This window comes from Rhodospirillum centenum SW, from assembly GCF_000016185.1.
Lineage (GTDB): Bacteria > Pseudomonadota > Alphaproteobacteria > Azospirillales > Azospirillaceae > Rhodocista > Rhodocista centena.
On record NC_011420.2, the window covers coordinates 3837501 to 3895171 of the forward strand.

The 57671-nt window shown below is 69.7% G+C and carries 44 protein-coding genes and 1 riboswitch (2 of these 45 cut by a window edge); of the genes, 33 read left to right on the top strand and 11 right to left on the bottom strand.

What is annotated here, in order from left to right; all coding sequences use genetic code 11:
* From RC1_RS17740 to bluB, 10 genes are all read left to right on the top strand, one after another.
* A protein-coding gene (locus RC1_RS17740; protein ID WP_012568824.1) for a winged helix-turn-helix domain-containing protein crosses the window boundary here: on the top strand, positions 1–857 show its final stretch. 1867 nt of this gene lie to the left of the window's left edge; 857 of the gene's 2724 nt are visible here — the last part of the coding sequence; the start codon falls outside the window, past its left edge; its stop codon occupies positions 855–857.
* A 282-nt stretch (positions 858–1139) separates the two neighbouring features.
* The gene (locus RC1_RS17745) at positions 1140–2711 is read left to right on the top strand and encodes a hydantoinase/oxoprolinase N-terminal domain-containing protein (RefSeq protein ID WP_012568825.1); all 1572 of its coding nucleotides are present in this window, start codon (positions 1140–1142) and stop codon (positions 2709–2711) included.
* Between the two features lie 15 nt (positions 2712–2726).
* Complete coding sequence (locus tag RC1_RS17750; protein ID WP_012568826.1) at positions 2727–3821, top strand: DUF917 domain-containing protein; 1095 nt, start codon at positions 2727–2729, stop codon at positions 3819–3821.
* An 18-nt stretch (positions 3822–3839) separates the two neighbouring features.
* Entirely contained in the window at positions 3840–5927 is a 2088-nt protein-coding gene (locus RC1_RS17755; protein WP_012568827.1) for a TonB-dependent receptor, read from the top strand.
* Positions 5928–6010: 83 nt separating this feature from the next.
* Complete coding sequence (locus tag RC1_RS17760) at positions 6011–8092, top strand: hydantoinase/oxoprolinase family protein (RefSeq protein WP_012568828.1); 2082 nt, start codon at positions 6011–6013, stop codon at positions 8090–8092.
* A 4-nt stretch (positions 8093–8096) separates the two neighbouring features.
* Positions 8097–9779: a hydantoinase B/oxoprolinase family protein gene (locus tag RC1_RS17765; protein WP_012568829.1), complete on the top strand. Its 1683-nt coding sequence runs from the start codon at positions 8097–8099 to the stop codon at positions 9777–9779.
* 12 nt (positions 9780–9791) lie between these two features.
* Positions 9792–10115, top strand: a complete 324-nt coding sequence (locus tag RC1_RS17770) for a cupin domain-containing protein (RefSeq protein ID WP_012568830.1) — start codon at positions 9792–9794, stop codon at positions 10113–10115.
* Between the two features lie 6 nt (positions 10116–10121).
* Entirely contained in the window at positions 10122–11246 is a 1125-nt protein-coding gene (locus RC1_RS17775; protein ID WP_012568831.1) for an NAD(P)/FAD-dependent oxidoreductase, read from the top strand.
* 35 nt (positions 11247–11281) lie between these two features.
* On the top strand, positions 11282–12247 hold the full coding sequence (locus RC1_RS17780) for a dipeptidase (RefSeq protein WP_041785526.1): 966 nt from the start codon (positions 11282–11284) through the stop codon (positions 12245–12247).
* A 104-nt stretch (positions 12248–12351) separates the two neighbouring features.
* Positions 12352–12535, top strand: a riboswitch (cobalamin riboswitch).
* 47 nt (positions 12536–12582) lie between these two features.
* A complete protein-coding gene (bluB, locus tag RC1_RS17785; RefSeq protein ID WP_012568833.1) occupies positions 12583–13290 on the top strand; it encodes a 5,6-dimethylbenzimidazole synthase in 708 nt (235 codons plus the stop codon).
* Between the two features lie 79 nt (positions 13291–13369).
* Here bluB and RC1_RS17790 read toward each other — a convergent pair whose 3' ends face one another.
* The 3 genes from RC1_RS17790 to RC1_RS17800 all read right to left on the bottom strand — a co-directional run bounded on the left by RC1_RS17790 (position 13370) and on the right by RC1_RS17800 (position 15474).
* The gene (locus tag RC1_RS17790) at positions 13370–13801 is read right to left on the bottom strand and encodes a type II toxin-antitoxin system VapC family toxin (RefSeq protein WP_012568834.1); all 432 of its coding nucleotides are present in this window, start codon (positions 13799–13801) and stop codon (positions 13370–13372) included.
* Positions 13802–13809: 8 nt separating this feature from the next.
* On the bottom strand, positions 13810–14052 hold the full coding sequence (locus RC1_RS17795; RefSeq protein ID WP_012568835.1) for a FitA-like ribbon-helix-helix domain-containing protein: 243 nt from the start codon (positions 14050–14052) through the stop codon (positions 13810–13812).
* A 111-nt stretch (positions 14053–14163) separates the two neighbouring features.
* Positions 14164–15474 carry a short-chain fatty acid transporter gene (locus RC1_RS17800; RefSeq protein WP_012568836.1) on the bottom strand — a complete coding sequence of 437 codons (1311 nt, stop codon included), beginning with the start codon at positions 15472–15474 and terminating at the stop codon, positions 14164–14166.
* Positions 15475–15692: 218 nt separating this feature from the next.
* Here RC1_RS17800 and RC1_RS17805 point away from each other — a divergent pair, with 218 nt between their 5' ends.
* The 3 genes from RC1_RS17805 (at position 15693) to RC1_RS17815 (ending at position 21177) form a co-directional block, all read left to right on the top strand.
* Entirely contained in the window at positions 15693–17237 is a 1545-nt protein-coding gene (locus RC1_RS17805; protein WP_012568837.1) for an amidohydrolase family protein, read from the top strand.
* Positions 17238–17654: 417 nt separating this feature from the next.
* The gene (locus tag RC1_RS17810; protein ID WP_012568839.1) at positions 17655–20624 is read left to right on the top strand and encodes a TonB-dependent receptor plug domain-containing protein; all 2970 of its coding nucleotides are present in this window, start codon (positions 17655–17657) and stop codon (positions 20622–20624) included.
* Positions 20625–20733: 109 nt separating this feature from the next.
* Positions 20734–21177, top strand: coding sequence for a hypothetical protein (locus RC1_RS17815; RefSeq protein ID WP_012568840.1), 444 nt, complete (start codon positions 20734–20736; stop codon positions 21175–21177).
* Here RC1_RS17815 and RC1_RS20450 read toward each other — a convergent pair.
* Positions 21155–22264 carry a PAS domain-containing sensor histidine kinase gene (locus RC1_RS20450; protein WP_148213498.1) on the bottom strand — a complete coding sequence of 370 codons (1110 nt, stop codon included), beginning with the start codon at positions 22262–22264 and terminating at the stop codon, positions 21155–21157. The genes RC1_RS17815 and RC1_RS20450 overlap by 23 nt on opposite strands.
* A 410-nt stretch (positions 22265–22674) precedes the next feature.
* Between RC1_RS20450 and RC1_RS17825 the strand changes: the two genes are divergently transcribed.
* From RC1_RS17825 to RC1_RS17835, 3 genes are read left to right on the top strand one after another with little or no spacing between them, the layout of a single operon-like run.
* Positions 22675–23664 (top strand): HlyD family secretion protein, encoded by a 990-nt coding sequence (locus RC1_RS17825; RefSeq protein ID WP_012568842.1) that lies wholly within the window; start codon positions 22675–22677, stop codon positions 23662–23664.
* Positions 23651–26419, top strand: a complete 2769-nt coding sequence (rbbA, locus tag RC1_RS17830; RefSeq protein ID WP_012568843.1) for a ribosome-associated ATPase/putative transporter RbbA — start codon at positions 23651–23653, stop codon at positions 26417–26419. The genes RC1_RS17825 and rbbA overlap by 14 nt, the downstream gene beginning before the upstream one ends.
* A 3-nt stretch (positions 26420–26422) precedes the next feature.
* Positions 26423–27547 carry an ABC transporter permease gene (locus RC1_RS17835; RefSeq protein WP_012568844.1) on the top strand — a complete coding sequence of 375 codons (1125 nt, stop codon included), beginning with the start codon at positions 26423–26425 and terminating at the stop codon, positions 27545–27547.
* Positions 27548–27575: 28 nt separating this feature from the next.
* Here RC1_RS17835 and RC1_RS20455 read toward each other — a convergent pair whose 3' ends face one another.
* Positions 27576–28151, bottom strand: a complete 576-nt coding sequence (locus tag RC1_RS20455) for a helix-turn-helix domain-containing protein (RefSeq protein ID WP_012568845.1) — start codon at positions 28149–28151, stop codon at positions 27576–27578.
* Between the two features lie 375 nt (positions 28152–28526).
* Here RC1_RS20455 and RC1_RS17845 point away from each other — a divergent pair, with 375 nt between their 5' ends.
* The 6 genes from RC1_RS17845 (at position 28527) to RC1_RS20460 (ending at position 34860) form a co-directional block, all read left to right on the top strand.
* The gene (locus tag RC1_RS17845) at positions 28527–29483 is read left to right on the top strand and encodes a carbohydrate ABC transporter permease (protein WP_012568846.1); all 957 of its coding nucleotides are present in this window, start codon (positions 28527–28529) and stop codon (positions 29481–29483) included.
* An 11-nt stretch (positions 29484–29494) separates the two neighbouring features.
* Positions 29495–30328, top strand: coding sequence for a carbohydrate ABC transporter permease (locus RC1_RS17850; RefSeq protein WP_012568847.1), 834 nt, complete (start codon positions 29495–29497; stop codon positions 30326–30328).
* Positions 30329–30385: 57 nt separating this feature from the next.
* On the top strand, positions 30386–31549 hold the full coding sequence (locus RC1_RS17855) for an ABC transporter ATP-binding protein (protein ID WP_012568848.1): 1164 nt from the start codon (positions 30386–30388) through the stop codon (positions 31547–31549).
* 66 nt (positions 31550–31615) lie between these two features.
* Entirely contained in the window at positions 31616–32821 is a 1206-nt protein-coding gene (locus RC1_RS17860) for an MFS transporter (RefSeq protein WP_012568849.1), read from the top strand.
* 80 nt (positions 32822–32901) lie between these two features.
* Positions 32902–34176 carry an ABC transporter substrate-binding protein gene (locus tag RC1_RS17865; RefSeq protein ID WP_012568850.1) on the top strand — a complete coding sequence of 425 codons (1275 nt, stop codon included), beginning with the start codon at positions 32902–32904 and terminating at the stop codon, positions 34174–34176.
* A gap of 141 nt (positions 34177–34317) precedes the next feature.
* Positions 34318–34860 (top strand): hypothetical protein, encoded by a 543-nt coding sequence (locus RC1_RS20460; protein ID WP_012568851.1) that lies wholly within the window; start codon positions 34318–34320, stop codon positions 34858–34860.
* Positions 34861–35071: 211 nt separating this feature from the next.
* Here the strand turns inward: RC1_RS20460 and RC1_RS17875 are convergent, their stop codons facing one another.
* Complete coding sequence (locus tag RC1_RS17875; RefSeq protein WP_012568852.1) at positions 35072–37996, bottom strand: TonB-dependent receptor domain-containing protein; 2925 nt, start codon at positions 37994–37996, stop codon at positions 35072–35074.
* Between the two features lie 587 nt (positions 37997–38583).
* Here RC1_RS17875 and tsaA point away from each other — a divergent pair.
* From tsaA to RC1_RS20465, 7 genes are all read left to right on the top strand, one after another.
* Entirely contained in the window at positions 38584–39054 is a 471-nt protein-coding gene (gene tsaA, locus RC1_RS17880; RefSeq protein ID WP_234703794.1) for a tRNA (N6-threonylcarbamoyladenosine(37)-N6)-methyltransferase TrmO, read from the top strand.
* A 58-nt stretch (positions 39055–39112) separates the two neighbouring features.
* On the top strand, positions 39113–41200 hold the full coding sequence (locus tag RC1_RS17885) for a TonB-dependent receptor plug domain-containing protein (protein WP_012568854.1): 2088 nt from the start codon (positions 39113–39115) through the stop codon (positions 41198–41200).
* A gap of 65 nt (positions 41201–41265) precedes the next feature.
* Entirely contained in the window at positions 41266–42327 is a 1062-nt protein-coding gene (locus RC1_RS17890; protein ID WP_012568855.1) for an iron ABC transporter substrate-binding protein, read from the top strand.
* Positions 42324–43355 (top strand): FecCD family ABC transporter permease, encoded by a 1032-nt coding sequence (locus tag RC1_RS17895; protein ID WP_012568856.1) that lies wholly within the window; start codon positions 42324–42326, stop codon positions 43353–43355. Before RC1_RS17890 ends, RC1_RS17895 begins: the two co-directional genes overlap by 4 nt.
* Positions 43352–44125, top strand: a complete 774-nt coding sequence (locus RC1_RS17900; RefSeq protein WP_012568857.1) for an ABC transporter ATP-binding protein — start codon at positions 43352–43354, stop codon at positions 44123–44125. The genes RC1_RS17895 and RC1_RS17900 overlap by 4 nt, the downstream gene beginning before the upstream one ends.
* A 149-nt stretch (positions 44126–44274) precedes the next feature.
* Entirely contained in the window at positions 44275–45513 is a 1239-nt protein-coding gene (gene repA / locus RC1_RS17905; protein ID WP_012568858.1) for a plasmid partitioning protein RepA, read from the top strand.
* Complete coding sequence (locus RC1_RS20465; protein ID WP_012568859.1) at positions 45510–46484, top strand: ParB/RepB/Spo0J family partition protein; 975 nt, start codon at positions 45510–45512, stop codon at positions 46482–46484. Before repA ends, RC1_RS20465 begins: the two co-directional genes overlap by 4 nt.
* 27 nt (positions 46485–46511) lie before the next feature.
* Here RC1_RS20465 and RC1_RS17915 read toward each other — a convergent pair whose 3' ends face one another.
* The 4 genes from RC1_RS17915 to RC1_RS17930 form a co-directional block, all read right to left on the bottom strand.
* Positions 46512–47219: a YczE/YyaS/YitT family protein gene (locus tag RC1_RS17915; RefSeq protein ID WP_012568860.1), complete on the bottom strand. Its 708-nt coding sequence runs from the start codon at positions 47217–47219 to the stop codon at positions 46512–46514.
* A gap of 303 nt (positions 47220–47522) precedes the next feature.
* Positions 47523–47867 (bottom strand): DMT family transporter, encoded by a 345-nt coding sequence (locus RC1_RS17920; RefSeq protein WP_041785529.1) that lies wholly within the window; start codon positions 47865–47867, stop codon positions 47523–47525.
* Positions 47868–48157: 290 nt separating this feature from the next.
* Entirely contained in the window at positions 48158–49174 is a 1017-nt protein-coding gene (locus tag RC1_RS17925; RefSeq protein WP_148213499.1) for an ATP-binding protein, read from the bottom strand.
* Between the two features lie 52 nt (positions 49175–49226).
* The gene (locus RC1_RS17930) at positions 49227–49946 is read right to left on the bottom strand and encodes a response regulator (protein ID WP_012568863.1); all 720 of its coding nucleotides are present in this window, start codon (positions 49944–49946) and stop codon (positions 49227–49229) included.
* 117 nt (positions 49947–50063) lie between these two features.
* Here RC1_RS17930 and RC1_RS17935 point away from each other — a divergent pair, with 117 nt between their 5' ends.
* From RC1_RS17935 to RC1_RS17945, 3 genes are read left to right on the top strand one after another with little or no spacing between them, the layout of a single operon-like run.
* Positions 50064–51212 (top strand): efflux RND transporter periplasmic adaptor subunit, encoded by a 1149-nt coding sequence (locus RC1_RS17935; RefSeq protein ID WP_012568864.1) that lies wholly within the window; start codon positions 50064–50066, stop codon positions 51210–51212.
* 20 nt (positions 51213–51232) lie between these two features.
* A complete protein-coding gene (locus RC1_RS17940) occupies positions 51233–54367 on the top strand; it encodes a multidrug efflux RND transporter permease subunit (RefSeq protein ID WP_012568865.1) in 3135 nt (1044 codons plus the stop codon).
* 4 nt (positions 54368–54371) lie between these two features.
* A complete protein-coding gene (locus RC1_RS17945) occupies positions 54372–55775 on the top strand; it encodes an efflux transporter outer membrane subunit (RefSeq protein ID WP_012568866.1) in 1404 nt (467 codons plus the stop codon).
* 51 nt (positions 55776–55826) lie between these two features.
* On the opposite strand, the gene RC1_RS21990 is transcribed toward RC1_RS17945, so the two are convergent.
* A complete protein-coding gene (locus tag RC1_RS21990) occupies positions 55827–56894 on the bottom strand; it encodes a DUF6447 family protein (protein WP_012568867.1) in 1068 nt (355 codons plus the stop codon).
* A gap of 260 nt (positions 56895–57154) precedes the next feature.
* Here RC1_RS21990 and RC1_RS21200 point away from each other — a divergent pair, with 260 nt between their 5' ends.
* A protein-coding gene (locus RC1_RS21200) for a hypothetical protein (protein ID WP_012568869.1) crosses the window boundary here: on the top strand, positions 57155–57671 show its 5' end (the start). It continues 671 nt past the right edge of the window; the window shows 517 of its 1188 coding nt (coding positions 1–517); its start codon is at positions 57155–57157; its stop codon lies beyond the right edge, outside the window.

Consider the following 57671-nt stretch of genomic DNA (forward strand, 5'->3'; position numbering starts at 1 on the left):
TGGACATCTATGCCTCGGGATACCGGGTGGCCGCGGCCCTCCAGCTCGCCCAGGGCGAACACGACGGGGCCCTGGCCGTTCTGGCCCGTGGCGAGCGGACGGCAGCGGAGCGGGGGCTCGCGCGGCTGGGCCGGCTGATCGCCTGCGAACGTGCCCGCATCCTGACCGCCATGGGGGAGACGGCCTGGGCACGCGACGCCCTGGCACCGCTTCAGGCGGAACTGCCGCTCATGCGCGCCTCACCGGCCGCCTGGCGGGAGCGCCACGCCTTCCTGACGGTCCAGGCCCGGCTGCTGCTGGCGGAGGGGCACCCGCACGCCGCACTGGAGGCCGCCGGCGAGGCCGCGGAGCGGGCGCGGGAGGCCGGCATGACGGTCCACCGGATACAGGCACTCGTCCTGAAGGCCGAAGCCGCCACCCGGCTGGCGGTGGAAAGCGGCGGACCGCACGACACCACCGCCGACCCGGTGGCGGAGCTGGCCCAGGCCCTCACCCTGGCGGCCCCGGAAGGGCTGCGGCAGGTCTTCCTGGAGCACGGCGAACGGCTGGCGCCGCTGCTGCGCGACTGCCTGCGCCGAAGCCGGGAGATCGGGCTGGACAGTCTGGCCCGCGCCTTCGCCGAGGAGCTGGAACGCACCCTGGCGCGGCCCCGCGACGAGGCCGACACGCTGAGCCCGCGCGAGCGCGCCGTGGTCATCGAGCTGTGCCGCGGCGCCTCCAACAAGGAGATCGCCCGGGCGCTGGCCATGACCGAGAACACGGTCAAGTTCCACCTGAAGAACATCTTCGGGAAGCTGGGCGTGGACCGGCGGGCCGCCGCCATCATCACCGCCCGACGCCTGCTCGGCCTGTCCTGACCGTTCCCCCTTTCCGGCCCCGACCGAAGGCACCTGTCGGAGAACGCCGGTGTCCCGGCGCCGCGGGCAGCGGCCGGGAGCGGCCGGCCCTGGCCGCCACCTACCCGGACGGGTAGGTGCGGGTCGGGGCCACCCTGACCCGGCCCACCCGAATACGGCCCGAATCCACCCGCCGGCCTTTTTGACAAGTCGGTGACGGTCCCGAAGACTTCGAAGCGGGGTCGCCAAGAATCGCGGCCACGGTTCCAGGTAATCCGGCCCCCGCGGCCGGCGGGAGGGCAGATGCGCATCGGCGTCGATGTCGGCGGAACCAATACGGATGCAGTCCTCATGGACGGGCGCCGGGTGGTCGCCACCTACAAGTCACCCACGACGGCCGATGTCGGCAGCGGCATCGTCGCCGCCATCCGCGCGGTGCTGGACGCTTCCGGCCTGGGACCGGAGAGCATCAAGGCGGTGATGATCGGGACGACCCATTTCACCAACGCCTTCGTCGAGCGCAAGCGGCTGCTGCCGGTGGGGATCATCCGGATCGCCCTGCCGGCGGGCAAGGGCCTGCCGCCCCTGATGGACTGGCCCGAGGACCTGAAGGCCGGCGTCGGCGGCGATGTCGCCCTGGTCGGCGGCGGCCGGGAGTTCGACGGCCGCCCGATCGCGCCCCTGGACGAGGCGGCGGTGGCCGAAGCCGCCCGCCGCTTCCGGGCGAAGGGACTGACGGCGGTCGCCATCAGTTCGATCTTCGCCCCGGTCAACCCGGACATGGAGGAGCGCGCCGCCGCCATCGTGCGCGAGCTGCATCCCGACGCGCTCATCACCCTGTCCGGCAGCATCGGCCGGATCGGCATGCTGGAGCGCGAGAACGCCACCATCATGAATGCCAGCCTGGCCGAGATGGCGCGGCATGTGGTGGCGTCCTTCCATGCCGCCCTGGCCGAGCTGAAGCTGGACTGCCCGTTCTTCGTCAGCCAGAACGATGGCACCCTGATGAATGCGGAGACGGTGGCGCGCTTCCCCGTCCTCACCTTCGCGTCGGGTCCCACCAACAGCATGCGCGGCGCCGCCTACCTGTCGGGCCTGACGGACGCGCTGGTCATCGACATCGGCGGCACGACCAGCGATGTCGGCATGCTGGTCAAGGGCTTCCCCCGCGAATCCTCGGTCGCCGTGGACATCGGCGGCGTCCGCACGAACTTCCGGATGCCGGACATCCTCTCCATCGGGCTGGGCGGCGGCAGTCGCGTCCGGCCTGTGGAGGGGCCGGCGGAGAACCCGGGGGAGGTCAGCGTCCGGGTCGGGCCGGACAGCGTCGGCTACCGTCTGCCGCAGGAGGCCCGCGTCTTCGGCGGCGAGGTCCTGACCACTTCCGACATCGCGGTCGCGGCCGGCCTTGCCAGCATGGGCGATCCGTCCCGCCTCGCCGGTCTGGACCGCGGGCTGGTCGCGTCGGCCCTGGCCGAAATCCGGCGCCTGCTGTCCGGCGCCATCGACCGCATGAAGACCAGCGCCACCGACCTGCCGGTCGTGCTGGTGGGCGGCGGCGCCATCCTGGTGGACGGGACGCTGCCCGGGGCGGCGCGGATCGTGCGGCCGGAGAACGGCGGCGTCGCCAATGCCATCGGCGCCGCCATCGCGCAGATCGGCGGCGAGGTCGATCGGGTCTACTCCTACCAGGAGCTGGGCCGCGAGGCGGCCATCGCCAAGGCCAAGGAAGAGGCAGCGGCCATCGCCGTCCGCGCCGGAGCCGACCCCGGCAGCATCGACATCCGCGACCTGGAGGAGGTGCCGCTGGCCTACCTGCCGGGCGGGGCCGTGCGCATCCGCGCCAAGGCCGTCGGCGACATGGCCGGAATCTGAAGGAAGGGCTGAGCCATGACCATCGACCTGAGCATCCCCGCCCTTCACGACATCGCCCGTGGCGCCGCCTTCCTGGGCACCGGCGGCGGCGGCGATCCCTATATCGGGCGGCTGCTGGCGCAGCATGCGCTGGCGAAATACGGGGCGCCGCCCGTGGTGGCGCTCCAGGACCTGCCGGACGACGCCAACCTCTACACCATCGCCATCATGGGCGCGCCCACGGTGATGGTGGAGAAGCTGGTCGGCGGCGACGAGGTCGGGCTGGCCGTGAAGGCGCTGGAGCAGCACACCGGCCGGCCGGCCACCGCCATCCTGCCGGTGGAGATGGGGGGCATCAATTCGCTGCTGCCGGTCAAGCTGGCGGCAGAGCGGGGCCTGCCCGTCGTGGATGCCGACGGGATGGGCCGCGCCTTCCCCGAACTCCAGATGGTCACCTTCAACGTGATGGGCATCCCGGCGACGCCCATGGCGCTGGCCAACGAACACGGCGAGTACAACGTCATCAGCGCCCGCGACGCCAAGTCGGCCGAGGACATGGCCCGGCTGATGGTGATCCACATGGGCGGCGGCGTGGCGTTGTCCTGCTATCCCATGAGCGGGGCGGAGGCGAAGCGGGCCGCCATCCCCGGCACGCTGTCGCTGGCGCTGGGCATCGGGCAGGCCATCGCCGCCGGGCGGCGCGCCGGCGACCCGTTCGAGGCGCTGCTGGGCTATCTGCGCGGCACGGACTACTACCGGCACTGCGCGGTGCTGTTCGACGGCAAGATCGTGGACCTGGTGCGGGAGACGACCCGCGGCTTCTCCATCGGCCGGTGCAGCATCGCCGCCGACGGCGCCGCCACGGCGGACATGGAGATCCTCTTCCAGAACGAGAACCTCGTGGCGCGACGCGGCGGCCGGACGGTCGCCATCGTGCCCGATCTCGTCACCATGCTCGACCGTGAGACGGCGGAGCCGATCACGACCGAGTCGCTGAAGTACGGGCAGCGGGTCCGGGTGATCGGGGCGAGCGTGCCCCCGATCATGCGCTCGCCCGCCGCCCTGGCCTGCTTCGGACCCCGCAGCTTCGGGATCGAAGAGGATTTCCAACCAATAGAAGACCTCATCTGAGGCGAAGCGGAGGCTCCATTGCGCACGTCGATCCAGCTCACGTCCCGCCTGCTCACGACGACCACCCTGACGGCACTTCTCGCCGGGCTGACAGCGGTCCCCGCCGCGGCCCAGTCCGGCCTCGCCATCGAGGAGATCGTCGTCACCGCCCAGAAGCGTGAGGAGCGGTTGCAGGACGTGCCCGTCTCGGTGACCGCCTTCTCCGCCGACGCGATCGAGGATGCGGGCGTGCGCACGCCGCAGGACTTCATCGCACTGACGCCGAACATCGGGATCGTGCAGAGCTTCACGGTCGGCAACAGCTTCGTCACGGTCCGCGGCATCTCCCAGATCAACAACAGCGATCCGTCGGTCGCTGTCGTGGTGGACGGGGTGCCGCAGGCGAACCAGAAGCAGCTCACCCAGCAGCTCTTCGACATCGAGCGGATCGAGGTGCTGAAGGGACCGCAGGGCGCCCTCTACGGCCGCAACTCCATCGGCGGCGCCATCAACATCATCACCCGGCAGCCCGGCAACGACTTCGAGGGATACACCGAGGCGGGCTATGCCGAGGGCAACACCCGCACCCTGTCGGCCGCGGCCGGCGGGGCGATCGTCGCCGACAGGCTGTTCTTCCGCGCCGCCGGCTCCTATGCCGACAGCGACGGCCAGATCACGAACGGGTTCCTGGACGAGAAGGCCGACTTCTACGAGGACAGGACGGGCCGCGCCCAGTTGCGCTGGATCGCCAGCGACAGCGTCACGGTCGATCTGCGCGGATCGATCTCCGACACCGAGGGCGGCGCCGTCCTCTACAGCCAGTTCCCGACCCTGGGCTTCTCCAACAACGAGAACGTCAAGCCGGACGAGAACCTGCTGGGCCGCAGCGAGCGCGACATGGGCGATCTCAGCCTGAAGCTCGACTGGGACTTCGGCGCGGCAACGCTGACCTCGATCAGCGCCTACAGCAAGGTCAAGGAGAACTACCGCGGCGACCTGGACTTCTCCCGGGTGCAGTCGATCGGCCAGGGTCAGGACCTGGAGGTCGAGATGTGGAGCCAGGAACTGCGCCTGACCTCGCCCGACGACCAGCCGCTGCGCTGGATCGGCGGCGCCTACATCCTGCAGACGGACCGCGACCTGCGCACCACGGTCTTCCTGGACACCAACAGCACGCTCGCCGGCCTGCAACCGCTGTTCATCTTCGGCGACGAATCCAACGACAACCTCGCCTACGCCTTCTTCGGCCAGGCCTCCTATGACGTGACCGACCGCTTCGAACTGTCCGGCGCGCTGCGCTACGACAGCGACGAGCGCGAGCAGACCGACCTGCTGCGCAACAACGCGGTGCGCTCCAAGACTTTCAGCGAGTGGCAGCCGAAGGTGACGGCGAAGTACGAATGGACGCCGTCGCTGATGACCTACGCCACCTTCTCGACCGGGTTCCGCTCCGGCGGCTACAACGCGCCCACCGTCAACCCCAGCATCTTCCAGAAGGAAGTCAGCACGAACTACGAGGTGGGCTTCAAGTCCCAGCTCATGGACAACCGCCTGATCCTGAACGGTTCCGCCTTCTACACGAAGCTGGACGACGCACAGATCTTCCGGGTCGATCTGACGGCCGGCGCCCAGATCATCGACAATGTGAAGGAAGCCGAGCTGACGGGCTTCGAGCTTGAGTTCCAGGCCCGCCTCGCCGAAGGCTGGGACGCGTTCGGCGGCGTCGGCGTGACCGACAGCGAGATCAAGGATTTCGACGGAACCCGCGCCTACCGCGGCAACCAGCTTCCGAACAACACCAAGGCGAAGATCAACGGCGGAACGCAGTACAGCTTCCCCATCACCGACGCGCTGTCCGGCCTGCTGCGCGCCGACGTCGAATACCGCGGCAAGCAGTACTTCCATGCCGACAACATCGACTACCGCGATCCGGTGACCCTGGTGAACCTGCGCGCCGGGCTGGAGACCGAGCGCTGGTCGCTGACGGCCTATGTGAAGAACCTGACCAACAAGCAGTTCTTCACGGAATACGCCGACGGCTTCTGGTCGGGCTCGGCCACCGGCCAGGATCTGGGCCAGCTCTCCCCGCCGCGGCAGTTCGGCGTGACCGGCCGCGTCCGGTTCTGAGGCTGCGCCGGACCCCGGACGAGCGCACCCGTCCCGGCGGCTGTCATGGCCGCCGGGTCCCCTTTCCGCTTCCGCAAGGACCCATGATGCGCGTCGCAACCGATGTCGGCGGGACCTTCACCGATCTGGTGCTGTGCCGGGAGGACGCCCATGGCGCCATCACCGGCGTCTCCACGGTGAAGGTCGACACCACGCCCCCGGACTTCGAGCGGGGGGTGCTGGATGCCCTGCGCACGGCCGACGTGGCGATGGACGGTCTGGGCCTGTTCGTCCACGGCACGACGGTGGTCATCAACGCCCTGACCGAGCGCAAGGGCGTCGTCACCGGGCTGATCACGACGGAGGGCTTCCGCGACGTGCTGGAGATCGGGCGGTCGAACCGGCCCGACCTGTTCAACTTCGCCTTCCGCAAGCCGGTGCCGTTCGTGCCGCGGCACCTGCGCCGGGAAGTCCCCGAGCGGCTGGACGTGAAGGGCCGGGTCGTGCGGGAGCCGGACCTGTCCGGCCTGCCCGCCATCCTGGACGACTTCCGGGCCGCGGGCGTGGAGGCCGTCGCGGTCTGCCTGCTGCACGCCTACCGCAACCCGGCGCACGAAGCCGCCGTGGCGGCGGAGATCGCGCGGCTGTGGCCGGAGGTGACCGTCACCGCCTCGCATGCCGTGACGCGGGAATGGCGCGAGTACGAGCGGACCAGCACGGCCGTGCTGTCCGCCTATGTGAAGCCCGCCGCCGGCCGCTACCTGGACAGGCTGCGGCAGCGCCTGGAGGCCGACGGCTTCCGCGGCCGCGCCTACGTGATGCAGTCGAACGGCGGCATCGCCACCCTGGCCGCGGCCCGCGCCAATCCCATCGCCATGGTGGAATCCGGCCCGGTCGGCGGCATGCTGGCCGCGGCGGCGCTGGGCCGCCTGATCGGGGAGCCCGACGTCATCGCGCTGGACATCGGCGGCACGACGGCGAAATGCACCCTGATCCAGGGCGGCGAGCCGCGCATCACCACCGATTACTGGATCGAGCAGACGCCCCGGACCCCCGGCTACGCCATCAAGACGCCGGTCATCGACATCGTGGAGATCGGCAACGGCGGCGGCAGCATCGCCTGGGTCGATGCCGGCGGTGCGCTGCATGTCGGGCCGAAGAGCGCCGGCTCCACCCCCGGCCCCGTCGCCTATGGCCGCGGCGGCACGGAGCCGACGACGACCGACGCCAACCTGCTGACCGGGCGGATCAATCCGGACCGCTTCGCCGGCGGGGCCATCGTCCCCGACCTGCCGGCCGTGGAGGCCGCCTTCGCCCGCGTGGGGTCCGCCTTCGGTGCCGATGCGGTCGCCACGGCCCGCGGCGTCATCCGCATCGCCAACGCCAACATGGTGAACGCGCTGAAGCTGGTCTCGCTGAACCGCGGCCACGACCCGCGCGACTTCGCCCTGGTCGCCTTCGGCGGCGGCGGCGCCATGCACGCGGCCCAGCTTGCGGCCGAGCTTGCCATTCCCCGCGTCGTGATCCCGGTCCATGCCGCCGTCTTCTCGGCCCTGGGCATGCTGATGTCTGACCTGCGGCGGGACTATATCCGCACCCGCATCCTGCGCCTGGACACCGCCCCGCCCGCCGAGTTGGCGAGCCTGTTCGACGAGCTGGCGGCGGAAGCCGGCGCGGATTTCGGGGAGGACGGCTTCGCCCCGGAGACGGTGCTGCTGACCCGTCATGTCGATGCCCGCTATCTGGGCCAGGAGCATACGGTCAAGGTGCCGGTGCCCGCGGGCCCGCTGGACGCGGTCGCCATCGCCGATCTGGTCGAGGCGTTCCATGCCGCGCACCGCCGGGCCTACACCTTCGCGCTGGACGCGCCGGTGGAGATCGTGAACGCGCATCTGGTCGGCGTCGGCCAGATCGCCAAGCTGGACCTGCCGCCCCGCCCCGTCACCGGCCGCACGGTGGAGACGGCCCGCACCGGCGCCCGCCGGGTCGATTACGACGTGGACGGCATCCACGACGCCGCCGTCTACGACCGCGACGCGCTGGAGCCGGGCATGACCCTGGACGGCCCGGCGCTGGTGGAGGAAGGCGCCACCGTCGCCGTCGTGCCCCCCGGCTGGACCGTGCGGGTGGACACCTTCGGCAATCTCATCCTCGACCGCCGGACCGGCGGCACCCCGGAAAGGTGACCCCATGCAGCCCGCGGACAGCTTCACCCGTGAGGTGATCAAGAACGCCCTCGTCGCCATCGGCGACGAGATGTTCACGGCGCTCAAGCGCACCAGCATGAGCCCGATCATCTACGAGACGCTCGACTATGCCATCGGCATCACCGACGCCGCCGGCCGCCTGATCGCCCAGGGCAACGGCGTGCCGCTGTTCATCGGCACCCTGGACGCCGCCGTGCGCTCCGTGCAGGAGAAGTTCGCCGGCCCCGGCCGCATCAGTCCCGGCGACGTCTTCATCACCAACGATCCCTATGGCGGCGGCGGCACGCACCTGTCCGACGTGACGCTGGTGCGTCCCATCTTCCACGAGGGCACGCTGCTGGCCTGGGCCGCCAACAAGGCACACTGGACGGAGGTGGGCGGCAAGGACGCCGGCAGCTTCAGCCCGAACACGACGGAGATCTACCAGGAGGGGCTGCAGTTCCCCGCCGTCCGCCTGTTCGACCAGGGCCGCATCAACGAGGCGCTGGTGGACATGATCCGCGCCAATGTGCGCCTGCCGGACATGACCCTGGGCGACATGTGGGCCGGGGCCGCCGCGCTTCAGCTTGGCGAGCGCCGCTTCCTGGATCTGGTGGACAAGTACGGCACGGCCGGGGTGGCCGATGCGGTGGAGCATCTGCTGGACCATGGCGAGGCGATGATCCGGCAGGAACTGGCGCGGCTGCCCAAGGGCACCTTCACGGCGGAGGACATGATCGACGACGACGGGCTGGGCAACGGCCCCTTCCCGGTCCGCGTCGCCATCACCATCACCGACAGCGAGTTCATCGCCGACTTCACGGGCAGCGCCGCCCAGGCGCCGGGTCCCATCAACAACACCCGCGCCGGCCTGCTGTCGGCCGTGCGCGCCGTGTTCAAGGCCCTGACCAACCCGGCGATCCCGGCGACCGAGGGCGTCTTCCGGCCGCTGAAGGTGATCTGCCCCGACGGCACCGTGATGACGGCCAGCCGCCCGGCCCCCGTCTCCATCTACTACGAGACGATGATCTCCGCCGCCGACGTGATGTGGAAGGCGCTCGCCCCGCACATGCCCGACCGGCTTCCGGCGGGGCATTACGGATCGGTCTGCGCGACGGTGATCGCCGGCCGGCATCCCGACAGCGGCGACTTCTTCCTGCTGGTCGAGCCGCTCGCCGGCGGCTGGGGGGCCGCCTGCGACGGCGACGGCCAGCAGGGCCAGTTCTGCGTCGGCAACGGGGAGACCTACAACATCCCGGTGGAGGTGACGGAGGCCCGCTACGGCGTGCGCGTCGAGCGCTTCGGCTTCCATACGGAGGATGGCGGCGCCGGCCGCTTCCGCGGCGGCAAGGGGTTGCAGCTCGAATACCGGGTGCTGGGCGACGGCGCCTTCATGTCCACCACCTTCGGCCGTTACCGGCATCGGCCCTGGGCCATGCAGGGCGGCCAGGAGGGCTCGCCCAACTTCGCCGAGGTGGTGCGGGCCGACGGCGAGGTCGTCCGTTTCAGCAAGACCGCGCGCCTGCCGCTGGCCCGGGGCGATCTGGTGCGGCTGGTCACCGGCACCGGCGGCGGCTGGGGCGATCCGCGGGAACGGGACCCGGCGCGCATCGCGGCAGACCTGCGCGACGGCTATCTGACGCCCGCCCAGGCGGCGCGGGACTACGGCTACGACAGCGGACACTGAGGGGGGACGGCCATGCGGACCTTCACCATCGCCGACCCGGAGGACGGGCGGCTGACGCGGGAACTGGGGGTGCTGGACCTGCCCGGCGGCGGCCGGCTGCGCATCGGCACCGCCCTGCTGCCGGCCGGTGCGCGGATTCCCGATGCGGGCGCCTCGCTGCACGCGGGGCATGAGCTGTCCGTCATCCTGTCCGGCCGGGCGGAAACGGAAAGCGGCGGGGAAGCCGCCGTCATCGGGGGTGGCATGGTCAGCGTCATCCCGGCGGGGGAACCGCATGTCGCCGTCGTGCGGGAGGAGATGCGGCTTGTCTATTTCATGCTGGAACCGGCAAGCTGAGCCGCCATGGAACACCGGGCGGACATCGTCGTCATCGGGGCCGGGATCGCCGGGCTGTCTGTCGCGGCCTTTCTGGCGCCGCGGCGGCGTGTCCTGGTGCTGGAGGCGGAGGCGCAGCCCGGCTATCACGCCTCCGGCCGCACCGCGGCCCTGTTCGCCGAAGCCTACGGCAACGCCCCCGTCCGGGCCCTGACCCGCGCCAGCCGGCCCTTCTTCGAGACACCGCCGGCGGGGTTCTGCGACCAGCCCCTGCTGCACCCGCGCGGCACCCTGTTCATCGCCACCCACGACCAGGCGGAGAGCCTGGCCGCCACCGCCGCGGAGATCGGGCCTGCCCTGCTCCCGCTCGACCCTGACCAGGCCGTGGCGCTGGTGCCCCGGCTGCGGCGGGAGCGGCTGCTGGGCGCGCTGCACGATCCGACCGCCGCCGACATCGACGCGCATGCCCTGATGCAGGGCTTCGTCCGCATGATCCGGGAGGCCGGGGGCACCGTCCTGACCGACCGTGCGGCCGATGCCATCGACCGCACGCCGGACGGCTGGCGCATCCGGGCGGGCGGGGAGACGGTCGCGGCCGACCTTCTGGTCGATGCCGCCGGCGCCTGGGGCGACCGCGTCGCCGCCCTGGCCGGCATCGCTCCCGTGGGGCTGGAGCCGAAACGACGCACCGCCTTCCTGTTCGATCCGCCGGCTGGGCCGGATACCGCCGGCTGGCCGATGGTGATGGACGTGGACGAGGGCTTCTACGTGAAACCGGAGAGCGGCCGCCTGCTCGGCTCCCCCGCGGACGAGAGCCCGTCGGAGCCCTGCGACGCCCAACCGGACGACTATGACATCGCCGTCGCCGCCGAGCGCATCCAGGAGGCGCTGGACCTGGAGTTCCGGACGCTGAAGGCGAAGTGGGCGGGGCTGCGCACCTTCGCGCCCGACCGCACGCCCGTCGCCGGCTTCGACCCGGCGGACGACCGCTTCTTCTGGCTGGTCGGGCAGGGTGGCTACGGGATGCAGACCGCCCCGGCCCTGGGACGGCTGGCGGCCGGGCTGATCCTGGACGGAAGCCTGCCGCAGGACTGCCGGGACGAGGGCGTCGCGGTCAAGGATCTCGCCCCCGGCCGCTTCGGGGGACGCTGATGGCCGGAACCGGGGAGAGGCCGATGCCACGGGACATGACGGGCAGGCCGAGGGTCGTCTGGGACAATCACGCCTGCATGCCACTACGCAGCGATGCCAGCTTCCTGCCACAGCTCCAGCGCCTGCGCGAGAGCGGCTTCACCATGGTCAGCCTGAATGTCGGGATGGATCAGACCCCGGCGACGGAGATCATGGAAACCGCGGCCTTCTTCCGCGACTGGATCGCGGCCCGCCCGGACGAGTACTGCCTGGCCGGCAGCACCGAGGACGTGGCGGACGCCGCCGCCACCGGCCGGCTGGGCGTCGCCTTCGACATCGAAGGCGCGGAGTCGCTCGCCGTCCGGCCGGAATTCGCGGAGATCTACCGTTCCTTGGGCGTGCGCTGGATCAGTCTGGTCTACAACCGGACCACGGGCATCGGCGGCGGCTGCCATGACGACGACCCCGGCTTGACCGCGGCCGGCGAGCGGGCCGTACAGGCCATCCAGGAAGCCGGCATGGTCGTCTGCCTGAGCCATACCGGCTGGCGCACCGCGCGCGACGTGCTGGAGCGCGCCGACCGGCCGGTGATCTTCTCCCACTCCAACCCGCACGCGCTGAAGGCGCACGGTCGCAACATCGGCGACGATCTGATCCGCGCCTGCGCCGCCACGGGCGGGGTGGTCGGCATCAATGGCGTGGACCTGTTCCTGGGCGGGGAGCCGACGCCGGAGCGGATCGCCGCCCATGTCGCCTATGTCGCCGATCTGGTGGGGCCGCAGCATGTCGGCCTGGGGCTGGACTATGTGTTCGACCAGGAAGAGCTGCGCGACTGGCTGAACCGGCACCGGGACCGCTGGTCGCCCGAGCTGGGCTACCGGCCGGACATCGCCGTCGCGCCGCCCGAAAGCCTGAACGGCATCGTCGAGGCGCTGGCGCGGCAGGGCTTCGCGGCCCCCGAACTGGACATGATCCTGGGCGGCAACTGGCTGCGCGTGGCCCGGCGCTGCTGGAACGCCTGAGCCGGTCCGGCGCTCGGTATCGGCCCCGTGACCTTTTCCGCGACCTGCTGTCCCTGACCCGGCGGGGGGCGTTGCCGTGCTGGATCGCCCGGCGGCATCCGTGTATCGATGGCGCCGTTCCAGGTGCCCGGTTGCCTCCGGGAGAATCGGGAAGGCAGTGGAAGTCTGCCACGCGCCCAGCGCTGTGAAGGGGACCTTCCGGACGGATGCCACTGGCCCCGCGGGCCGGGAAGGTGTCCGGAAGGGGTGAGCCTGAGTCAGAAGACCGGCCTGGAACGTCCTGGGAAGCCGCCATGGACGGGCGGCGACCCGTGCTTGCCCATGCAGGGGAAACCATGGAAGCCAATCCGTATCAGGCCGACGCAGAGTTCACCGCCGCCGAGCGCGACAGCGTCTACAAGTGCATCTTCAAGCGGCGCGACGTGCGGGGCCAGTTCCTGCCCGATCCGATCCCGGACGAGGTGCTGGGGCGCATCCTGAAGGCGGCCCACCACGCGCCGTCCGTCGGCTTCATGCAGCCCTGGGACTTCATCGTCGTGCGCGACCCGATGGTGAAGCGCAAGGTGCGCGACGCCTTCCAGACCGCGAATACCGAAGCGGCCGACATGTTCGAGGGCGACCGGCAGGAGACCTACCGACGGCTGAAGCTGGAGGGCATCGTCGAGGCGCCGGTGGGCATCTGCGTCACCTGCGACCGCGAGCGCACCGGCCCGGTGGTTGTCGGCCGCACGCACCAGCGCGAGATGGACCTCTACAGCGCCGTCTGCGCCGTGCAGAACCTCTGGCTGGCCGCGCGGGCGGAAAATGTCGGCGTGGGCTGGGTCAGCATTCTGCGCCATGCCGACCTGCGCGAGGCGTTGGGCATCCCGGCCTCGATCCAGACCATCGCCTATCTCTGCGTCGGCTATGTCTCGCACTTCTTCCAGAACCCGGAACTGGAAGCGGCCGGCTGGCTGCCGCGCACGCCCCTGCGCGACGTGGTCTGGTTCGACCGCTGGCACGGCCGCACGGGCGAGGAAACGCTCCTGCAGCAGCTCGGGTAACGCCGGGCCTTCCGGAACGGACAGGGGTGGCGGAAAGGCCATCCCTGTTCCTGCGGCGGCGCCACGGACGTCGCATCGGTCAGGGCGACAGCGGATCGATCCACGGGTTGATGAGCACGACCCCGCATCCGGTGAAATCCGCCGTATTGCGCGTGACCACGATCCCGCTGCGCGCCCGGGCAATCGCGGCGATCTGGGCATCGAAGTGGCTGATCGGCCGGCCGGCCGACTGGCGTTCCGCCGCGATCACCGCATAGGCGGAAGCGGCGGCGCTGTCAAAGGGCAGAATGCGGCCCTGGAAGTCCTCGGTGAGGATAGCGTCGATGGCATGAGCTATCCCATCCTTCCGGCGCCCCGCCGGCATGATCGCAGCCCCCCTCCGCAGTTCTGCTTCGGTGATGGCCGTAAGATAAACGTCTGTCCCGTCCTGGGCAGCGAGCCACCGTTCGACGGCTGGCTCCGGAACACGGCGCAGCACTTCAGAAAGAACATTCGTATCGAGGATGAGCATCCCGCCGCTCAGATGAACGCGGGGGGCTCGCGCATCGCCCCGCGTGGCGCAATCTCCAGGTCGATACCGCCGAGAGCCCTGACGCGGGCACGGATGGACGCGGCAAGGTCGCGCGGCGCTGCCTGCGAGGCCACCGCCTGCCGGAGGATCTGCTGTGCTTCCTCCTCCATGGAACGGCCGTTCTCAGCCGCCCTGGTCCGCAGACGCTGTTCGAGCGTGGCGTCGAGATTGCGGATGGTGATGCTTGCCATGGGCGTGCTCCCCAGGACGATGTCCGCTCATCATAGGCACCGGATGCGACCGCGGACAATGGAAAGGCCTGGTCGAGCAGGCCTCACCGCAACGGTCCACGCGAACGCAGCCTACAGAAACAGGAAGCCCAGGGAGATGACGACGCCCGAGAGCAGCAGGATGACAAGGCAGTAGCCCATCACGTCCTTGGCCCGCAGCCCGGCGATGGCGAGCGCCGGCAGGGCCCAGAAGGGCTGGATCATGTTCGTCCAGGCATCGCCCCAGGCGACCGCCATGGCCGTGCGCGGCACGTCCGCCTGAAGCTCCAGGGCGGCGGGCAGCATCACCTGGGACTGCACCGCCCACTGGCCGCCGCCCGACGGGATCAGGATGTTCAGCAGTCCCGCACTCCAGAAGGTGAAGAGCGGCAGGGTCTGGGCCGTCGAGATGGAGACGAACCAGGCCGAGAGGTCGCGCGCCAGCCCCGACCCCACCATCATGCCCATGATCCCGGCATAGAAGGGGAACTGGATGATGATGCCGGCAGCACCCTTCACCGCTTCCTCCAGGCTGCGCAGGAAGCGGTGGGGCGTGCCGTGCAGAAGAATCCCCAGCATCAGGAATCCGAAATTGACGATGTTGAGGTTCAGGCCGCCCTGGCGCCAGACATGAACGGCGAGATAGGCGAGACCGAGTCCCCCGATCGCCAGCGCCAGCAGCCGGCTGTGCTCCAGATGTTCGGCCGGCCGCTCCACCACCTCCCCGGTTGAAGGCGTCGGATCGGCAAGCCTGTCAGGATCCACGAAGACCGGCCGTGCGCCATGCCCCAGCATCAGCCGGTTGGCGAGGGGGATCAGCACGAACAGGGCCAGGACGATGGTCAGGTTGAACCCGGCGAAGATCGTCTCGCTGGTCGGCACGACGCCGATCAGCTTTTCCGTGAAATGGCCGGGCGTGGCGATGACCAGGGGCACCGACCCCGAAAGGCCGCCATGCCAGACGATGAAGCCGCTGTAGGCCGACGCGATCAGCAGAGGGTAATCGACCTGCACCCGGCGCGCGAGCTGCCGGGCGAACAGGGCGCCGATCACCAGCCCGAACCCCCAGTTCACCCAGCTTGCGACCAGAGAGACGACCGTGACCAGCAGGATCGCCTGTCCCGGGGTCCGCGCCAGCCTGGCAAGCGCCCCGAGCAGGCGGGCGAAGACCGGCGTGCTGGCCAGCACGAAGCCGGTGACCAGAACCAGGACCATCTGCATGCTGAATTCCAGCAACTGCCAGAAGCCCTTGCCCCAATGCTCCACCATCGCCTGCGGGGACTGGCCCTCGAAGAGCATGCCCGAGACGAACACCAGGAGCGTCAGCAGCAGCACCAGCACATAGGGATCGGGAAGGAAGCGTTCTGTCAGGCGGGTCGAGGCCAGCGTCAACGATCGGAACATGCTTTCTCCTCAGTGATGGCCAGCGGCGACGGGAAACTCCCTTCGTATCCATCCTTCTACCAGCACTGACGCCAGGTTCTACCCGTAATGACGCCCGGTCGGACGCTTCGTTCCCGCCTTTGCGGCGATGGGAAACCGGATGTCCACCGATACCCCGTTTGCACCACGTCCCCGATCTGGTCATATCGGTGCTTCCGTTCCGCTGCCCGGACAGACCGATGCGCCGTCCCCTGCCCCTGCTGCTTCTTCTCTGCCTGCTGACAGCGGGGTGCGCGGCGCTGCCGGAGCGGGGGCCGGCGCAGCCGTCCGCCATGGACATGGAGTCGGTGTTCAGCGCGGCCCGGACGGATTCGGCGCATCTCACCCGGTTCCTCACGGCCATGCCGAAAGGGGCCGACCTGCACACCCACCTGAGCGGTGCCGTCTATGCCGAGAGCTTCGTCGCCTGGGCGCAGCAGGACGGGCTGTGCTTCGACCGCACGGCCCGCGCCATCCTGCCGCCGCCCTGCCGCCCGGACGACGGGGTGCCGGCGGTGGCGGATCACGCGAAGGCGCCCGGCGGCCAGGGCGAGATGCTGAACGCGCTGTCGATCCGCGGCACCGGCACCGGCATGGTGGACGGGCGCGACCAGTTCTTCGCCACCTTCGGCCGGTTCGGTGCCGTCTCCGCCGTCCGCACGGGCGACATGCTGGCGGAGGTGGCCCGCATCGCGGCGGATGAGCGCATCCTGCATCTGGAGGAGATGCTGTCGCTGCGCTCGGCCGACCTGCGTGCCCTGGCCGCCACCCTGCGCTGGTCCGACGATCTGGACGCCCAGCTCGCCGCCGTGCGCGGCGCGGCCCTGGACGCGGCGGTCGCGGCGGCCCGGGCCGATCTGGACCGGCACGAGGCACGCAAGCGGACGGTGCTGGGCTGCGGCCCGGACGGAACTGGGCCGGCCGCCTGTGCCGTCGGCATCCGCTACATCCTCCAGGCCAACCGGAGCGGCACCCCGGCCGAGGTCTTCGTCCAGGCGGTGTTCGCCGCGACCCTGACGGGGGCCGATGCCCGCGTGGTCGGGCTCAACCTCGTGGCGCCGGAGGACGGGCCGTCCGCCCTGCGCGATTTCGACGCGCAGATGCGGGTGCTGGGCTTCGTCACGGACCGTTTCCCGCACCTGAACCTCGCCCTGCACGCGGGCGAGCTGACCCCGGTGCTGGCGCCGCCGGGCGACTTGCGGGACCACATCACGAAATCCGTCGCCGTGGCCGGGGCGACCCGGATCGGCCATGGTGCCGCCATCGCCTATGAGACGGACGCCGCCGCGACCATGGACCGGATGGCGCGGGAGCGCATCCCGGTCGAAGTGCTGCTGACCAGCAACGAGCAGATCCTGCACCTGGACCGCGATAGCCACCCGTTCCGGCTCTACCGCGCCCACGGCGTTCCGCTCGTGCTCGCCACCGACGACCAGGGCGTTTCCCGCTCGACGCTCGCGCTGGAGTACGTGAAGGCCGTGCGCTGGTTCGGGCTGGACTACGCGGCGGTGAAGCGGCTGTCGCGGGACAGCCTGCGCTACAGCTTCCTGCCCGGTGACGATCTCTGGGCCGATGCGGAGACGACCCGGATCGTTCCCGCCTGCGCTGCCGACGGCCCTGGCGCGCCCTCCCCCGCCCCGGCCTGCGCCGGCTTCCTGGCCGGCAGCGAGAAGGCCCGGGTCCAGTGGCGGCTGGAGGCGGCGCTCGCCGCGTTCGAGGCGGCGGAGCTGGCCCGTCACCGGTAGAGCATCTCTCCGACGCGGAGTGCTGCAGGGGCCGGCGGGTCTGTCTTCCCTGACCGGGATCGACAGACCCGGCGGACAGCCTATGCCGGAAGCATCAACATCGGATCCGTCTTTTCTGGGACCTGACGCCGGATTGGCTATACCTGAAGAGAAAATACACTCACAGAATTTACATCAATTCTGGCAAATAACACTTTATATCGAGTTTCGTGTTGCTGTATTTCAACACGCCTCTGTTTTTATGTGATTTCTTCTTTCGAGACATTTCGCATCCTGAGTTCCCGATGCTAGCTCGCAGGAATGGCCTGCCCGGCATCGCCTGCGCTGACGGGGGGCGGCAACCGCCACCCGGCGCGGCCGGGCGGCCCGCGACAACGAACGGCAGGCCGCAACGGCCGCCGGAACAGGGAACAGGGAATGAGCAGACTGACAGGAAACCATCGGACGCGCCGGGCGCCCGGAACGCTCCGCGCCGTCATGCTGGCCGGGGCTGCGCTGGGCACGCTGGCAGCCGCGCTTCCGGCCACGGCGCAGACCCCGCAGGGTCAGGTCGAGGAGATCATCGTCACCGGCTCGCGCATCCGCCAGGGCAACCTGACCAGCACGAGCCCGGTGACGGTCATCGGCAGCGAGGAGTTCGCCTTCCAGGGCACGACGCGGGTCGAGGATCTGGTCAACAATCTGCCCCAGGCCTTCGCCGACCAGGGCGGCAACGTCTCCAACGGGTCCACCGGCACGGCGACGGTGGACCTGCGCAACCTGGGTCCCACCCGCACCCTGGTGCTGGTGGACGGCAAGCGGCTGCCCGCCGGCACGCCGGGCGGCACGGACGCCAGTTCCGCCCCCGACCTGAACCAGATTCCGGCATCCCTGGTGGAACGGGTCGAGGTGGTGACGGGCGGCGCCTCCGCGGTCTACGGCTCCGACGCGGTCGCCGGTGTCGTCAACTTCATCATGCAGGACGATTTCGAGGGCGCCCGGGTGGACGCCCAGTACAGCTTCTTCCAGCACAAGAACGACAACCGTCTGGCCGATGTCGTCCGTGCCGCCAACTACGAGCTGCCCAAGGACGATGTCACGGACGGCTTCACCCGGGACATCACCGGCGTGCTGGGCATGAACTCGGCCAACGGCAAGGGCAACATCACGATCTACGCCGGCTACCGCGAGATCGATCCCGTCGTTCAGTCCAAGCGCGACTACAGCTCCTGCGCCCTGGGCAGCAATGACGACGGGTCGGGCTATGTCTGCGCCGGGTCCGCCACCAGCTATCCCGGCTACTTCGTCGTCGGCGACGACCAGGAACTGACGCTCGATCAGGCCACCGGCGGCTTCCGCCCGTTCAACCTGTCGACCGACCTCTACAATTTCGGGCCACTGAACTATTACCAGCGTCCGGACGAGCGCTATACGGCCGGCGCCTTCGGCCGGTACGAGTTCAACGAGGCGGTCGAGGTCTATTCCACCTTCATGTTCCATGACGACAGGACGGTGGCGCAGATCGCGCCCAGCGGCCTGTTCGTCGGCAGTTTCACGACGCCGTGTTCCAACCCCTTCCTGTCGCCGCAGCAGGCGGCGACGCTCTGCACCGCGCAGGGGCTCGGCCCGGACGACACCGCCGAACTGCTGATCGGCCGCCGCAATGTCGAGGGCGGCGGCCGCCAGGACGATCTGCGCCACACCTCCTACCGCTTCGTCGGCGGCTTCCGCGGCGATTTCATGGAGGGGTGGAGCTATGATGCCTCCTACCAGTACGGCACGGTGGTGTTCGCCGAGAACTACCGGAACGACTTCTCCATCGCCCGCAGCCAGCGGGCCCTGGATGTCGTGACCGATCCGGCAACCGGGCAGCCCGCCTGCCGCTCCTTCGTGGACGGCACGGACCCGGCCTGCCGGCCCTACAACGTCTTCCAGATCGGCGGCGTCACGCAGGAGGCCCTGGACTATCTCCAGACCCCCGGCTTCCAGGAAGGCGAAACGGTGCAGGAGGTGCTGACCGCCTCGGTCTCCGGCGATCTGGGCCAGTACGGGGTCCGCAGTCCGCTGGCGACGGACGGCATCGCCATCGCCCTGGGGGCGGAGTACCGGCGCGAGGAGCTGGAGCTGCGCACCGATGCCGCCTTCACCACCGGCGATCTGGCCGGCCAGGGCGGCCCCACGATCAGCGTGGACGGCGCCTTCGACGTGCGGGAGCTGTTCGGGGAGCTGCGCCTCCCGCTGGTCCAGGACAAGCCTTTCGTGCAGCAGCTCAGCCTGGACCTGGGCTACCGCTGGTCCGACTACAGCACCTCGGGCACGACCAACACCTACAAGGTGGCGGGCGACTGGTCGCTGACCGCCGACGTCCGCCTGCGCGCCAGCTACAACCGGGCCGTCCGGGCGCCCAACGTGCGGGAGCTGTTCGCGGCACAGGGCGTCGGTCTGTTCGACCTGTCCGCGGACCCCTGCTCCGGCGCCACGCCGACCTTCTCCCTGGAGCAGTGCGCGAACACCGGGGTCACCCCGGAACAGTACGGCCGCATCCTCAACAACCCGGCCGGGCAGTTCAACCAGCTTGCCGGCGGCAACACGGATCTCGACCCGGAGAAGTCGGACACCATCGCGCTGGGGGCGGTCTTCACGCCCGGCTTCCTGGCGAACTTCAGCGTCGCCCTGGACTATTTCCGCATCAAGCTGGAAGACCAGATCGGCACGGTGCCGCCGACGCTGGCGCTGGACCAGTGCGGCCGCACGGGCGATCCCTATTTCTGCGGTTTCATCCAGCGCGGCGCGGGCGGCAGCCTGTGGACGGACCCCCAGGGCTATATCGAGGCGTTCAACCTGAACCTCGGCACGCTGGAGACCTCAGGCATCGATCTCGAAGTGGCCTACCGGATGGATCTGGCCGACCTGGGCCTGCCCGACCGGGGCGGGCTGTCCTTCAGCTTCATCGGGACCTGGCTCGACAAGTTCGAGAGCAGGCCGGTGCCGGTGCTGGACGTGGAGTACGACTGCGCCGGCTATTACGGCCCGACCTGCGAGGTGCCCCTGCCGGAATGGCGCCACAAGGCGCGCGTCACCTGGTCGGCGCCGTTCGGGCTGGACGTGTCGCTGAGCTGGCGGCACATCGCCAAGGTCAACCTGGACCTGTCCTCGGACGATCCGGACCTGAACGGCAGCTTCGCCGCCATCGACGAGACGCTGGACAGCCAGGACTACTTCGATCTGGCGGCCAACTGGGAGTTCTATGAGGGTTTCACCCTCAACGCCGGCGTCAACAACCTGTTCGACAACGACCCGCCGGTCAGCTCCGAGGTCGGCACCGGCTTCGGCAACGGCAACACCTATCCCCAGGTCTACGACGCCCTGGGGCGCTATGTCTTCGTCGGCCTGACGGCGCAGTTCTGACGCCGCAGCCCGGTATCGACTGACGCGCAGCACCGGGAGCGGGACGCCCACCGTCCCCGCTCCCGGCCCGTCGCGGGTTTTCCGACGCAGTTCTCCGACGGGAGTGACCATGCACCCTGCCCGGATCGCGGCCGCCACCCTCCTCCCCCTGCTGGCTTCCGCGGGGGCCGCGGCGGACACGCTGGAGAGTGTCATGGCCTGCCGCGGGATCACGGCCGCCACCGCGCGGCTCGCCTGCTTCGACGCCGCCACCGCATCCACAGCACCCCCCGCCCCCGGGACTCCGCCCGCCCTGGGATCGGAGCAGCTCTCCCTGACGCCGCCGGAAGGCGCGCCCGACCGGCTGCGCGCGGTCATCACCGGGCTGCGCCAGGACCGCGACGGGCGCTGGCTGTTCACGCTGGACAACGGGCAGGTCTGGCTGCAGCGGGAGGACGATCCGCTGCGCATCGGCATCGGCGAGACGGTGACCGTCAGGCCGGGGGCGTTCGGGTCCTACAGCATGGTGCCGGACAGCCGCCCGACCCGGATCAAGGTGCGACGGGTGCAGTAGCGCCCTGCCCGTCTCCGGTCCAGAAATCCAGGGTCACCGAGAAGCGGGCTCCCCCACCCGGAACGCGGCCGGCCTCCAGCCGGTGTCCGAGCGCATCGCAGAGCCGGCGGCTGATGGCGAGCCCCAGCCCCTGCCCGCTCTCCGGGCCGGTGCCGTGCCGGTAGTCGGCCACCAGATGCGGCAGGCTGGCGGGATCGATGCCGGGGCCGGTGTCCAGGACGTCGATGCGCAGGCGGCCCACCCGCCGGCGGCAGCCGAGCAGCACGCGGCCCGCCGGCGTGAACCGGACCGCGTTGGACAGCAGGTTGTCCAGGATGCGCTCCAGCAGTCTGGGGTCCGATCGCACCACGGCGCGGACGGGAACGACAGCGAGAACCAGCCCCTTGGCGGCCGCGGCAAGGCGGTGCCGCTCCGCCACCCGGAGCAGCAGGGGACCCAGAGCCACCGCCGCCACGTCCATCCGCCCCGTGCTGGCCCGGCCGAGGTCGAGAAAGGTGGCGCAGAGGTCCCGCGCCGACGCCAGCGCCGCCTGCATCCCGTCCAGCGGCTCCCGGAAGCGCGGATCGTCACCGGCCCGCAGATCAAGCACGCCGGTCAGCAGGGTCAGGGCGTTCAGCGGCTGTTGCAGATCGTGCGCGGAGGCCGCCAGCAGCCATTCCCGGAAACGGAGATCGGCGAGCGGGACCGCGGGCGCCGCCTGGACCTCCCGCTCCACGGCAATGTAGCCGCGGCTTCCGTCGGGATGCGTCAGCGGGGCGGCGATGATCTCGCAGAGATAGGGCTCGCCACCCCGGCGGTAGTTGAGCACCGTCGCCCGGGCCGGCCGACCGGCGCGCAGCGTGTCCTTGAAGCCGGCGAAGGCCCGCGGGTCGGTTCCAGGACCCTTCAGAATGACGGGTGTGCGCCCGACGGCATCGTCGGCGCCGAAACCAGTCAGGCGGGAGAAGGCGGGATTGACGTAGAGGATCGTCGGACCCGGCGGGTCCAGCATCGCATCGGTGACCACGACCGCCTCGTCCAGTGCCTCCCACAGGGGCTGGACGAGGGCCGGGGGCAGCGGTGACGGGGCAGTCAACTCGGGGGTCACGGTTCGGGCCTCCGGGAAAGATCGGCCAGCCTCGCCAACGGCAGGCCGGTCGGCAAGACCAAGGTGCGTACAATGAAATCTCCGCACCCGGGCCGATGAAACAAACACACCCTCCAACCACAGGGAAGCCGGAATGTCCGGCAATGAAAAGACGATACTCTTTGACCCGGGGGCTGTCCCACGGACAAAATCGGGACCGCATCCGTGCGGACGGGTGTATCTGACCTCTTCAGGATCTTCAACGATCCCTCGGGGCTTCTTCGGGCATCCCGCCTGCGCCCCCCGCAGGGCGTCTCGCCCGGCCGGCCGTGAATTGATCCACGACAAGGCGGTCGAATTTTGATGGCCATAGGCTATCGCCCTGATTTAACTGGACTCCCCCCTCTTCACCGCAGCGCAGGTCCCCCCCGATGCGCATCGCCCCCCTTCTCGCCATCCTGTCGGTCGCCGCCCTTGCGGGCGGCGGCTACACATACTGGAGCAGCAACCAGTCGTCCCGTGTACCGGACGGCTTCGCCAGTTCGAACGGCCGTATCGAGGTCGAGCGTATCGACATCACGGCCAAATATGCCGGTCGCGTGGCCGAAATGCTGGTCCGCGAAGGCGACGACGTGTCCAAGGGCGCCGTCGTCGCCCGGCTGGACGACAACGAGACCCGCGCCCGCCTGCTCGCCGCCCGCGCCTCCGTGCGCCGGGCCGAGGAGGCCGTCGTCAAGGCCCAGGCGGAACAGAGGATCCGCGAGGCCGAATTCGACCTGTCCAAGGTGGAACTCCGCCGGGCGGTGGAACTGGAGCGACGCTCCGCCGGTCCGGTGATGGACGTGGACCGGCGCAAGGCCGCGAACGCGGTGGCCGAGGCTACGGTGAAGGGCGCCCAGGCCGCCGTCGCCGACGCCGAGGCCGCCAAGCAGGCGGCGGAGGCCGAGGTGGCACAGATCGAGGCCGTGCTGGCGGAACTGACCCTGGCCGCCCCCGTTGCCGGTCGCGTCGAATACAAGCTGGTGCAGCTTGGCGAGGTGGTGCCGGCCGGTGGCCGGCTGGCGACGCTCCTGGACCTCACGGACGTGTTCATGACCGTCTTCCTGCCGACCCGGCAGGCCGGTCAGCTCGCCCTCGGGTCGGAGGCACGGATCGTTCTGGACGCGCTGCCCGATTACGTCTTCCCCGCCACGGTCACCTTCGTCGCCGCGGAAGCGCAGTTCACCCCGAAATCCGTCGAAACGGCGGAGGAGCGGGAGAAGCTGATGTACCGGGTCAAGCTGTCCGGCGATCCGGCCCTGCTGGCGACCTTCCGCCGTCATGTCCGGGCCGGACTGACGGGGCAGGCCTATGTCCGCCTTGATCCGACCGTCGCCTGGCCGGAGACCCTGGCGCCGAGGCTGCCCGATGCCACCAACTGAACCGGCGGTCGTCGTCACCGGGGTCGGGCACCGTTACGGTGCCACGGCTGCCCTGATCGACGTCTCCCTGACCGTTCCCGCCGGCGGCACCGTCGCGGTGATCGGTCCCGACGGGGTGGGAAAATCCACCCTTCTCGGCCTGATCGCCGGCGTGAAGAAGCTGCAGACCGGCAGCGTGCAGGTGCTGGGCGGCGACATGGCCTCGTCCGCGCACCGCAACAGCGCCGCCCCCCGTATCGCCTACATGCCGCAGGGCCTGGGCCGGAACCTCTACCCCACGCTGTCGGTGGCGGAGAACATCGACTTCTTCGGCCGGCTGTTCGGCCTGTCGGCCGAAGAGCGGCGCCAGCGCGTGGGCCGGCTGCTGCAGGCGACAGGCCTGCATCCCTTCCCCGACCGGCCGGCCGGCAAGCTGTCGGGCGGCATGAAGCAGAAGCTTTCGCTCTGCTGCTCGCTGGTCCACGATCCGGACCTGCTGATCCTGGACGAACCGACGACAGGCGTCGATCCGCTGTCGCGCCGCCAGTTCTGGTCCCTGATCGCCTCCATCCGCGCCGACCGGCCGGGCATGACGGTGATCGTCGCCACCGCCTACATGGAAGAGGCGGCGCTGTTCGACCGGCTGGTCGCCATGGATGCCGGTCGCATCCTGGCAGCCGGCACGACGGCGGAGGTCCTGGCCGGGGTCGGGGCTGCGACACCGGAAGAGGCTTACCGCGCCCTGCTGGATCCTGCGGGCGGGAGCCATGCGGCCCTGGTCATGCCGCCCCGGCGGGAGGTCGATGGCCCCCCCGCCATCGAGGCCGAGAACCTGACCTGCCGTTTCGGCAGCTTCACGGCGGTGGACCACGTCAGCTTCAGCATCGGCCGGGGCGAGATCTTCGGCTTCCTGGGCTCGAACGGCTGCGGCAAGACCACCACCATGAAGATGCTGGCCGGGCTGCTGCCGGCCAGTTCCGGATCGGCCGCGCTGCTGGGCCGCCCGGTCACGGCGGGCGGCATCGAGACACGGCTGCGCGTCGGCTACATGTCGCAGGCCTTCTCCCTCTACGAGGAGCTGTCGGTCCGCGACAACCTGTTGCTGCATGCCCGGCTGTACCGTATCCCGGAAGCCGAGGTGGCCACCCGGATCGAGCGGGCACTGGACGGGTTCGGCCTGCGCGACGCGGCCGACACGGAACCCGCATCGCTGCCGCTGGGCATCCGTCAGCGGTTGCAGCTCGCCGCCGCCTGCCTGCACGACCCCGAGGTCCTGATCCTGGACGAACCGACCTCGGGCGTGGACCCCGCCGCCCGCGACATGTTCTGGCAGCTTCTGGGCGGTCTGTCGCGCGACCGGGCGGTGACGATCTTCGTCTCCACCCACTTCATGAACGAGGCGGAGCGTTGTGACCGCATCTCGCTGATGCATGCCGGTCGGGTGCTGGCGGTCGGCACGCCGGCGGAACTCGCCCGCGGCCATGCCGGCCTTGAGGATGCCTTCATCGCCCAGCTCGAAGCGGCCGGTGGCGGCGATCCCGGCACGGCGCCGCCCGCCGCCGACGCCCCCCGCACCGCTGGCGCGGACACGGAGTCGGACTCCGGAGCAGGCCGGAGACGGGCGGAGGCCAACCCGGAGTCGTTCATCGTCTCGGCCGGACGCGTCTGGGCCTTCGCCCGGCGCGAGATGGTCGAGGTGCTGCGCGACCGCATCCGCCTGGCCTTCGCGCTGCTGGGTCCGCTGCTGCTGCTGGTCACCCTGGGCTATGGCATCAGCTTTGACGTGGAGGACCTGTCCTACGCCGTCTTCGACCGCGACCAGAGCCTGGAAAGCAGGCGACTGGTGGAAGAGTTCGCCGGCTCGCGCTACTTCTCCGAACGGTCACCGATCCTGACCGATGCGGAGATCGACCGCCGCCTGCGCTCGGGCGAGCTGAAGCTGGTCATCTCGATCCCGCCCGGGTTCGGGCGCGACCTGCTGAGCGGGCACGGTCCGGAGCTGGCGGTCTTCCTGGACGGGGCGATGCCGTTCCGGGCCGAGACGGCGCGGGGCTATGTCCAGGGCATCGCGCTGCAGTATGCCAACCGCCTGCTGACCACCGAGGCGTCCGTTCCGGTGCAGAGCGCCCCGACGCCGAAGGTCGAACCCCGCTTCCGCTACAACCAGGACTTCCGCAGCGCCGCCGCCATCCTGCCCGGCTGCATCATGGTTCTGATGATTCTGATCCCGTCCATGCTGACGGCCGTCGGCGTCGTGCGGGAGCGGGAGATCGGGTCGATCAGCAACCTCTACGCCTCGCCCGCCAGCGTGGGCGAGTTCCTGCTGGGCAAGCAGATGCCCTATATCGTGATCGGCTTCACCAGTTTCCTCTCGCTGGTCCTGCTGGCGGATCTGCTGTTCGACGTCCCGGTGCGGGGCTCGCTGCCGGCGCTGCTGCTGGGAGGGCTGCTCTATGTCGGGGCAGCGACGGGGCTGGGGCTGGTCGTCTCCACCTTCGCCCGGACCCAGGTCGCGGCCATGGCGGCCGCCGCGATCCTGACCACGGTCCCGTCCATCAACTTCTCGGGCTTCCTCTATCCCGCCGCCACCGTCGAAGGGGCAGGGCACTGGATCGGCCTGGGATTCCCGGCCCTCTGGTTCCAGAACGTCAGCCTGGGGACCTTCGCCAAGATCCGGCCGTTCGAGGCGTTCTACCTGGACTTCTTCGTGCTGTTCGGATTCTGCGCGGGCTTCCTGATCGTGGCCAGCCTGATGCTGGCGAAGCAGGAGCGCTGAACCATGCAGCAATGGCTGAAGAACGTCTTCCGCCTGGGCGCCAAGGAACTGGCCAGCTTCATGGCCGACAAGGTGCTGCTGGGCCTGATCATCTACTGCTTCACTCTCTCCATCTACGAGGTGGCGACGGGCGTGAAGACAGGGGTGGAGAACGCCACCGTCGCCATCGTGGACGGCGATCATTCCATCCTGTCGAGCCGCATCGCCCAGGGTCTGCTGCCGCCGGAGTTCGGCCGCACGGTCCTGATGGACCGCTCACAGGTGGACGCGGCGATGGATTCGGGGGAGATCACCTTCTCCCTGGATCTGCCGCCACGGCTGGAGGCCGACCTGCTGCGCCGGCATGAACCGATCGTGCAGCTCAACATCGACGCCACCGCCATGACCCAGGCGGGTCTTGGGTCCGTTTACGTGCAGTCGATCATCCAGCGGGAAACGGCGGCTCTGCTGACGCCGGCGCTGGAGACGCCGTTCCCCATCACACTGGTCACCCGGGCGCTGTTCAACCCGAACCTCGAATCGATGTGGTTCCAGTCGGTGATGGAGGTGATCCGGAGCGTGACGATCCTGTCCATCCTGCTGGTGGGGGCCGCGGTGATCCGCGAGCGCGAGCACGGCACCATCGAACACCTTCTGGTGATGCCGGTGACCGCCAGCGAGATCGCGGCGGCGAAGATCTGGGCCAACGGACTGATCATCCTGCTCGCGGTGGGACTGTCGCTCCTGCTGGTGGTCCAGACGCTGCTGGATGTGCCCATCCAAGGCTCCATCCTGCTGTTCCTGGGCGGTACGGCCATCTATCTGTTCGCCACCACCTCACTGGGCATCCTGCTGGCGACGCTCACCCGGTCGATGCCCCAGTTCGGCCTGCTGGCGATCCCCGTGTTCCTGATTCTCGATCTGCTGTCCGGCTCGACCACCCCCGTGGAAAGCATGCCGGATGGCCTTCAGACCGTTCTCCAGGCCTCGCCTGCTGTCCACTTCGTGAAGCTGGCGCAGGCGATCCTCTTCCGTGGTGCCGGAATCGAGACCGTGTGGCCGCAGATGCTGCTGCTCGCGGGGCTCGGCCTTGTCTTCCTGCTGGTCGCCCTGTCCCAGTTCCGCGCCATGCTGGCGCGCAGCCAGTAGCGTTCGCCAAGGGCGCGGCGGGCGCCCTTCAGCTGCGGCGGGCGGCCCGCTCGATGTCCGCGGGGTCCCAGATGGCCCCGCGGCGGCGGCGGGGCCTGCGACCCTGTCGCCGGGCGCCGTCCCCCGGGGCGGCGCCCGCGCCGTTGTCCGTGTCCACGGACAGGCCGGCCGGTTCGCTCTCCTGATCCAGGAAGGCAGCGTCCACACTCCGCCCCTCTGCGAGCGCCTTCGCCAACCCGACCATGGCATGGCGCACACCGGCCGGGATACGGCGGCTTGCCGAGAGAAGATTCAGGCTTTCGCGGTCCAGGGCCGCATCCCGGCTCCCCACCTGCGTCGCTCCCAGACCTTCGAGAAGATCGGCGGGGGTAGTGTCCAGCGCATTGGCGAGCTTGATAAGAGTTGGCACAGCCACCCGATTGGATCCGCGCTCATACTTCTGGACCTGCTGGAAGGTCAGACCCACCCTTCGGCCCAATTCCTGTTGCGTCATGCCCAAGAGACCACGACGCGCCCGGACCCGCTCCCCTAGGGCGGCGGAAACGGCAGCGTCTTCTTCGCTCTGCCGCGGCCCGCGCCGCCCGCGGTTTCCCTTTTCCACCATGGTCTCACCACTGGCTGGATATTGCCCGGCGAGTATATAACGCGAAAAGCGCGCGAAGAAAACACGCGTGTATTCGGACCGGAATTCGCCGGCTGCGCGAATCCGGAAGGGCTCGGCCCTGTCAGCCCCCACGGACAGCCGCCCGGCACCGACGGGCTACTCCCCCTTGAATCCGGCGCATGGATACCCGCGTCCGCGGGGACGAATCCCGTCCTGCTCCGTTGATCCTTGCAGGCAGAGCAGAAAAGGCATCCGCCGGCTCCCGGGTCGGACGGATCGGACGGGAGGATGAAGCATGCCAGTCGGAAGACGGCCGCGGCGGGAACCGTCCGCCCCCACCCCTGGGAAGAGGTCCCGCCGCACGGGAGGCCGCCGATGACGGCAACCACGCCCGGCAGCCTGACCGGGGCCGAGGACCGGAACCGGATCGGGGGCGAGACCGTCGGCCGCCTGGAACAGCGCCGCCGCCGCGCGGCCCTGCTGTTCCTGCTGCCGACCGTCGTGGCACTGCTGCTGGTCGCGGGCTGGCCGCTGCTGCGCACGGTCTATCTGGGCTTCACCGATGCCCGACTGGGCAGCACCGAAGAGGCGGCGTTCATCGGCTTCGCCAACTTCGGCTACCTGCTGACCGATCCGGGCTGGTGGCAGGCCACCTGGGTCACGCTGAAATTCGCCTCCGCCTCCGTGGTGCTGGAGACGCTGCTGGGCATGGTCATCGCCCTGGTGCTGAACGCGCACCTGCCGGGCCGCGGCCTGATGCGGGCCGCCGTCCTGGTGCCCTGGGCCATCCCGACCGTCATCAGCGCGCAGATGTGGGGCTGGATGTACCACGACCTCTACGGCGTGGTGAACACGCTGCTGGTCGGGATCGGCATCCTCGACGCCCCGGTGGCCTGGATGGCCGATCCCGACACGGCGCTCTGGGCCATGGTGGCGGTTGACGTCTGGAAGACCACGCCCTTCATGGCGCTGCTGATCCTGGCGGCCTTGCAGACCCTGCCGACCGAGATCTACGAGGCCGCGCGGGTGGACGGGGTGCATCCGGTGCGGGTCTTCTTCCGGGTGACGCTGCCGCTGATCCGGCCGGCCCTGATGGTCGCCATCATCTTCCGGGCGCTGGACGCCCTGCGCATGTTCGATCTGGCCTATGTGCTGGCCGGCGGCAATCCGGCCACGGCGACGCTGTCCGTCTATGCCCGGCAGAACCTCGTGGACTTCCAGGACGTGGGCTACGGCTCGGCGGCATCCACCCTGCTGGTGCTGCTGATCCTGCTGATCACCATCATCCTGCTGACGGTCGGCCGCGTGCGGCTGGCCGCCGACACCCGCTGAGGGGGACCGGCATGCGTGTGAAACGGCAGATCGGACAGGCTCTCTTCTACGTCCTCGTGGCGGTCCTGCTCCTCTACACCCTGTTCCCGTTCTACTGGGCGATCGTCTCCTCCCTGCGCAGCGGGCAGGCGCTGTTCAGCACGGACCTGATCCCCACCGACCCGGTCTGGGAGAACTACGCCGCCGTCTTCCGGGAGCAGCCCTTCGCCCGCAACATCCTGAATTCGGTGATCGTTGCCGTTTCGGTCGTGGCCCTGTCGCTGCTGCTGTCCTTGACGGCTGCCTATTCGCTGGGCCGGGTGCGCTTCCGGGGCCGTGGCTTCCTGCTGATGGTGGTGCTGGCCGTCAGCATGTTCCCCCAGGTCGCCGTGCTGTCGGGGCTGTTCGAACTGGTCCGGATCCTGGGCCTCTACAACTCCCTGACCAGCCTGATCCTGTCGTATCTGATCTTCACCCTGCCCTTCACGGTCTGGGTGCTGGCGACCTTCATGCGGGAGCTGCCCAAGGAACTTGAGGAGGCCGCCCTGGTGGATGGCGCCAGTCCCTGGGTCATCCTGACCCGCGTGTTCCTGCCCCTGATGTGGCCGGCCATGGTGACCACGGGGCTGCTGGCCTTCATCGCCGCCTGGAACGAGTTCCTGTTCGCCCTGACCTTCACCTTGTCGAACGAGATGCGGACCGTCCCCGTGGCGATCGCGCTGATCACCGGGGCCAGCCAGTACGAGCTGCCCTGGGGACGGGTGATGGCCGCGAGCGTCATCGTCACCGTGCCCCTGATCGTGCTGGTGCTGATCTTCCAGCGCCGGATCGTCGCCGGCCTGACCGCCGGCGCCGTGAAGGGCTGATCCCCCGGTCCGGCGGCCCGGAAAACGAGCAAGGAAACGAACAAGAGGGAGGAAACCATGGCTGCGGTCGAACTCCGCGACGTGGAGAAGCGGTTCGGCAGGGTCCAGGTGATCCGCGGCGTCGATCTGTCGATCGAGAGCGGCGAGTTCATCGTCTTCGTCGGCCCGTCGGGCTGCGGCAAGTCCACCCTGCTGCGTCTGGTGGCGGGGCTGGAGGAACCGACCGGCGGCGAGGTCATGATCGGGGGCGAGGTCGTGAACGACCGGCCACCCTCGGACCGGGGCATCGCCATGGTGTTCCAGTCCTATGCGCTCTATCCGCACATGACGGCCTACGAGAACCTGGCCTTCGGGCTGAAGCTGGCGCGGGCCGGCAAGGGGGAGACCGACGCGGCGGTGAAGGAGGCGGCGCGCCTGCTCCAGATCGAGCCGCTGCTCGACCGCAAGCCGCGGGAGCTGTCGGGCGGCCAGCGCCAGCGCGTCGCCATCGGCCGGGCGCTGGTGCGCCATCCCAAGGTGTTCCTGTTCGACGAGCCGCTGTCGAACCTGGACGCCGCGCTGCGGGTACAGACCCGGCTGGAGATCGCCCGGCTGCACAAGGAGCTGAAGGCGACGATGATCTATGTGACGCACGATCAGGTCGAGGCGATGACCCTGGCCGACCGCATCGTCGTGCTGAATGCCGGCCGGGTCGAGCAGGTCGGCTCGCCGCTGGAGCTTTATGAGCATCCGGCCAACCGTTTCGTCGCCGGCTTCATCGGCTCGCCGTCCATGAACTTCCTGAAGGTCGCTCTGGCCGGGCTACAGCCCGACGGCATCGCCGTCACCCTGCCCGGCGGGGCCACGGCGGTCATTCCCGTGATCCCGGAAGGAATGGAGACTCCCGGCGCCGACCTGACCCTGGGCGTCCGGCCCGAGCATCTGGCGCTGGGGGAACCGGAGTCCGACGTGCCGTCGGCCAGCATCCCGGGCCGCGCCATGCTGGTGGAGCAGCTCGGCGAAAGCGGCATCGTCCATGTCCGTCTTGCCGACGGAAGCACGCTTGCCGTGCGCCAGCCGGGCACGGTCATGATCGGGCTGGACAGCCCGGTGCAGGTGGTGCTGCCCTTGCACCGGCTGCACCTGTTCGATGCCGACGGAGCCGCCTTCCGCCGCCAGCGTGAGCCGGCACCGCATCAGGCGGAAGCGGCGCCGGGGTCCACCGCCAGTTCCGCCGCCTGACCACCCCTGTCCGCGGGTTCCCGGACGACGCACGACAGACCGGCCGGAGCCGAGGACACCACGCGCATGGACAGCCTGACACCGCTCGAGACCGCCGCGACGGTGCCGGGATCGGACGAAGCCGCGGAGATGGTCCGCAGGGCCGGACGCGCCCGCTGGGCCGTCTTCCTGGTCTTCTTCGTCAACGGCTTCGTCTTCGCCAACTGGGTTCCGCGCGTCGCGGAAATACGGACGGCCCTGGGCGCCTCGGAAGGGCAGATGGGGCTGGCGTTGCTGGGGATCGCCGCCGGCGCCGTGGTCGCCATGCCGGCGGCGGGCTGGGCCGCCGGGCGCTGGGGGACACGGCCGATCTGCCTGGGAGCAGCCGCGCTGCTGGGGCTGGTACTGCCGCTCGCCGGGCTGGCCTCCGACCTGCCGGCCCTGGCGGCGGCGCTGGTCCTGTTCGGCGCGGTCAGCGGCACGCTGGACGTCGCCATGAACGTACAGGGGGCGGAGGTGGAGCGCCGCCTGGGCCGGCCGGTCTTCGCCAGCTTCCACGGCGGCTTCAGCCTGGGCGGGCTGGCCGGGGCCGGGACGGCCGCACTCCTGGCCGGGTCGGGTGCGGACCCGGCGACGCAGTTCCTGCTGATCGGCCCGATTGCCAGCCTCGTGGGCGTGCTGGCCGCCGGGCAGATGCTGCGGCGCGCCGCGGCCGGCGGCCATGCCGGCTTCCACCTCGCGGCCCTGCGCGGGCTGGGCGGGCTGTCGGCCATCGCCCTGATCTGTCTGCTGGCGGAAGGGGCGGTGGCAGACTGGAGTGCCATCCTGCTGGCAGACTGGCGTGCTGCCGGGCCGGAGGCGGCGGGAGCGGCCTTCGCTCTCTTCTCCGCCACCATGGCCGCGGGCCGGCTGACGGGCGACCGGCTGATCGCCCGGGCCGGGGCGCGGGCGGTGCTGACGGGCGGCGGGATGCTGGCCGCCGGCGGCCTGGCGCTGGCGGTCGCCGTGCCGTCCGCGACGGCAACGGTGCTGGGCTTCGGCATCGTCGGCGCCGGCCTGTCCTGTATCTTCCCGCTGACGCTGCTGCTGGCCGCCCGGGCGGCCGGCGCCTCCGCCGGGCTGGCCATCGCCGCGGTCTCGACCGTGGGCTACGGCGCCTTTCTGGGCGGCCCGCCGAGCCTGGGCTTTCTGGCGGAGGCGGTCACCCTGCCCTGGGCCCTGGCGGCCGTGGCGGCGCTGCTGGCCCTCGTGCCCCTGCTGGGCACCCGCCTGCCCCCGCACGCAACAACCTGAGTCGCCGGCCGTTCCATGACGGCGGGCAGGCGGAGTCCGGCCCGGCGCAAAACACGAACCGTCACGGGAGGAAACGGACCATGGGACTGAAGAGCCTGATCCTGGCCGCCGCCGCGACCGCGGCGCTGGCCGCGGCGAAGACGGCAATGGCGGCGACCGTCACCATCTCCTGCGGGGCGCTGGGGGCGGAGCTGCAACTCTGCCAGCAGGGTGCCGAGGCCTGGGCCCAGAAGACCGGCAACCAGGTCAAGGTCGTCTCCACGCCCAGTTCCGCCACCGAGCGGCTGGCCCTTTACCAGCAGATGCTGGCGGCACGGTCGGGCGACATCGACGTCTACCAGATCGACGTGATCTGGCCCGGCCTGCTGTCGCAGCATTTCGAGGATCTGTCCGGCGCCGTGGACAAGGCGACGCTGGCGAAGCACTTCCCCAGCATCGTCGAGAACAACACCGTGGACGGCCGGCTGGTCGGCATGCCCTGGTTCACCGATGTGGGCCTGCTCTACTACCGCACGGACCTGCTGGAGAAGTACGACAGGCCGGTGCCGACCACCTGGGCGGAGATGGAGGAGTCGGCCCGGGTGATCGTCGAGGGCGAACGCAAGGAGGGCGATCAGCGGCTCCAGGGTTTCGTCTTCCAGGGCAAGGCCTATGAGGGCCTGACCTGCAACGCGCTGGAGTGGATCGACAGCCACGGTGGCGGCAGCATCGTCGCCGGCGACGGGGAGATCACGGTCGCCAACCCGCAGGCGGTCGAGGCCATCGGGAAGGCCGCCGGCTGGATCGGCACGATCACCCCGCAGGGCTCCCTGAACTACGGCGAGGAGGAGGCCCGCGGCGTGTTCCAGTCGGGCGACGCCGTGTTCATGCGCAACTGGCCCTATGCCTGGTCGCTGGCGCAGGGCCCGGACAGTCCCGTCAAGGACAAGGTCGGTGTCGCCGCCCTGCCCAAGGGCGGCGATCAGGGCAAGCATTCCGGCACGCTGGGCGGCTGGCAGCTCGCCGTCTCGACCTATTCGGCGAACAAGGAGGCGGCGATGGACCTCGTGCGCTATCTGGCGGGCGAGGAGGAGCAGAAGCGTCGCGCCATGGAGGGGTCGTTCCTGCCGACCATCCAGTCCCTCTACCAGGATGAGGAGACGCTGAAGGCGGTGCCGATCATGCGCGAACTGGTCGATTCGTTGAAGAACGCCGTGGCACGGCCGGCGACCGTGACCGGGGACCGCTACAACCAGGTCTCCACCGAGTTCTTCACGGCCGTCCATTCCGTCCTGACCGGCCAGCGTCAGGCGGACGTGGCGATGCAGGACCTGCAACGCCGGCTGGACCGTCTGAGCAGGGGCGGGCGCTGGTAGATCGCGCCGCTGCGGACCCTGTGGGCCGGGTCCGCAGCCCCGGGACCGAAGGCCGCTCCGCGAGAAAGGAGATGCCGGGTCCGCCCGGATTGGCTATCTAGACCGGCAGAGAATCACCTTCGCATCGGTTTGGAGCCAAGGATGGGTTTGCTTGCCAAGTACCCGGGCCGGGCCTGGGCGGCCGCGCCGGCCGTCCTGGTCGCGGCCTTCGCCGGGACGGCGACGGCGCAGAGCCTGGACGCCTGCCGTCAGATGCAGGACCCGCAGGCGCGTCTCGCCTGCTATGACCGGCTGGGTCCGGCGACGGCGCTGCCGCCGGCCGAAAGCCCCCGCGTCGGCGGCATCCGCCCCACGGCACCGTCGGGAACCTATGCCGTGCCGCCGGCCGTTGCGTCACCGGAACAGAAGTTCGGTGCCGAGAACGTGCGGCAGCCGGCCGGCGTCGCCGCGCCGCGGCCGCAGGAGATCGAGGCGCTGACCGCCCAGGTGGCATCCGTGCGTCAGGCCGGCATGGGCCGCATCGCCGTGACCCTCTCCAACGGCCAGGTCTGGCGGCAGACGGAGACGGTCCGCCTGGATCTTTCCGCAGGCGATACGGTCACGATCGAGCGCGGGGCGCTGGGCAGCTACAACCTGCTGACCAGCCGCACCTCCCGCCTCTACAAGGTGGAACGCACGCAGTAACGGACGCTGGCGTAGCCGGAAGCGTCCCAGGGACAGTCTCGCACGACATCATGAAAAGGGCGGTCGGCCATGGAGCCGGCCGCCCTTTTTCGTGCCCGCCCTGCGCGGACCCGAAGAGCGGCCCCACTTCCGGCACAAAAGGAAGGGGCGGCGGCATCGCTGCCGCCGCCCCCGTGATCCGCGGGGTCGCCCCCTGGATCCGCCTTCTGGATCAGAAGGTGACCTTCACACCGGCGTAGAAGAACCGGCCGATCGCGTCGTAGGTACCGGACGCCGTCTCGGTGCCGGTCTCGTTGCCCGGCAGGTTCGAGAGGATCGGAGCCGGCTTCTTGTCGAAGACGTTGTCCGCACCGGCGTACAGCTCGAAGTTCTCCGTCGCCGCGTAGCGGACCTGGACGTCGTGGTAGAACCAGTTGCCGACGCCGACATTGCCCGGCCACTCCATGGACGCCAGGAACTGGTTGTCCAGGTAGGAGTTGCCGATCCAGGTCGAGGTCCAGGCCACCGACAGGTTGTCCAGACCGTAGATGAGGTTCAGAGCAGCCTTGTCACGCGGCGTCCCGATCTCACCGTTGAAGCTGTCCTTCGCCGCACCCTCCAGCGGAATCTCGTAGCCCTTGAAGACGTGCGTGTAGGACAGGCGGGAGTTGAGCTGACCGGCGAGGCCGAGATCCTCAAGGTCGAGGCGATGGTTCAGCGTGATATCCAGACCGCTGGTGGCCAGGCTGCCGGCGTTGGCCATCGGCTGATCGACCTCGTCGATGGCACCGGCGCTGTTGACGCCGAAGGCCTGATACCGGCGGATCAGCTTGCAGTATTCCTGATCGTTCGTTCGGTAGCACTGGTCGAGGATGAACTGGCGCGGAATGGCCGAAATCGCATCCTCGATCTTCACGTTGAAGTAATCGACCGTCATCGAGAAGGCGGACAGCGCTTCGATGGTCGGGGTGATCACCGCACCGATGGTCCAGGACTTGCCCTTTTCCTCGGAGAGGTTGGGGTTGCCCAGGTCGAAGCCGCTGACGCCCTGAACGTCCGACTGGGTGAGGGTCACCTTGCCGTTCGCCGCGATGTTGGACAGGACGCCCGGGTCACGGCGGCAGTTCTCGCCGATCACGCCACCGCCGGTCGCACCGATACCCACGCAGGGATCGATCAGGCCGGTCGGGTAGTTCTGGCTCGGCGGCGAATACAGCTCGCTGATGTTCGGGGCGCGGACCGACTGGGCGCGGATCACGCGGAAGCGGATGTCGTCGATCGGCTGCCACTCGCCGCCGATGTTCCAGCTCGTCGTCGTGCCGATGGTGGAGTAGTCGGAGAAGCGGACCGCGCCACGCAGGTTGAGCTGCTTGGCAAACGGCAGGTCGGCCAGGATCGGCACGTTCGTCTCGGCGTAGCCCTCGAACACGTCGAAGTCGCCGCGGGTGGCCGGGATGGCGTTACCGGCGTTCAGGCCCGACTGCTGCAGGGCATCGAACTCGGAGCGGCTCCGCTCGGCCCGGTACTCGGTGCCGAGGGCCACGCCCAGCGCACCGGCCGGCAGATCGACGACGTCGCCGGTGACGTTCAGGCCGGCGATGGTCTGCTGCGTGAAGGTGGAGAGCATGCCCGGTGCGGCGATGTACTTGGCCGCCTCGGGGCTGATGGAACCGAAGCCGAACAGGTTGATCGGATGGCACCCCTGGGCGCGGGCATCGGCGTCGCGGCAGATCAGCTCGGTGCGGTTGCCGTTGCTGTTGATGTCGTTGACGTCAACGACAGCGTCCAGCGCCTGGCGGACGCTCTGCACGTTGACCTGGCCGTTGGAGACCTGGCTCTCGCTGGTCTTGCCGTAGCCGAGGTAGGTCTCGTAGCGCCAGCCCTCGACCATCGGGATGTCGCCGTCGGCACCGACCAGGAAGCGGTAGGTGTCGCGGTCGGCGGTGTTGCCGCGGTTGCCGACTTCGCGCAGGCGGCGCGTGAACACCAGATCCTTCAGGCCGTCGCCGTTGGTGTCGGTCGCCGCGTCGTAGAGCGCGGTCGGCACCAGCGGATTGCGCGACCCGTCGGCGTTCTGGATGTTCCAGACGGTGGCCGGGAAGATGTCGTCCGACGCCAGACCGAACGGCTCCATCTCCGTCTTCGTCTGGGTGCCGGCGTAGGTGCCTTCCATGAAGAAGCGGAGGTTGTCGTTCACCTCATAGTCGCCCTGGGTGGCGAAGAGGTAACGCTCCGTCGGAATGGCGATGGTGCGGTAGTCGGACCGGTTGAAACCGTCGGCCGCGCGGGTCTCGGTGCCGTTGGTCGAGAACCCGGAGATCAGGTTGTTGTTCTTGTCGTAGGTGAAGTTGCGCCCGCCGGCGGTGAAACGGCCCTGCGGCGCGTAGCTGGAGTAGTAGGGGCGGGACACGGTGAAGGCGTGGCTCGGGTCGCCGTCCAGGGCGCCCAGCGAGCTCTGGTCCACCGCGGCGAAATCGCGGTTGCGCGAGAACACCGCACCCTGGTTGCTGTAGCCCAGGAAGCCGACGATGTTGCCGCGGTTGTCGTCGAAGTTGCCGCCCATCATCAGGCTGACGTCCTTCTCGATGCCATCCCCTTCCTCGGAGATGCCATAGCGGGCGTCGGCTTCGATGCCTTCGAAGTCCTGCTTGTAGATGATGTTCACGACACCGGCGACGGCGTCGGAGCCGTAGACGGCCGAAGCGCCGCCCGTCAGCACCTCGACGCGGTCGATGAACTGGGTCGGGATGGTGTTCAGGTCGACGGCGGCGCTGCCCGGAATGCCGGAGACGAAGCGGCGGCCGTTGACCAGGACCAGGGTGCGGTCGACGCCCAGATTGCGCAGGTTGATCGTGGCGGCGCCGGCGCTGGCGGTCTGGAAGTTCGAGTTCGTGCGCGAGATCGACGGGGCGCCGAAGGTCGGGTTCTTCAGGAGCACGTCCTGGAGGGTGGCCGACGCGGCGATGTCGATGTCCTCACCGCCGACGACCTGGAGCGGCGAGGGGGAATTCAGGTTGCTGCTGGCGATGCGGGAACCGGTGATGACGATTTCTTCGACCTGGCCCTGCTGGGCGGCGGCCGGCATGGCGGTAATGAGGACGCCGATCGCAGCGCCGGCCATCAGGCCGCGCCTGATCGCAGTTTCTCTGAGGTCCATGAGTGCCATTTCCCTTCGTTCTCTGGAGCAAACCAACGGGCGGCGGAACGGGCCGCGCTGCCATGACGGTGGGCGCACCGTTCGACCAGCCTCCGCGCACCACCGGGGGCAGATGGCTAGCAAGCGTGGGGAAAGGCTCCAACCTTCGGAGTGTCGCGGCTTCACTATTTCGTAACATGTGTGGCACGAAGGGCTCAGTTTTTCGGCAATGCAGACGAGTTATTACCTTATCGAGATGCATAATTGCCTCGTTGTTGCTTGATATCAAATGTATGTATCGAAAAGATATTCTGCTTCGTGGGTCCATTTACGCCAGCCACCCGGGCCCGGTTCGCTTCATCGTGGCAGGCCGGGGCCAGAATACCTGGACCGCCAGCGACTCCTGTCCGACCGGAGACCGGCGCAAGGCCTGCTGTTTCGCGCTTGCGAAAAATTCCACACCCCTTGTATTCTTTTGGATATAGCGGTCCGGGAGATGCAGGCGGTCGTGGCCGCACAGCCGGACCGGCAGGAAAGCCGGGGCACGGGGTGGCGCGATGGAAGGGCCGGGCAGGACCGCAACGACGCTGAGGGCCGGGGAAGTGGCCGTGGACGCCCCGGCGGCAACGGATGCCACGCTCTATTTCATCGGCCGCATCCACACCCCCTGGAGCCGTCCGGAGCAGTGTCCCCGGCAGGGTCGGGACGACGGCCCCGTCTGCCGCATCGAGGTGTTCGAGCCCTGGGTCGCCGCCCTGGATGGCCTGGAACGGTACGGGGAAATCGAGGTGCTGTACTGGCTGGACCGCTCGGCGCGCACCCTGGTCCGCCAGAGCCCGCGCGACGACGGCCAGACCCGCGGCACCTTCGCCCTGCGTTCGCCGCTGCGCCCCAACCCGATCGGCACGCAGATCGTGACGCTGCTGCGGATCGAGGGGCCGGTCCTGCATGTGCGCGGTCTGGACTGCGTGGACGGGACGCCCCTGCTGGACCTGAAGCCCGACCGCCGGATCTTCACCCCCCTCGCCCCGCCCACGCCCGGTGACGCGCCCGGTGGCGGGGTCCCGCCCCGTTCCTGACCGCCGGCCGGGGCCGACGGACCGGCCCCGGCGCCCCCTGCCTGCTGGAGACGCCGCCATGCCGATGCCTGTCCGTCGCCGCCTTGCGCTTCTGCTCGCCTCCACCGTGCTGACGGCCACCGTTCTGACGGCCGCCACGCCCGCGGGCGCGCAGGACCGTCAGCCGCAGGACAGGAACCGGGGGGCGGCGACCTTCGAACTGGGCGAGATCGTCATCGTCGGCCGGCGCACCGACCGTCTCGCCATCGGCAGCACCAGCCTGTCCGACGCCGCCATCTACCGCTTCAACCGGCCGACCCTGGACGAGGCGGCGAGTCTCGTGCCCGGTGTCACCGCGTCCAACTCCGGCGGCTCGCGCAACGAGCGCCTGATCTCCGTGCGCGGCTTCGACCGCTTCCAGGTGCCGCTGTCGATCGACGGCATCCGGGTCTACCTGCCGGCGGACAACCGTCTGGACTTCGGGCGCTTCCTGACGGCGGACGTGGCCGAGGTGCAGATCGCCAAGGGCTACGCCTCGGTGCTGGACGGGCCGGGCGGGATGGGCGGCGCCATCAACCTGGTGACGCGCCGGCCGACCGAGGAGATCGAGCTGGAGGCGAGCGCCACCGTCTCGCTGGACCGCGAGGCCGACTTCGCCGGCAAGACCCTGTTCGGGCTGGCCGGCACCCGGCAGCAGGGCTGGTACGCCCAGCTCTCCGCCGCCCGGAACGACCGCGACCACGACACCCTGCCCGAGGATTTCGCGCCGACCGCTACGGAGGATGGTGGTCGGCGCAACCGTTCGGAGACGGAGGACTGGCGGGTCAACGCCAAGGTCGGGCTGACCCCGAACGATACCGATGAGTACAGCCTGAGCTACACCCGCCAGGAGGGATCGAAGAACGCGCCGCTGCACGTCACCGACCCCGCTTCGGTCCAGCGCTACTGGCGCTGGCCCTACTGGGACCTGGACAGCCTGTACTTCCTCTCCACCACCCGGATCGGTGCCGGAACGACCCTGAAGACACGGGCCTATTACAACGGGTTCGACAACCTGCTGCAGGCGTTCGACGATGCCGCCCAGACGCGGCAGACGCAGGCGCGCGCGTTCGACAGCCATTATGACGACGAGGCCTACGGCGGATCGCTGGAGCTGACGGTGCCGGTTGCCGAGCGCGACACCCTGGCCGCCGCCGTCCACTACCGCCGCGACCGGCACGGCGAATGGCAGACCAGCTTCAGCCCGTCGCGCTTCACCGAACCGGAACAGGTTTCGACGGAAGAGACCTGGTCGGCCGCGCTGGAGAACCGCCTTTCCCTGACCCCGACCCTGCTGCTGACGGCGGGCCTCAGTTACGACTGGCGCGACCTGAAACGGGCGGAGGACTGGGCCGGCGGGGCGACCGGCAGCCCCGTGATCTATCCGACCCGCGACAGCGACGCCTGGAACTGGCAGGCCGCGCTGTCGCAGTCGCTGGGCGACGACGCCGAACTCCATGCCCGCCTGTCGTCGCGCACCCGCTTTCCCACCCTGTTCGAACGCTTCAGCTCCCGCTTCGGGGGTGCCACCTCGAACCCCGACCTGAAGCCCGAGCGGGCGACCAACATCGACCTCGGCGGTTCCTGGACGGCGGGAATGCTCTCCGTCGAGGCAGCGGTCTTCTACAACGACGTGGACGACTACATCGTCGCCGTTCCTTTCCTCTACAACGGCCAGTCCGTCACCCAGAGCCGCAATGTCGGCTCGGGCGAGTTCTACGGGGCGGAGCTGTCGCTGGCGGTGGAACTGACACAGACGCTGACACTGGGCGGCAATTATGCGCTGGTGAAACGCGATATCGACGATCCGACCAGCGCCGCCCTGAAGCCGACCGGAGTGCCGGCGCACACCGCCTTCCTCTATGCCGACTGGACGCCGCTGCCCGATCTCCGGCTGACGCCGACGGTCGAGGTGGCGGGCGAGCGCTGGACGGCAACGACCGACGGGCGGCTCTATTACCGCACCGGCGCCCATACCCTGGTCGGGCTGCGCGCCGACTACAGCCTGACCGACGCGGTGGAGGTCGGCGCCGGCGTGCGCAACCTGTTCGACCGCAGCTACCAGCTCACGGACGGTTTCCCGGAGGCCGGCCGCTCCTTCTATCTCAGTGCCCGGGCGCGGCTGTGACCGCCGGTTCCCCCGCCGTCCCCCCGGTCCCCCTCCCCTCCCCCGCCCGATCCGGAGGCTCCGCGATGCGCCGCTTGCTCCTGCGCTGCGCCCTGATCCTGCTCGTCGGCATCGGGCCGGCCGCCGGCACGGCATCCGCGGCCGGAACCCGGAGCTTCCAGGACGATACCGGCCGGACGGTGCCGGTGCCCGACCGGGTGGAGCGGGTCTTCGGCGCCGGCGGGCCCGCGGCGATCCTGCTCTACACCCTGGCGCCGGAGCGGATGCTGGGCTGGCCGCGGGAGAATGCCGGGGAGGTGAAGGCGTTCCTGGCCGAGCCCTATGCCGCCCTGCCGGCCACGGGCCAGTTGACCGGCCGGGCGGCCACCGCCAGCCCGGAGGCGGTGGTGGCGCTGGCCCCGGACCTGATCCTCGATTCCGGCTCGACCGGCGCCACCTATGCCGATCTGGCGGAACGGGTGCAGCGCCAGACCGGCATCCCCTATGTCGTCCTGACGGGGGACTTCGCGGCGACGCCGGCCACCTACCGCCGGCTGGGCGCCCTGCTGGGTCTGGAAGCGCGCGCCGGGGATCTGGCCGCTTGGGCCGAGGGCATGATCGCGGAGATCGACCGCCGGCTGGCTTCCCTGCCACCGGAGCGCCGGGTGCGCGTCTATTACGGCCGCGGACCCGACGGGCTGGAGACGGGGCTCGCGGGGTCGATCAACACGGAAGTGCTGGAACGGGTGGGGGCGGTGAACGTGGCCGTCTCCGCCGGGGCCGGCGGGCTGGCCCAGGTGTCGCTGGAGCAGGTGCTGGCCTGGGCCCCGGACGCCATCGTCACCACGGACGCAGCCTTCTACGATCTGGCCCGGCACGACCCGCGCTGGGCCGGGCTGCGGGCGGTGCGGGAAGGCCGGGTGCATCTGGCACCCCGCCTGCCCTTTCCCTGGGTGGATTTCCCGCCGGGGGTGAACCGGCTGATCGGGGCGCGCTGGCTGGTCTCCGTGCTCTACCCCGACCTCTTCCCGGAAGACATCCGGCCGGTCGTCCGCGACTTCTTCGAGCGCTTCTACCACCGCAGCCTGAGCGATGCCGAACTGGCCGGGCTGCTGACCCCGCCCGGCGGTGACGGGGCGGGGCGGTGACGGCCGAGACCCGGCCGGCGGTGTCCCTGCCCTGGCGGCGCTGGCTGCCCGCCGTCGCCGTGTGCGGTGCCGTGCTGCTGGCCTTCGCCGTCGGCCAGTATCCGGTGGGGCCGGGAGAGCTTCTCGCCTCGCTCCGGGCGCGGGTGACCGGCGGGGAGAGCGGCCTCTCCCCTACCGTGGAGACGGTGATCTGGCAGATCCGCCTGCCGCGGGTGGTGGCGGCCCTGGCCGTGGGGGCCGCCCTGGCCGCCGCCGGCGGGGCCTACCAGTCCCTGTTCCGCAATCCCCTGGTCAGCCCGGACCTGCTGGGCGTGTCCGCCGGGGCCAGCCTGGGCGCCATCCTGGGCATCGTGCTGGCGCAACCGCTGCTGGTCATCCAGGGGCTGGCCTTCGCCGGCGGGCTGGGCGCCGTGGCGCTGGTCTATCTGATCGGGTCCGCGCTGCGCGGGCACGATCCCGTGCTGCAACTGGTGCTGACGGGGATCGCCGTCGGGGCCATGCTGAGCGCCGCCATCAGCCTGCTGAAGGTGATGGCCGATCCCTACGACCAGCTTCCGGCCATCACCTACTGGCTGCTTGGCAGCCTGGCAGCAGTCGGGCCTGATGACATGCTGGCATTGCTGCCTGCCTGCCTGCTGGGACTGCTGCCGCTGTGGCTGTTCCGCTGGCGGATGAACCTGCTGACCCTGGGGGAGGAGGAAGCGAAGGCGCTGGGCCTGGAGACGCGGCGGCTGCGCCTGCTGTTCATCGCCGGGGCGACGCTGATGACGGCCGCCAGCGTCGCCGTCGCCGGACTGGTCGGCTGGGTCGGGCTGCTGGTGCCGCATGTGGCCCGGATGCTGGTGGGGCCGGACTTCCGCCGGCTGCTGCCGGCCTCGCTGCTGCTGGGGGCGGGCTTCCTGCTGGTGCTGGACACGCTGGCCCGTACCGTGGCGGCAGTGGAGGTGCCGCTGGGCATCCTGACCGCCTGCCTGGGGGCGCCCTTCTTCCTCTGGCTGATGGCGGTGGGGCGGCGGGGCTGGACATGATCCTGCTGGAGACCCGCGCCCTGGCCTTCGGCTATCCGGGCCGCACCGTCGGCGCCGGGGTCGAGCTGTCGCTGGCGGCGGGGGAGGTGCTCTGCCTGCTGGGTCCCAACGGCAGCGGCAAGACCACCCTGTTCAAGACCCTGCTGGGCCTGCTGCCGGCCCGGTCCGGGCGGGTGCTGCTGCACGGCGACGACATCACCCGGCTGCCGCGCGCAGAGATCGCCCGCCGCGTGGCCCTGGTGCCGCAGACAGCGGCCACCTACTTCCCCTTTACGGTGACGGAGCTGGTCCTGATGGGCCGGGCACCGCATATCGGCCCGTTCCGCACGCCCGGCCCGGCCGATCATGCTGCGGCGGCAGAGGCCATCGGCATGATGGGCATCGGCCATCTGGCCGGACGGCCCTGCACCCGTCTGTCGGGCGGCGAGCGGCAACTGGCGCTGATCGCGCGGGCGCTGGCGCAGGGAGCGCCGCTGCTGGTGCTGGACGAGCCCACCTCCAGCCTGGATTTCGGCAACCAGGTCCGGGTGCTGGAACGCATCCGCGCCCTGAAGGCGGAGGGGCGCGCCATCATCCTGTCCACCCACGATCCGGCCCAGGCCCACGCCCTGGCCGACCGCGTGGCCCTGCTGGACGGCGGGCGGATCGCGGCACTGGGGCCGCCGGAGACGGTCGCCACCGCGGCGGCGCTGGAGCGGCTCTACGGTGTCGGTGTCACGGTGGAACGGCTCGCCGGGTCCGGAGCCACCGCCGTGCTGCCGCGCTACTGACAGCGCCGGCCGGACCGTCGGAGAGTCCCGACAGTGCGGGTTTTCTGCCGCATCATTGCCAAAAATCGCCACCACGCCGTAAATCGCTCTTCCCCTTCCGATACGCATCCCCGATAAGAACGGTGACTGCATGGACGGAGGAAGATCGGATGGAAACGGCGGAACGGACGGCGCTGGGCGTGACCGATCCCCTGCGGCTGTTCCTGGAGCATTCGGAGGGCTGCGACGCCATCCAGCGCCGCATCATCGAGGTGCAGTCGCACCCCGACAAATCCAAGCACCTGCGCCTGATCCCGACGCCGGAGGCGGCGCGGCTGCTGCGCATCTCCGAAAGCCACCTGCGCGGCCTGATCCGGCAGGACGGCTGGCCCGAGGGCACGGTGGTGGGCGCGGGCAACCGCCGCGCCTTCACCCTGGCCGAGGTGAACGAGATCCGCCGCCGCCTGTTCGCCGCCACGGGCGATGCGCGCTACCGGGTCGGGCGCGACCGGGCGCGCGGGGAGAAGCTGGTCACCGTCACCGTCGCCAACTTCAAGGGCGGGGCGGCGAAGACGACCCATTCCGTGCATCTGGCGCAGTACCTTGCGCTGCAAGGCTACCGGGTGCTGCTGATCGACCTGGACAGCCAGGCCAGCGCCACCTCCATGTTCGGGCTGGTCCCGGACGAGGATTTCGACCGGCTGGACACGCTCTACCGCCTGTTCACCCTGGACGAGGGGAGCCGCACGGCGTCGTTGGCCGACCTCGCCCGCCCGACCTACTGGGACGGGCTGGACATCGTGCCGGCGAATCTGGGCCTCTATTCCACCGAGTTCGAGGTGCCGGTGCGGCAGATGCGCCAGCGCGAGCTGCGCTTCTGGCGGGTGCTGGCAGACGCCCTGCCGTCGATCGACGACCGCTACGACGTCGTCGTCTGCGACTGCCCGCCGTCGCTGTCCTACCTGTCCATCAACGCGGTCATGGCGGCGAACCTGCTGCTGGTGCCGATCCCGCCCTCCATGCTGGACTTCTCCTCCGCCGGGCGGTTCTTCCGCATGGTGCATGAAACGCTGGAGACGCTGGCCGCGGCCGAGGGCGGACGGGTCAAGCAGTTCGACGCGGTGCGCCTGCTGGTCACCAAATACCAGACCTCCGATGCCAACCAGACCCAGCTCGTGAAGTGGATGGGGGCGGTCTTCGCGGACACGCTGATGACCAACCGCATGGCCCTGACCACCGGCCTCGACAATGCCGGCAACATGAAGCAGAGCTACTACGAGCTGGAGGCGAGCGACGTGAACCGTCGCACCTATGAGCGCGGGCTGGACTATCTGAACAGCGTCAACGCCGAGATCGAGAGCGTCGTCCACGACATCTGGGGCCGCAGCGGCGGCGAGGGGGCACGATGAGCCGCAAGGACAGGATGGCCGCCCTGGACGCCGCCGTCGGGGACGTCGCCGGACGCCGGCGCGAGAGCGGGAGCGCGCGCTCCTTCATCCCCATCGTCGCCCAGATGGAAGAGGTGTTCGAGGGCAGTGCTGCCGAGCTGGAACGGCTGAAGGCGGCCGGTCAGGTGCTGCTGGACCTCGACCCCGGCACCCTGGTCGCCACCCGCTTCCGCGACCGGCACGGGGCCGCCTTCGCGGACACGGCCTTCGAGCAGCTCGTGCAGGACATCCTGGCCCGCGGCCAGCTCGTGCCCATCCTGGTACGCCGCACCAGCGCCGGGTTCGAGATCATCGCCGGCCACCGCCGCGTCGAAGCCTGCCGCCGGCTGGGCCGGCCGGTGCTGGCCCGCGAGCTGGCGGCCGATGACAGGGGCCTTGTCCTCGCCATGGTGCGCGAGAACGAGGTGCGGGCCGACATCTCCGCCTTCGAGCGTGCCCGGCAGATCGCCGCCGTGCTGGAGGCCGGGGTGATGGACCGGGCCGGGCTGATGGCGGCGCTGGGCTTCACCAAGGGGCACCTCTCCAACCTGCTGAAGCTGGCGGAGCTACCGGACGCCGTCGTCGCCGGGCTGGGCGATCCTCGCCCCCTGCGTATCGCCGACGGCGCCCGGCTGGCCCGGCTGCTGGCGGATCCGGCGGTGCGGGAGCGCGTGCTGGCGAAGGCGGCGGAACTGGCAGCCGGCTCCCTGCCCTTCGCCAGGCGGCTGGCCGAGCTGGTCACCGTGGCGGAGGGACGGGCCGAGCCGACCCCCGCCCCGCGGGGCGAGCGGGTGGTCCGCAGCCGCACGGGTCAGGTGCTGGCACGCCTGACGGAGCAGGACGGGCGCCCCCTGTTGCGGCTGGCTGCCGGCCTGCCACCCGATGCGGTGGACGCCATCTTCGCCGCCATCCCCGACGCCCTGCGCCGCAGCGGCCTGGACGTGGCAGACTGACGGCCAGGACCGACCGGGCGGCGCCGCTCAGTGCCCCGACGCGGCAGCGTCGGGGTGCGCAACGTCGGGGCGGGCAACGTCGGGGCGGGCAGAGGCGAGCGGGCCCGGGAGCCCATGGTTGACGGTACCCAGGACCTTCGTCACCAGCGCCATGAAGGGCTGCATCATCGGTCCCACGACGACGACGAAGGCCAGAGTTCCGACGCCCACCGGACCGCCGAGCGCCCAGCCGGAGGCGACGAAGAACACCTCCAGCGCCAGCTTCGCCTGCCAGAACTGCCAGCGCCAGCGCTCCACCATGGTGATGGCGACCAGATCCATGATCCGGATGCCGATGCCGGCAACGATGATCAGGGCCGAGCCGAAGGACGCCAGCAGCAGCCCCGTCGCCAGCATCGGGACGGCGGCCAGAACCGCCTGGGTCACCTGCTCAAGCTCCAGCCAGATCCAGAGATCGATCAGCGACCCGACCAGGAACATCGTCACGAAAGGTGACAGCGGCGGGCGACGGCGGTTCCAGAGACTCCAGAGGAGCAGGAAACCGATGGCGACCGCTCCCGACGCGATGCCGACCGTGACGCCGGTATGGCCGACGATGCCGAGAACCAGGACATCCAGCGGATCGACGCCGAGCCGGCTGTCGATGAACAGCTTGGCCCCCAGCGAGAACAGAAGGCAGCCGGAAAGGTAGAGGGCGAGGCGGCGGGGAAGGGGGGCGGAAACGGGACGGGTCATGGGATCTCCTGCGGTGTGATCTGACCGCCATCAATCCCCGCATCACATGAGGGAGCCATCAGCCGCTTTTCCGGTTCTTTCCGTCCTCGGCCTAGACCGGTCGGGTCCCCACCCCTCCGCCGGACAATCCCTCGGCCAGTCCGGGTCGGCGACAAGCAGCAGCGGCCCCCCTTTCGACGTGCGGAGGGAACTGCACCGCCACCAAGTGCGCTGAAGCCGCCCTGGGAATGGGCCGCCGCGCATGGTTTTTTCCAGAAAACCGCCGGCTTGCGATCCCGGCACCGGCCGCCTCAACCATCTCCGTCAGTGCGTCACGCTCTTCGAGAAGATCTGGATCACCACCACCCCGGCGACGATCAGGCCGATGCCCAGGATCGCGGCGGCATCGAGCATCTGCCTGAAGATGACGGCCCCGATCACCGCCGTCAGCACGATCCCGACCCCGGCCCAGACGGCATAGGCGATGCCCAGCGGCACTGCCTTCAGCGCCTGGGCCAGGAAGTAGAAGGAGCCGGCATAGAAGAGGACCATGAGCAGGATCGGTCCCGGCCGGGTGAACTGCTCCGATTTCTGGAGGAAGGTGGTGCCGGCGACCTCACACACGATGGCGAGGGCCAGCGCGCCATAGGCCATGAGAACGGGGGACATGAAAACCCTTATGTTCTGAACAGCGCGCCTTATCCTGGCGCAGCGCCAGCCTTCGGCGCAAGGCGGCGGATGGCGGCAGGGGCCGGCCCGCGGGGACGGTTTTTCCGGAAAAACCAGACAGCCCCGCTCCTCACGCGCGAACCGGGAGGGGTGCCGCCGGGAACCAAACCGGTCGATCTGTTCACAATGGGGGCGGTTGCCGCCGGGGCGAGCCCGGCCTGTCACTGCGCTCCGTCGACACTCAGCCCCGACACCACGCCCTGGGGCGCGCCCCTTGCGTCCATACGCCTTCAGACCGGCCAGTAGAGATCGAACGCGCTGCCGCCCAGCGCCGACGGGCGGCAGGTCACATCGCCGCCATGGGTGCGGGCGATGGCCCGGACCACCGCCAACCCCACCCCGCTGCCGTGGCCGTGGGTTTCGCCCCGCTGAAACGCCTCGAAGATCCGGGTTGCCAGGGCTTCAGGCACGCCGGGACCGCAATCCTCCACCAGCAGGTGGCAGCTTCCCTGACTGACCTGAACCTGAATGTGCAACGGCCCGGGAACAGCGTGACACAGGGCATTTTCCAGCAGCGCCAGCAATGCCTGACGCATCCGGACCGGATCGCACAGCACCGGCTGCGCGTCCACATGGCAGGAGACGATGAAGCCCGCTTCGCGCAGGCTGGGCTCGATGGCCCGCACCACCGCCGCCACCTCCGTCTCCAGGTCGGTCAGTTCGAGCCGCAGGTCCAGCCGCCCGTTTTCGACCAGCCCGAGCAGCCGAAGATCCTCGATCAACCGGCCGAGCCCCTCGACCTGGGTCAACAATGAGCGGAACAGGGCCGGGGCCGGTTCGAACACGCCGTCGTTCAGCCCTTGCAGGCGACCGCGCAGCACCGTCACCGGGGTGCGCAGTTCGTGGGCGATGGCCGCGTTCCAGAACCGGCGTTCGCGCTCCATGCGTTCCAGGCGTTCAGCCATGGCATTGAAGTCACGCACCAGTTGGGCTGCCTCGCCGTGCGGATGACCATCGCTGCCGGCGCGGACCGACAGGTTGCCCTGCGCCACCTGGCGCAGGCTTTCCGCCACCGCGTTGAGCGGCGTGACGATCGGCCTCGACAGTTTCAGTGCGAACAGAATGGCGGCCCCCAGCGCCACGGCAACGGTCAGGGCCATCCAGCCCCATTCCAGCGGCGTCGGAAGCCAATCGCTGGTGCTGTCGGGGCCTGGGAAGCTGTTCGGGGACAACAGGAACCACGCGGCGTAGAAGGCATAGGATCCCAGGAGCGTCAGCAAGGTGGTGCCCAGGGCCAGGGCAACCATGGACCGGATGATCCGGCGGCTCAGACTCCCGGCTTCCCTCAAGGCACGGTCCTCAAGACACGCTTCCCAGCCGGTAGCCGACCCCGCGCACGCTGGCCGGAATGCCCCCGAGCCCGACGGCTTCCAGTTTCTTGCGCAGCTTGCTGACGTGGCTGTCCACCGTGCGTTCCAGGGCCTCGCCCTCGGGCAGGCAGGCGACCAGCAATTCCTCACGCCCGAAGACCCGGTGCGGCGCCCGCATCAGATGGACCAGAAGCCTGAACTCGGTCAGAGTCAGCGGGAGGGGCAGGAAACGGCCGTCATTCTGCACGGCGATCTCGTGGCTTTCCAGGTCGGCCTGCAACCGCCCGAGCCGGATGAAGCGCCGGGTCGGCTGGTCGCCGCCGGGGCGGGCACGGCGCAGCACCGCCTGGATACGGGCGACCACTTCCGCCGGGTTGAACGGCTTGACCACGTAATCGTCGGCACCGATCCGCAATCCCATCAGCTTGTCGATGTCCTGATCCAGGGCGGTCAGCATGATGACCGGCGTGTTGCCGCGGCGGCGCACTTCCGACAGCACCTGCCAGCCGTCCACACAGGGCATCTGCACATCCAGCACGATCAGGTCCGGCTTGAGCGACAGGTGCAGGTCCAAGGTACGGCGGCCATCGGCTGCGTGCACGCCGCGCAGGCCACTCCGCTGCAGATAGGCGGACAGGATGTCGGCGATCTCCGGTTCATCCTCCGCGATCAACACCAGGGACTGTGGCTCGGCGATCGAGTGGGGCATGCCAGGTCCGCGCGGTTGGATTCCACCTCCACTCTATCTCCACAAAGGCTCGACGGAAACGCCATCCTGCCGGCCTAGGGTGCGCGCTCTTTTGCGTTCTCCACCCCAGAAGGGCCGATGATGGGTACCGAACGTCTGTTCCGCGGCAGCGTGCTGCTTGCCACGGTGGTGCTCGCGCTCGCCGGCTGCGACGCCGAGGCTCCCGAACCGCCACCGCCGCCCGCGCCGGTGGCGGTGATGACGCTGGTTCCGGCCCGGGTGGACCTGACCAAAGACCTGCCGGGGCGTGTCGCCGCCCTGCGCGTGGCGGAAATCCGTCCCCAGGTCAGCGGCATCGTCCAGCAGCGCCTGTTCGAAGAAGGCACGGAAATCCGGGCGGGCGCCCCGCTGTTCCAGATCAATCCCGCTCCGTTCAAGGCCGACGCCGCGATGGCGGCCGCCGCATTGCAACGCGCCGAAGCGGCCCTGGCCCAGGCGCAGGTGCAGACCCGACGCCTGCAGCCGCTGGCGCAGGCCGAGGCGATCAGCCGCCAGACCTATGACGACGCCGTATCACAGCGCGATCAGGCGGCGGCGGACGTCGCCCAGGCCCGCGCGACCCTGGCGCGCCGTCAGTTGGATCTGAAATTCGCCACGGTGGATGCGCCGATCTCGGGCCGCATCGACCAGGCCCTGGTCACCGAAGGTGCGCTGGTGTCACCCACCGACGCCAGCCCGATGGCCCGCATCCAGCAGGTCGATCAGGTCTATGTGGACGTGCGCCAGCCGGCCGCCTCGCTCGATGCGGTGCGCGATGCCCTGGCCTCGCGGCAGGCCGACCGCAATGCGGGTCTGCCGGTCACGGTGTTGCGCAGCGGCGGCGCTCCCTACGGGGCCAGCGGCCGGATTCTGTTTTCCGGCATCAGCGTCGATGCGGGAACGGGTGACGTGCTGTTGCGCGTGCTGGTGGACAACGCCCGGCGCGACCTGCTGCCCGGCATGTTCGTGCGCGCCCGGGTGCCGCGCGCCAGTTACGACGATGCCCTGATGGTGCCGCAGCAGGCGGTCGTCCGTATCGGCGGCAAGCCGCTGGTCTGGGTGATCGGCGAGGGTGACGCGGTGCACGCCCAGCCGGTGGACCTGGGAGAACTGATCGAGCGCCGCTATCGCATCCGCGCGGGTCTCAAGGCCGGACAGCGGATCGTGGTCGAAGGATCGGAGCGGCTGAGTGAAGGCGCCGTGGTCACGCCGCACGACTGGCAGCCGGCCGACATGGCCGCGCGCTGAGACGCCAGGAGCACCGCCCCATGCCGCATTTCTTCATCCACCGCCCGGTCTTCGCCTGGGTCGTCGCCCTGTTCATCATCCTGCTGGGCCTGATCGCCCTGCCGCAACTGCCCATCGCCCGCTATCCCTCGGTGGCGCCGCCCACGGTCAGCATCTACGCCAGCTATCCCGGCGCAGCACCCCAGACCATGAACGATTCCGTGCTGGGACTGATCGAGCGCGAACTGTCGGGCGTCAAGAACCTGCTGTATTTCGAATCCTCGGCCGACACCTCGGGCACGGCCCAGGTGACCGTCACCTTCAAGCCGGGTACGGACCCCGAGATGGCGCAGGTGGATGTGCAGAACCGCCTGAAAGCCATTGAACCACGGCTGCCGCAGGCGGTCCGGCAGAACGGGCTGACCGTGGAATCCGCCGACTCCGGCTTCCTGATGCTGGTCAGCCTGAGATCCGAGGATGGCCGGTTCGACGAGACGACACTCAGCGACTATCTGGCCCGCAACATCATCGAGGAACTGCGCCGCATCGACGGGGTGGGGCGCGTGCAGTTGTTCGGCGCCGAACAGGCCCTGCGCATCTGGGTGGACCCGTTGCGGCTGGTCTCCTTCGGCCTGACCATGGCCGACCTGTCGGCAGCCATCACCCAGCAGAACACCCAGATCGCGCCCGGTCGGGTCGGCGATGCGCCGACCATTCCGGGACAGCGGGTGAGCATTCCCCTGACGGTGCAGGGCCAGTTGCAGACGCCCGAGGAATTCGCCGCGATCGTACTGCACGCCAATGCCGACGGCTCCAAGGTGACGTTGGGCGATGTGGCGCGGGTGGAACTGGGGGCGCAGACCTACAGCTTCGCCAACCGCGAGAACGGACAGGCCGCCGCCGTCGCCGCCGTGCAGTTGTCGCCGGGCGCCAACGCCGTGCGCACGGCCGAAAGCGTGAAGACGCGCCTGGCCGAACTCAGCCGCGTCATGCCGGCGGGCGTGACCTATACGACCCCGTTCGACACCGCGCCCTTCGTCAGGATTTCCATCGAAAAGGTCATCCAGACCCTGGTTGAAGCCATGGTGCTGGTGTTCCTGGTCATGCTGCTGTTCCTGCAGAACATCCGCTATACCCTGATTCCGGCCATCGTTGCCCCGATCGCGTTGCTGGGGACGTTCGCCGTCATGCTGGTGGCCGGCTTCTCGATCAACGTGCTGACCATGTTCGGCATGGTCCTGGCCATCGGCATCATTGTCGACGACGCCATCGTGGTGGTGGAAAACGTCGAGCGCCTGATGGCGTCCGAGGGACTGTCGCCCAAGGACGCGACCGTGAAGGCGATGAAGGAAATCACCGGCGCGGTGATCGCCATCACCCTGGTGCTGACGGCGGTGTTCATCCCCATGGCGCTGGCCGGGAGCTCGGTCGGGGTGATCTATCGACAGTTCACCCTTTCCATGGCGGTTTCCATCCTGTTCTCGGCCTTCCTGGCGCTCAGCCTGACCCCGGCCCTGTGCGCCACCCTGCTGAAGCCCGTGGATCCCGGCCACCATGCCAGAGGCGGCTTCTTCGGCTGGTTCAACCGCCGGTTCGACCATCTCACCCGGTCCTATGAAACCCGCGTTGCCGCCCTGGTCCGTCGCACCGGCCGGATGATGGCCGCGTTCGCGGTCATCGTCGTGCTGCTGGGCCTGGGCTTCCTGGTACTGCCCTCGGCCTTCCTGCCCGAGGAGGACCAGGGCTATTTCATGACCTCGTTCCAGTTGCCGTCGGACGCCACCCAGGAACGCACGCTGGATCTGGTCAGCAGGTTCGAAGCCCATGCCGCCGCGCGGCCGGCGGTGGACTCGACCCTGTCGATCCTGGGTTTCGGCTTTTCCGGCTCGGGCGCCAATACCGCGCTCGCCTTCACCATGCTCAAGGACTGGGATCAGCGCGGCGGCGCCACCACAGCCGACGAAGCCCGGCGCGCGCAGCAGGCCATGGCCGACGCCACCGACGGCACGGTCATGAGCCTTCTGCCGCCAGCCATCGAGGAGATGGGGACCTCATCCGGTTTCAACCTGCGCCTTCAGGACCGCGCCGGCCATGGTGAGGCGGCACTGAAGGCCGCCGAGGCGAAATTGCTGGAACTGGCGGCCCAGAGCGCGGTCGTCTACGGCGTCTATTCCGACGGACTGCCCGACGGTGCCAGCGTCCGCCTGGATATTGACCGGCAGAAGGCCGAAGCTCTGGGGGTGCCGTTCACCACCATCAGCGACACCCTGGCCGCGGCCATGGGCTCGCTGTACGTCAACGATTTCCCCAATGCCGGGCGGATGCAGCAGGTGATCCTCCAGGCCGACGCCCCCGCCCGCATGCAGGTGGAGGACGTGCTGAGGCTGTACCTGCGCAATTCCAGCGGCGGCATGGTGCCGTTGTCCGAGGTGGTGACGCCGGTATGGGAAGACACGCCGCTGCAACTCGTCCGTTACCAGGGCTTCCCCTCCGCCCGCATTTCCGGCGGCCCGGCTCCCGGCGTGTCCAATGGCGAGGCCATGGCCGAGATGGAACGGCTCGCCACCCGGTTGCCCGCCGGATTTGCCTTGGAATGGACCGGCCAGTCGCTGGAGGAACGTCAGTCAGCAGCGCAGGCGCCGTTGTTGATGGCGCTGTCCATGCTGGTGGTCTTCCTGGTGCTGGCGGCGCTGTATGAAAGCTGGTCGATCCCGCTGTCGGTGATGCTGGCGGTGCCGCTGGGCCTGTTGGGCGCGGTGGCGGCGGTGATGCTGCGCGGCATGCCCAACGACATTTTCTTCAAGGTCGGCATGATCACGGTGATCGGCCTGTCGGCCAAGAACGCCATCCTGATCGTCGAGTTCGCCCGGCAACTGCATGCCGAGGGCAAGGAACTGCTGGACGCGGCGGTCACGGCGGCACGACTGCGGTTACGCCCGATCCTGATGACCTCGCTGGCGTTCGGCCTGGGCGTGGTGCCGCTGATGCTCGCCCAGGGGGCCAGCGCCGAGACCCAGAACGCCATCGGTACCGGCGTGTTCGGCGGCATCCTGTGCGCCACCGTGCTGGCGGTGTTCTTCGTACCCGCCTTCTTCGTCTTCGTCATGGGCGGCCAGAAAAAGCTGCACGGCTGGCTGCACGCTGGCCGTCGCGCCGCCCCGCAGCGTCAGGACTGATGTCATGCGTCTGACCATCTTTGCACTGTCGCTGGCGCTGTCCGCCTGTTCCCTGACACCCGATCCGGTCAAACCGGGCCTGCCGGTGCCGGATGCCTACCCGTCCCCGGTGACCGTTGCCGATGGCGAGCCTGCCGCCGATCTGGACTGGCGCGTCATGTTCGGCGATCCGCGCCTGCAACGGCTCATCGAGCTGGCCTTGCGGAACAACCGCGACCTGCGGCTGGCGGCCCTGAACGTCGAGGCGGTACAGGCGCAGTACACCATCCAGCGGGCCGCCCGACTGCCCGCGGTCAACGCCACGGGCGGCGTCACCCGCCAGCGGATCGCCGCCGACCCGCAGGCCGATCCCGCCACCGACGGGCGCATCCAGACTCAGCACACCCTGGACATCGGCGTCAGCGCCTTCGAGATCGACCTGTTCGGCCGGGTCCGGTCGCTGTCGGACGCTGCTTTCGCCCGCTATCTGGCCAGCGAGGAAGGGCGCCGGGCGGTCCAGATCGCACTGGTCGGCACGGTGGCCGACGCCTATTTCGCCGAGCGGCTCGCCGAGGAACAACTGGATCTGGCCCGTCGCACCCTGGATGACTGGCGGCAGTCCCTGGATCTGGCGCGCCGGCTCAAGGCCGCCGACCAGAACAGCGACCTCGACGTGGCCCAGGCGGAAGGCCAGGCCGCCACCGCCGAGGCCGATCTCGAAGAGCGCGCGCGGACACTGGCGCGCGCCACCAACGCCTTGATTCTGTTGGTGGGCGCGGAGCTGCCCGACGAGCTGCCGCCGCCATGGCCGCTGGACGGGCACGCGGTGCGGACCCGCCTGCCTGCCGGATTGCCTTCGGACCTGCTGACCCGCCGACCCGACATCCGTAAGGCGGAGCATGATCTGGTGGCCGCCAACGCCGACATCGGTGCGGCGCGCGCCGCCTTCTTCCCGCGGCTGTCGTTGACCACTTCGCTGGGATATGCCAGCCCGATCCTGGGCCGCCTGTTCGACGGCGAGCAGCGGGGCTGGAGCTTCACCCCCCAGATCACCCAGCCCCTGTTCATGGGCGGCCAGCTACGGGCCGAGTTGAGGTTGGCTGAGATCCGCAAGTCCGAAGCCATCGCCGAGTATGAGCGGGCCATCCAGACGGCGTTCCGGGAGGTTGCCGACGGTCTGGCCGGCAGTGCCACCTATGGCCGCCAGATCGAGGCCCAGAACCGCACCGTGGCCTCGGCCGAACGGCGTCTCGCCCTGTCCACCCTCCGGTATCGCGCCGGCCTGGAAGGGCGCCTGGAACTGCTGGACGCCCAACGCCAGCTTTACGCCGCGCGCCAGACCCGATTGGACCTGAAGCGCGATGAAATCGGCAACGCCATCAGCTTATACAAGGCCTTGGGCGGCGGCACAGCATCAGCCGCCGAATGAAGGCCCCCAGCCAGGATCGCGCTGCTGACGCTGGTCATTCTCTCTGAACCGCTACAGGCGAGGACTCTTCTCCAGTTCGGCCTTCAGCGCCGTGGCATAGGCGGCGCGGGCCGTCTGCGCGATGGCGAGGCGGGTCTTCAGTCGGGCGATCTCCTGATCGGCCGCCTGAAGGCCGGCAAGCTGGGTCCGCGCCTCTTCGGACAGGGTGGTCAGATCGTAAGGGTGACCGTCGATAGTGACGATGCTCGGCTTCGGGGTCATCGTGGCTTCCTCTGTCGTTGTCTTTCCGGCCAGCCTCTCCAGGAACCCGGTGATCCAGACCGTATCGAATGCGCAGTCCGACGCCCGATAGGACCGGCAGGCCTCTACCGCCGCCTGCCGGCCGCTGGCCGTGTCGCCGGGCTCCAGCCCATGGCGCCGCTGGAGGTCGGCCACGATCTCCGGCGGCGGTTCGGGCGCACTGCAGAGCCAGGCCTCGGCACTCCGGAAGCGGTCGCGGCAGAACAGTCCCACCATGTAGACCGTGGCGGACAGCAGCCCCGGGCGTTGCCCCGGGGCGGCACCGATCATCGGCAGCAGCGGGGCGAGCGAGGGCAGCGCCGTGTTCGCGTAGATCCGCAGTCCCCAGTAGGCTTCCGCGATCCGGGCGAAATGCGCGGCATCCTGCACCGCCGCCATCCCGGACTCCTCCATCGGCAGAATCTCGACCTTCGGCTTGGTGACCGTCACCGTGTCGTTGGCCACGTCCACATAAAGACCGTCGAGCTGGAGAGCCGTCTGGAAATACCGGTCCCGCAGGATGCCCCAGACGCAGCGGAGTTCCCCGCCGTCCCGGATGAAATCCGCCAGCGCACGGCTGGCCTCGCACCCGGAGGCGGCGATCCGGGCGCGGAGCTTTTCCAGGGCGCACAGCGTGATCTCCCGGCAGCAGCCGAGAGGATAGGGCTTTCCGGACGGGGAGGTGAGGTGGCCGGCGAGATCAGTATCCACCTCCGCCCGAACCCCCAGAAAGAAACTCTCCAGTATCGCCAGGCGGGGCAGCAGGAAGCGGGCCGTGCGGGCCGCTGCATCCGGCGTCACCGGGGCGGGTTCCTGGGTCAGAAGGGAAAGCGCCTGCACGGGATTCCTGGCCGCTGTGTTTCACGATGCTGCGGACCGGAGCGCCCCTGTCGGCCGCCACGGTCTTCTTCGCAGGGCGACGGTCAATACAGGATTTACGGACCCCGGAAAAGGGACCGGCGGACAGCCGAAGAATGTCCCCGCCCGGCCCAGCACCCGGGGGTGTTCCGGGTGGCAGAAGGGGCTGACAAAGGGGCTGACAATGCCGATCTGTTGGCGCACACCCGGTCGGAGCCCCTTCCGCCCATGTTCCCGACACGATGACCGCCCTGTCGCCGGCCCTTCTCTCCTCCCTGGCCCGCCCGCTGGAACAGGCGGTGGCGGCCGTCGCCCGGCTGGACGGGGCACTGATCGGCTGCCCGCTGCTGCCGGCCTGGCACTTCCGGGTCCGCATCGCCGCCGCGGTCACCCAGGCCGGACTGGACGGCATCCGGGTCGATCCGGCCCGACTGGGCGCCGCAGCCCTGGGCCTGCGGCCCGAGGCACCGGCGGCCCTCGGGGCCACCGGGCCGGCGGAGAGCAGCCGCGATGGCGGCGCCACGGCGCATGCGCTGCGCCTGCTGCACTGGTCGGCACCGGCGCGATCCGACAGCGCCGCAGGCGACGGGGAGACCGGAGCGGATGCGGACGGGCCGACAGGCGAGCGTATCGCAGCCGCCCTGGCCGGCCTGGACCGGGACGCGGGGGAGATGCCGACACTGATCGCCGCTGCCCTGGGACTGCGGCGCTGGATCGAGCGCGGCGGGGAGCGCCCTGCGCTCTGGGCCGCCCTGCCGC

Excerpts from the sequence above, each read along its gene's own strand:
- RC1_RS17745 (WP_012568825.1), top strand. The coding sequence starts at position 1,140 with ATGCGCATCGGCGTCGATGTCGGCGGAACCAATACGGATGCAGTCCTC.
- RC1_RS17750 (WP_012568826.1), top strand. The coding sequence starts at position 2,727 with ATGACCATCGACCTGAGCATCCCCGCCCTTCACGACATCGCCCGTGGC.
- RC1_RS17760 (WP_012568828.1), top strand. The coding sequence starts at position 6,011 with ATGATGCGCGTCGCAACCGATGTCGGCGGGACCTTCACCGATCTGGTG.
- RC1_RS17765 (WP_012568829.1), top strand. The coding sequence starts at position 8,097 with ATGCAGCCCGCGGACAGCTTCACCCGTGAGGTGATCAAGAACGCCCTC.
- RC1_RS17770 (WP_012568830.1), top strand. The coding sequence starts at position 9,792 with ATGCGGACCTTCACCATCGCCGACCCGGAGGACGGGCGGCTGACGCGG.
- RC1_RS17775 (WP_012568831.1), top strand. The coding sequence starts at position 10,122 with ATGGAACACCGGGCGGACATCGTCGTCATCGGGGCCGGGATCGCCGGG.
- RC1_RS17780 (WP_041785526.1), top strand. The coding sequence starts at position 11,282 with ATGACGGGCAGGCCGAGGGTCGTCTGGGACAATCACGCCTGCATGCCA.
- bluB (WP_012568833.1), top strand. The coding sequence starts at position 12,583 with ATGGAAGCCAATCCGTATCAGGCCGACGCAGAGTTCACCGCCGCCGAG.
- RC1_RS17790 (WP_012568834.1), bottom strand. The coding sequence starts at position 13,801 with ATGCTCATCCTCGATACGAATGTTCTTTCTGAAGTGCTGCGCCGTGTT.
- RC1_RS17795 (WP_012568835.1), bottom strand. The coding sequence starts at position 14,052 with ATGGCAAGCATCACCATCCGCAATCTCGACGCCACGCTCGAACAGCGT.
- RC1_RS17800 (WP_012568836.1), bottom strand. The coding sequence starts at position 15,474 with ATGTTCCGATCGTTGACGCTGGCCTCGACCCGCCTGACAGAACGCTTC.
- RC1_RS17805 (WP_012568837.1), top strand. The coding sequence starts at position 15,693 with ATGCGCCGTCCCCTGCCCCTGCTGCTTCTTCTCTGCCTGCTGACAGCG.
- RC1_RS17810 (WP_012568839.1), top strand. The coding sequence starts at position 17,655 with ATGAGCAGACTGACAGGAAACCATCGGACGCGCCGGGCGCCCGGAACG.
- RC1_RS17815 (WP_012568840.1), top strand. The coding sequence starts at position 20,734 with ATGCACCCTGCCCGGATCGCGGCCGCCACCCTCCTCCCCCTGCTGGCT.
- RC1_RS17825 (WP_012568842.1), top strand. The coding sequence starts at position 22,675 with ATGCGCATCGCCCCCCTTCTCGCCATCCTGTCGGTCGCCGCCCTTGCG.
- rbbA (WP_012568843.1), top strand. The coding sequence starts at position 23,651 with ATGCCACCAACTGAACCGGCGGTCGTCGTCACCGGGGTCGGGCACCGT.
- RC1_RS17835 (WP_012568844.1), top strand. The coding sequence starts at position 26,423 with ATGCAGCAATGGCTGAAGAACGTCTTCCGCCTGGGCGCCAAGGAACTG.
- RC1_RS20455 (WP_012568845.1), bottom strand. The coding sequence starts at position 28,151 with ATGGTGGAAAAGGGAAACCGCGGGCGGCGCGGGCCGCGGCAGAGCGAA.
- RC1_RS17845 (WP_012568846.1), top strand. The coding sequence starts at position 28,527 with ATGACGGCAACCACGCCCGGCAGCCTGACCGGGGCCGAGGACCGGAAC.
- RC1_RS17850 (WP_012568847.1), top strand. The coding sequence starts at position 29,495 with ATGCGTGTGAAACGGCAGATCGGACAGGCTCTCTTCTACGTCCTCGTG.
- RC1_RS17855 (WP_012568848.1), top strand. The coding sequence starts at position 30,386 with ATGGCTGCGGTCGAACTCCGCGACGTGGAGAAGCGGTTCGGCAGGGTC.
- RC1_RS17860 (WP_012568849.1), top strand. The coding sequence starts at position 31,616 with ATGGACAGCCTGACACCGCTCGAGACCGCCGCGACGGTGCCGGGATCG.
- RC1_RS17865 (WP_012568850.1), top strand. The coding sequence starts at position 32,902 with ATGGGACTGAAGAGCCTGATCCTGGCCGCCGCCGCGACCGCGGCGCTG.
- RC1_RS20460 (WP_012568851.1), top strand. The coding sequence starts at position 34,318 with ATGGGTTTGCTTGCCAAGTACCCGGGCCGGGCCTGGGCGGCCGCGCCG.
- RC1_RS17875 (WP_012568852.1), bottom strand. The coding sequence starts at position 37,996 with ATGGACCTCAGAGAAACTGCGATCAGGCGCGGCCTGATGGCCGGCGCT.
- RC1_RS17885 (WP_012568854.1), top strand. The coding sequence starts at position 39,113 with ATGCCGATGCCTGTCCGTCGCCGCCTTGCGCTTCTGCTCGCCTCCACC.
- RC1_RS17890 (WP_012568855.1), top strand. The coding sequence starts at position 41,266 with ATGCGCCGCTTGCTCCTGCGCTGCGCCCTGATCCTGCTCGTCGGCATC.
- RC1_RS17900 (WP_012568857.1), top strand. The coding sequence starts at position 43,352 with ATGATCCTGCTGGAGACCCGCGCCCTGGCCTTCGGCTATCCGGGCCGC.
- repA (WP_012568858.1), top strand. The coding sequence starts at position 44,275 with ATGGAAACGGCGGAACGGACGGCGCTGGGCGTGACCGATCCCCTGCGG.
- RC1_RS20465 (WP_012568859.1), top strand. The coding sequence starts at position 45,510 with ATGAGCCGCAAGGACAGGATGGCCGCCCTGGACGCCGCCGTCGGGGAC.
- RC1_RS17915 (WP_012568860.1), bottom strand. The coding sequence starts at position 47,219 with ATGACCCGTCCCGTTTCCGCCCCCCTTCCCCGCCGCCTCGCCCTCTAC.
- RC1_RS17920 (WP_041785529.1), bottom strand. The coding sequence starts at position 47,867 with ATGTCCCCCGTTCTCATGGCCTATGGCGCGCTGGCCCTCGCCATCGTG.
- RC1_RS17925 (WP_148213499.1), bottom strand. The coding sequence starts at position 49,174 with ATGGTTGCCCTGGCCCTGGGCACCACCTTGCTGACGCTCCTGGGATCC.
- RC1_RS17930 (WP_012568863.1), bottom strand. The coding sequence starts at position 49,946 with ATGCCCCACTCGATCGCCGAGCCACAGTCCCTGGTGTTGATCGCGGAG.
- RC1_RS17935 (WP_012568864.1), top strand. The coding sequence starts at position 50,064 with ATGATGGGTACCGAACGTCTGTTCCGCGGCAGCGTGCTGCTTGCCACG.
- RC1_RS17940 (WP_012568865.1), top strand. The coding sequence starts at position 51,233 with ATGCCGCATTTCTTCATCCACCGCCCGGTCTTCGCCTGGGTCGTCGCC.
- RC1_RS17945 (WP_012568866.1), top strand. The coding sequence starts at position 54,372 with ATGCGTCTGACCATCTTTGCACTGTCGCTGGCGCTGTCCGCCTGTTCC.